General features: G+C 64.3%; 45 protein-coding genes (1 of these 45 cut by a window edge). 18 read left to right on the top strand and 27 right to left on the bottom strand.

The genetic code is table 11. The annotated features are described in order from the left end of the window. The 7 genes from AX725_RS19090 to AX725_RS19060 form a co-directional block, all read right to left on the bottom strand. A partial coding sequence (locus AX725_RS19090) for a cytochrome P450 (protein ID WP_066114597.1) occupies positions 1-1,177 on the bottom strand: 1,177 nt, incomplete at its 3' end. Next, a complete protein-coding gene (locus tag AX725_RS19085) occupies positions 1,174-1,962 on the bottom strand; it encodes a hypothetical protein (RefSeq protein ID WP_081096909.1) in 789 nt (262 codons plus the stop codon). The genes AX725_RS19090 and AX725_RS19085, both read right to left, overlap by 4 nt. A gap of 1 nt (position 1,963) precedes the next feature. Beyond that, positions 1,964-2,401, bottom strand: a complete 438-nt coding sequence (locus tag AX725_RS19080) for a hotdog family protein (RefSeq protein WP_155645718.1) — start codon at positions 2,399-2,401, stop codon at positions 1,964-1,966. A 21-nt stretch (positions 2,402-2,422) separates the two neighbouring features. Then, positions 2,423-3,694, bottom strand: coding sequence for an acyl-CoA dehydrogenase family protein (locus AX725_RS19075; protein ID WP_060978816.1), 1,272 nt, complete (start codon positions 3,692-3,694; stop codon positions 2,423-2,425). Positions 3,695-3,727: 33 nt separating this feature from the next. Next, the gene (locus AX725_RS19070; protein ID WP_066114599.1) at positions 3,728-4,777 is read right to left on the bottom strand and encodes an alkane 1-monooxygenase; all 1,050 of its coding nucleotides are present in this window, start codon (positions 4,775-4,777) and stop codon (positions 3,728-3,730) included. A 9-nt stretch (positions 4,778-4,786) separates the two neighbouring features. Continuing rightward, complete coding sequence (locus AX725_RS19065) at positions 4,787-5,497, bottom strand: hypothetical protein (RefSeq protein WP_155645719.1); 711 nt, start codon at positions 5,495-5,497, stop codon at positions 4,787-4,789. A gap of 30 nt (positions 5,498-5,527) precedes the next feature. Beyond that, positions 5,528-6,247 (bottom strand): iron-containing redox enzyme family protein, encoded by a 720-nt coding sequence (locus tag AX725_RS19060; RefSeq protein ID WP_081096910.1) that lies wholly within the window; start codon positions 6,245-6,247, stop codon positions 5,528-5,530. A 177-nt stretch (positions 6,248-6,424) separates the two neighbouring features. On the opposite strand from AX725_RS19060, the gene AX725_RS19055 reads away from it, so the two are divergent. Then, complete coding sequence (locus AX725_RS19055) at positions 6,425-7,177, top strand: LuxR family transcriptional regulator (protein WP_060978974.1); 753 nt, start codon at positions 6,425-6,427, stop codon at positions 7,175-7,177. Positions 7,178-7,213: 36 nt separating this feature from the next. Then, on the top strand, positions 7,214-7,870 hold the full coding sequence (locus tag AX725_RS19050; protein WP_060978975.1) for a DUF2461 domain-containing protein: 657 nt from the start codon (positions 7,214-7,216) through the stop codon (positions 7,868-7,870). Positions 7,871-8,251: 381 nt separating this feature from the next. Here the strand turns inward: AX725_RS19050 and trmB are convergent, their stop codons facing one another. Further along, on the bottom strand, positions 8,252-8,947 hold the full coding sequence (trmB, locus tag AX725_RS19045; protein WP_060978976.1) for a tRNA (guanine(46)-N(7))-methyltransferase TrmB: 696 nt from the start codon (positions 8,945-8,947) through the stop codon (positions 8,252-8,254). A gap of 134 nt (positions 8,948-9,081) precedes the next feature. On the opposite strand from trmB, the gene AX725_RS19040 reads away from it, so the two are divergent. The 4 genes from AX725_RS19040 (at position 9,082) to AX725_RS19025 (ending at position 14,176) form a co-directional block, all read left to right on the top strand. Next, positions 9,082-10,803: a long-chain-fatty-acid--CoA ligase gene (locus AX725_RS19040; protein WP_066114601.1), complete on the top strand. Its 1,722-nt coding sequence runs from the start codon at positions 9,082-9,084 to the stop codon at positions 10,801-10,803. A 112-nt stretch (positions 10,804-10,915) separates the two neighbouring features. After that, positions 10,916-11,314: a hypothetical protein gene (locus tag AX725_RS19035; protein WP_060978978.1), complete on the top strand. Its 399-nt coding sequence runs from the start codon at positions 10,916-10,918 to the stop codon at positions 11,312-11,314. Between the two features lie 49 nt (positions 11,315-11,363). Then, a complete protein-coding gene (locus tag AX725_RS19030) occupies positions 11,364-12,710 on the top strand; it encodes a TldD/PmbA family protein (protein ID WP_060978979.1) in 1,347 nt (448 codons plus the stop codon). Next, complete coding sequence (locus AX725_RS19025) at positions 12,710-14,176, top strand: DUF4403 family protein (RefSeq protein ID WP_060978980.1); 1,467 nt, start codon at positions 12,710-12,712, stop codon at positions 14,174-14,176. Before AX725_RS19030 ends, AX725_RS19025 begins: the two co-directional genes overlap by 1 nt. A 12-nt stretch (positions 14,177-14,188) precedes the next feature. Here AX725_RS19025 and fghA read toward each other — a convergent pair whose 3' ends face one another. Beyond that, on the bottom strand, positions 14,189-15,040 hold the full coding sequence (fghA, locus tag AX725_RS19020; protein WP_208597983.1) for an S-formylglutathione hydrolase: 852 nt from the start codon (positions 15,038-15,040) through the stop codon (positions 14,189-14,191). Further along, on the bottom strand, positions 15,040-16,152 hold the full coding sequence (locus tag AX725_RS19015; RefSeq protein WP_066114603.1) for an S-(hydroxymethyl)glutathione dehydrogenase/class III alcohol dehydrogenase: 1,113 nt from the start codon (positions 16,150-16,152) through the stop codon (positions 15,040-15,042). Before AX725_RS19015 ends, fghA begins: the two co-directional genes overlap by 1 nt. A gap of 156 nt (positions 16,153-16,308) precedes the next feature. Here AX725_RS19015 and AX725_RS19010 point away from each other — a divergent pair, with 156 nt between their 5' ends. After that, positions 16,309-18,357, top strand: coding sequence for a GAF domain-containing hybrid sensor histidine kinase/response regulator (locus AX725_RS19010; RefSeq protein WP_167348221.1), 2,049 nt, complete (start codon positions 16,309-16,311; stop codon positions 18,355-18,357). A 10-nt stretch (positions 18,358-18,367) separates the two neighbouring features. On the opposite strand, the gene AX725_RS19005 is transcribed toward AX725_RS19010, so the two are convergent. From AX725_RS19005 to AX725_RS18990, 4 genes are all read right to left on the bottom strand, one after another. Continuing rightward, positions 18,368-20,632, bottom strand: a complete 2,265-nt coding sequence (locus tag AX725_RS19005; RefSeq protein ID WP_060979011.1) for an NADP-dependent malic enzyme — start codon at positions 20,630-20,632, stop codon at positions 18,368-18,370. A 171-nt stretch (positions 20,633-20,803) separates the two neighbouring features. Further along, positions 20,804-22,651 carry an alpha/beta fold hydrolase gene (locus AX725_RS19000; RefSeq protein WP_060978983.1) on the bottom strand — a complete coding sequence of 616 codons (1,848 nt, stop codon included), beginning with the start codon at positions 22,649-22,651 and terminating at the stop codon, positions 20,804-20,806. 94 nt (positions 22,652-22,745) lie between these two features. Next, the gene (locus AX725_RS18995) at positions 22,746-23,948 is read right to left on the bottom strand and encodes an energy transducer TonB (protein ID WP_060978984.1); all 1,203 of its coding nucleotides are present in this window, start codon (positions 23,946-23,948) and stop codon (positions 22,746-22,748) included. A gap of 184 nt (positions 23,949-24,132) precedes the next feature. Continuing rightward, on the bottom strand, positions 24,133-25,350 hold the full coding sequence (locus AX725_RS18990) for a hypothetical protein (protein WP_060978985.1): 1,218 nt from the start codon (positions 25,348-25,350) through the stop codon (positions 24,133-24,135). Between the two features lie 128 nt (positions 25,351-25,478). Between AX725_RS18990 and AX725_RS18985 the strand changes: the two genes are divergently transcribed. The 3 genes from AX725_RS18985 (at position 25,479) to AX725_RS18975 (ending at position 27,989) form a co-directional block, all read left to right on the top strand. Then, entirely contained in the window at positions 25,479-26,258 is a 780-nt protein-coding gene (locus tag AX725_RS18985; RefSeq protein WP_060978986.1) for an enoyl-CoA hydratase, read from the top strand. A 117-nt stretch (positions 26,259-26,375) separates the two neighbouring features. Further along, positions 26,376-27,530 (top strand): acyl-CoA dehydrogenase family protein, encoded by a 1,155-nt coding sequence (locus tag AX725_RS18980; protein WP_060978987.1) that lies wholly within the window; start codon positions 26,376-26,378, stop codon positions 27,528-27,530. 21 nt (positions 27,531-27,551) lie between these two features. Beyond that, on the top strand, positions 27,552-27,989 hold the full coding sequence (locus AX725_RS18975; RefSeq protein ID WP_060978988.1) for an acyl-CoA thioesterase: 438 nt from the start codon (positions 27,552-27,554) through the stop codon (positions 27,987-27,989). Positions 27,990-28,028: 39 nt separating this feature from the next. Here AX725_RS18975 and AX725_RS18970 read toward each other — a convergent pair whose 3' ends face one another. Then, positions 28,029-28,403, bottom strand: a complete 375-nt coding sequence (locus tag AX725_RS18970) for a PRC-barrel domain-containing protein (protein ID WP_060978989.1) — start codon at positions 28,401-28,403, stop codon at positions 28,029-28,031. Positions 28,404-28,642: 239 nt separating this feature from the next. Here AX725_RS18970 and AX725_RS18965 point away from each other — a divergent pair, with 239 nt between their 5' ends. Beyond that, positions 28,643-30,469 carry a cyclic nucleotide-binding and patatin-like phospholipase domain-containing protein gene (locus tag AX725_RS18965; protein WP_060978990.1) on the top strand — a complete coding sequence of 609 codons (1,827 nt, stop codon included), beginning with the start codon at positions 28,643-28,645 and terminating at the stop codon, positions 30,467-30,469. On the opposite strand, the gene AX725_RS18960 is transcribed toward AX725_RS18965, so the two are convergent. The 9 genes from AX725_RS18960 to AX725_RS18920 form a co-directional block, all read right to left on the bottom strand. Further along, positions 30,466-30,837 carry a YidH family protein gene (locus AX725_RS18960; protein ID WP_060978991.1) on the bottom strand — a complete coding sequence of 124 codons (372 nt, stop codon included), beginning with the start codon at positions 30,835-30,837 and terminating at the stop codon, positions 30,466-30,468. The two genes, AX725_RS18965 and AX725_RS18960, sit on opposite strands and share 4 nt — an antisense overlap. Positions 30,838-30,899: 62 nt before the next feature. After that, positions 30,900-31,202 carry a SemiSWEET family sugar transporter gene (locus tag AX725_RS18955; protein ID WP_023836808.1) on the bottom strand — a complete coding sequence of 101 codons (303 nt, stop codon included), beginning with the start codon at positions 31,200-31,202 and terminating at the stop codon, positions 30,900-30,902. Continuing rightward, a complete protein-coding gene (locus AX725_RS18950; RefSeq protein WP_060978992.1) occupies positions 31,199-32,254 on the bottom strand; it encodes a mechanosensitive ion channel family protein in 1,056 nt (351 codons plus the stop codon). The genes AX725_RS18955 and AX725_RS18950 overlap by 4 nt, the downstream gene beginning before the upstream one ends. A 42-nt stretch (positions 32,255-32,296) precedes the next feature. Next, on the bottom strand, positions 32,297-32,929 hold the full coding sequence (locus tag AX725_RS18945; protein ID WP_060978993.1) for a Crp/Fnr family transcriptional regulator: 633 nt from the start codon (positions 32,927-32,929) through the stop codon (positions 32,297-32,299). A gap of 163 nt (positions 32,930-33,092) precedes the next feature. Next, positions 33,093-34,055 (bottom strand): hypothetical protein, encoded by a 963-nt coding sequence (locus AX725_RS21345; protein WP_060978994.1) that lies wholly within the window; start codon positions 34,053-34,055, stop codon positions 33,093-33,095. A gap of 146 nt (positions 34,056-34,201) precedes the next feature. After that, positions 34,202-35,053, bottom strand: a complete 852-nt coding sequence (locus AX725_RS18935) for a glucose 1-dehydrogenase (RefSeq protein ID WP_060978995.1) — start codon at positions 35,051-35,053, stop codon at positions 34,202-34,204. A gap of 40 nt (positions 35,054-35,093) precedes the next feature. Further along, on the bottom strand, positions 35,094-35,882 hold the full coding sequence (locus AX725_RS18930; RefSeq protein ID WP_060978996.1) for a ZIP family metal transporter: 789 nt from the start codon (positions 35,880-35,882) through the stop codon (positions 35,094-35,096). Positions 35,883-35,932: 50 nt separating this feature from the next. After that, complete coding sequence (locus tag AX725_RS18925; protein ID WP_060978997.1) at positions 35,933-36,805, bottom strand: manganese catalase family protein; 873 nt, start codon at positions 36,803-36,805, stop codon at positions 35,933-35,935. Between the two features lie 60 nt (positions 36,806-36,865). Further along, positions 36,866-37,054 carry a hypothetical protein gene (locus tag AX725_RS18920; protein WP_060978998.1) on the bottom strand — a complete coding sequence of 63 codons (189 nt, stop codon included), beginning with the start codon at positions 37,052-37,054 and terminating at the stop codon, positions 36,866-36,868. A gap of 233 nt (positions 37,055-37,287) precedes the next feature. On the opposite strand from AX725_RS18920, the gene glf reads away from it, so the two are divergent. Then, positions 37,288-39,627 carry a UDP-galactopyranose mutase gene (glf, locus tag AX725_RS18915; protein ID WP_060978999.1) on the top strand — a complete coding sequence of 780 codons (2,340 nt, stop codon included), beginning with the start codon at positions 37,288-37,290 and terminating at the stop codon, positions 39,625-39,627. Continuing rightward, entirely contained in the window at positions 39,624-41,060 is a 1,437-nt protein-coding gene (locus tag AX725_RS18910) for a glycoside hydrolase 5 family protein (RefSeq protein ID WP_060979000.1), read from the top strand. Before glf ends, AX725_RS18910 begins: the two co-directional genes overlap by 4 nt. Here the strand turns inward: AX725_RS18910 and AX725_RS18905 are convergent. The 3 genes from AX725_RS18905 to AX725_RS18895 are packed head-to-tail and all read right to left on the bottom strand — an operon-like array spanning position 41,057 to position 42,738. Next, a complete protein-coding gene (locus AX725_RS18905) occupies positions 41,057-41,602 on the bottom strand; it encodes a CinA family protein (protein ID WP_060979001.1) in 546 nt (181 codons plus the stop codon). The genes AX725_RS18910 and AX725_RS18905 overlap by 4 nt on opposite strands. 15 nt (positions 41,603-41,617) lie before the next feature. Next, positions 41,618-42,121 (bottom strand): hemerythrin domain-containing protein, encoded by a 504-nt coding sequence (locus tag AX725_RS18900; RefSeq protein WP_060979002.1) that lies wholly within the window; start codon positions 42,119-42,121, stop codon positions 41,618-41,620. A 23-nt stretch (positions 42,122-42,144) separates the two neighbouring features. After that, positions 42,145-42,738 (bottom strand): hemerythrin domain-containing protein, encoded by a 594-nt coding sequence (locus AX725_RS18895; RefSeq protein WP_060979003.1) that lies wholly within the window; start codon positions 42,736-42,738, stop codon positions 42,145-42,147. 157 nt (positions 42,739-42,895) lie between these two features. Here AX725_RS18895 and AX725_RS18890 point away from each other — a divergent pair, with 157 nt between their 5' ends. The 5 genes from AX725_RS18890 to AX725_RS18870 form a co-directional block, all read left to right on the top strand. Next, positions 42,896-43,144, top strand: a complete 249-nt coding sequence (locus tag AX725_RS18890) for a hypothetical protein (RefSeq protein WP_060979004.1) — start codon at positions 42,896-42,898, stop codon at positions 43,142-43,144. Positions 43,145-43,165: 21 nt separating this feature from the next. Continuing rightward, the gene (locus tag AX725_RS18885; protein WP_060979005.1) at positions 43,166-44,149 is read left to right on the top strand and encodes a DNA topoisomerase IB; all 984 of its coding nucleotides are present in this window, start codon (positions 43,166-43,168) and stop codon (positions 44,147-44,149) included. Positions 44,150-44,223: 74 nt separating this feature from the next. Next, positions 44,224-44,979: a trehalose-phosphatase gene (gene otsB, locus AX725_RS18880; RefSeq protein ID WP_157759173.1), complete on the top strand. Its 756-nt coding sequence runs from the start codon at positions 44,224-44,226 to the stop codon at positions 44,977-44,979. A gap of 8 nt (positions 44,980-44,987) precedes the next feature. After that, positions 44,988-46,769: a glycoside hydrolase family 15 protein gene (locus AX725_RS18875; protein WP_060979012.1), complete on the top strand. Its 1,782-nt coding sequence runs from the start codon at positions 44,988-44,990 to the stop codon at positions 46,767-46,769. Next, positions 46,766-47,713, top strand: partial view of an alpha,alpha-trehalose-phosphate synthase (UDP-forming) gene (locus AX725_RS18870; RefSeq protein WP_060979007.1) — the 5' portion only. The gene runs 471 nt beyond the window's last position; 948 of the gene's 1,419 nt are visible here — the first part of the coding sequence; its start codon is at positions 46,766-46,768; the stop codon falls past the right edge of the window. The genes AX725_RS18875 and AX725_RS18870 overlap by 4 nt, the downstream gene beginning before the upstream one ends.

The following is a 47,713-nucleotide window of genomic DNA, read 5'->3' as shown; positions in this document are numbered from 1 at the left end:
CAAGGGGGTCCCTTTTGCGCGCCGATAGGGGGTCCCGATTGAACGCCGATTGACAATGCACGCCCCCGCCAAAGACCATGTGCTTGCGCTGAAAATCGGTGCGCATGATGTTGAACCGCTGCGGATCGCTGAACAGCGTCGGATCGCGCAACGCGCCGAGCAGGCTGGCGGAGATGATCGAGTTGGCAGGGATGACCATATCGCCCAGTTCGACATCCTCCACCAGAAAGCGTGGGCAGGTGCCAACGGACGGCTCGTAGCGCAGCACCTCATTCACGGCCCCCCCGACGAGCGAACGGTCCGCTAGCAAGGCTTGCCATTGGCTGGGGTGAGACAACAACAGCGACACCGCGTTCGTGATGGTCATCCGGGTAGTTTCAGCCGACGCAAGCATCAGATCGATCAGCTGCACATAAACTTCAGCCGGGGTGAGCTCGGGGTCAATTTTTTCCACGGATTCCAGATATCGCCCTAGAAACTCGCTCTGCCCGACGGTGCGCTGTTTCTCGAGCAGTCGCTCGACATATTCGAGTAATGTCTGCGCCGCTCCATCGATATCGGGCAACTGCTCCAGCGGAAAGAGGGTGAGCCCGACAGCTGCCTGTCTCGCCAGTCCGACGAAATAATCGACCTCGTCCTTCGGTATGCCGATAATGCTGCACAGAAGACGCGGCGGGAATGTCTTGGCGAAATCCGTAGCGACGTTCATTCCGCCCTGTGCAAGATAGGGCTTCAGATAATTGCGGACGAACACCCTGATCTGCGGCTGCATGCTCTTGATAACAGGCATCGTGAGTGATCCGGCCAGCGGTTTGCGTCGCCGCCGATGCGGCGGCCCGTCGACTGTCGGCATGCCGTTGAGAAAGAGATTCTGGAGCGGGCCGACCGGCACCCCGCGCCACATCAGCAGCTGGGTGTAGAACTGGCGCGTGCTCGCATGGGTGAGAAGCTTCGAGCACAGGTCATGCGAAAAAACCGTGTAGACGCCAATCTCCCGATCCGCGGCCTTCACCGAACGGCGCCAGACTTCGGTATGGCGGCGCATCTCGGCGATGTATTCGTGAGGATGCGCGTCCAGTTCGGCCTCGGAGACGTCGAAGACACAGGCTTTGGCATCGGCCATCTGGGACCGCTCGACCGGATCGTCGATAACCGCATCTGGAGCCATCTGGTTCATTTCGGAACTCCCGTGAGATAGGTTATTTTGTAGCCATACGGCGCATCGGTGACCCCAGCGGTCCATTCGAAGTCCTCGGAACCCAGTTTCGCGGCCATGTCTTTCAGCTCTTCAACAGTGTAGGTCCGAAACGCCGAAACGACCCCGTCCCACAGCACGAAGAAGGGAACGGCTGGGATCACGTAGGTGAAGAACAGACGCCTGAGATCGAACGGCCGGATGAAGGGCGTCATCAGCCAGGTGCCGATCGGCGACAGCAGCATCGGGACGAAGCCAAGCAAAGAACGCCGCGAGATTTCGAATATCGCGATCCCCTGCCGACTTTCAGCCGCATCTGCCAGGATCTGCTGTGCAACATCCGGCCGGAAATGGTGGAACGCGGAGAACATCGTTCGGATACCCTTCAGTCTGGCGGGAACAGCGGTCGCATCCACGCTTGCGCGCTCGAAGCTGATCGATCCCGGTCTTTCGCGGCAAATCTCCGACAAGGCCGCTACATTCGGGTACTTGTCCGTATAGATGATCGCCATGTTGGGCGGACCTGACTGGCAAATGTCGCGTTGCATCGCCGCCAGCAGCCCGCCACCTCCCGAACAAAGGTCGACGATTTGCGGAGTGCCAGCTTTCTCGACCGCAGCCGTAAGCACGTCGATCATGGGACGGTGCAGCTTCATCCGGATGGTCGAATGTCGCAGAAAATCTGTCATGTAGTCACGAATTCGCGATGGAAACCACGGAAAGTCCTCGAATTCGAACAAGTGCATGCGGGGAATGAATGCGGTCATTTCAGAATCCTCTTCGTGGCTCGATGGGGTGGTGCTCTTTGTTGCCCTTGTTCTCGATACGACCGCTGCCGGTGGCACGAAGGCAGATTTGCCCCCCGGCCATGATCTGCCCGTGGATGAAGGCGACGTTGGTTCCCATCCGGGTAATGGTCCCGGTCCCGATCACGGGACTTTCGCGAGCCTCGGCAAGGAACTCGAGCGTGATCGAAAGCAGACTTGCCGAGGTGCCCCAGCCCGCCGCCGTCTGGATTGTGGCGGTCGAAAGATCCGCGCCTGCCGCTGCCAAGGCGCGGTCCTTGGCGGTCTGATCGTGATCGAAGAAACCATCCGGCACGCCGAAATATATGCTCAGGCCGACCGGGTCCTCCGTCACCTCCATCACTTGAGGATTGAGCCAAATCGGCGGGCTGTTACAGTGAGGGCCGGACGAGGTTGCCATTGGACTATAACCCTCCTCACGTCACAGTGCCCAACCGCCCGGTTCAAGGAACGGCAGGGCGAAGGCAAATTTGCCGAGCATTTCAAGCGTGTCGTCGGCGCTGAACGGGTGGAAGGGACCGGCACGAACGTCACGCTGCATGCGCTCGAGCGGAAACTTCTTGAAATATGACTGCCCGCCGACGATGCCCATCGCGTGATCGACGACCTGAGGTGCGCCGGTAACGCAAACATGCTTGGCAATCGCGGTATCCGTGATCGTCAGCGGGGTGATGAGGGCTTCGATCGGATAGCGTTTGGCCACATCTTCCCGAATAGCGGTCATCGTCGCGTTCAGTATGTCGGCCTGCGCAACGCGGATTTGGGTGGTCGGCTTGTGGCTCATCGGATGGGTCCCGGGCAGTCTGCTACGTCCGCCAACCGTCCGCACCGCCAGATCGCGCGCAGCAGTGCCGATGCCGGCGTAAACCGCCGCAAAGCCGATGAAGCTCCACGCCAGGAAAGAGAGCCAGATCTGCGACAGATCGAGCACACCGTAACCGTAGACATAGAGCACGCTTGTATCGGGAATATATGCGTCGTTGAGCAGCACCCCTTGCGAATGGCTTCCGCGCATCCCCATCGTGTCCCAGTCGCCCTTGAAGCTGACGCCTTTCTGATCGGGTTCGAACAGGAAGTAGATCGATCGCTTGCTTCCGTCGGCAAGCGTTTCACACGCGGTGCCCTGGATAAGATCGAGCGCGCTGCTCCCGGTGCAGAAGCTCCGGTTGGCGTTTACACGGTATCCGCCATCGACCCGTTCGGCGGTCGCATTGGGGAACATTACCGCATTCCAGCTTCCTGATTCCGAGAGCGCCCCGCCCAGCAGCAGCCGTCCCGAAACGATGCGGTCGATCCAGTCTTTCCAGACGCCGTCAGGTTCAAGCCGAGCCATATGGGCCAGCTGCCCGCTGAGCGCGAAGTGCATGTTGAAGATCAACGCGGTAGAGGGGCAGCCCGACGCGAGAATTCGCAATACCTGCGTAACATCGAGCATCGATGCGTCACGTCCGCCAAAACGGCTGGGGAAGGCCATCGAATGCAGATCGCTGTTCTTGAACAGCTCGACATTTTCTGTCGGGAAATTGCCTTCCGCATCCAGCGTCTCTGCCCTGGTCGCGAACGCTTTCGACATCTCCTCGGCGATCGATACGAGCGAACGCAGTTCGGGTGCGGGGGTCAATGCATCCACAGACGCATCTTCACCACCGACTGCCTTGTCAGCGATGGCAGTGGGATCAAGTACGAATTCCATGCTCTTTCTCCTCAGAAACTGGTTTTTTCTCTTTCATCGGCTCGCCAAAGCGCCCGAAGCAGCAAGCCGGTCCAGCCGGGGGTCCATCACGGCCCGCCAAAGCATCGGGACAGCTGCGATCGACAGCATCGTCAGATAACCAGCAGGCAATTGGGGGGCCGCGTCTATCTGGCGGAGCTGCGGAAAGGCGCGCTGAGGGTTTGCATGATGATCGGCATGCAGTCCCAAATTGAAGGCAAGCGAATTGGACAGCAGGCTGTTCGTGTTCCATGAATGCTGCGGCGACACGGGCTCGTAACCGCTGCCCAGCTTCATGCGCGTCAGGCCGTAGTGCTCGATATAGTTGGTGGACTCCAGGAAGACGATTGCCATCGCCGACTGGACCAGCATGACCAACAGGCCGGGCCACCCGAACTGGAAGGCCACGGCGGCCAACAAGCTTGCCTGAACGGCGGCGTACCAGGCCACCCGGTTTGCGCGCCTGATGCGGCCCGAAGCGGACCGGCGCAGTCTTTCCTCGATGCGGTATGCGCTGCGCAGCTGGCCAGCGATCGAGCGCGGAATGAATGTCCACAACCCTTCGCCGCGGCGCGCCGTAGCCGGATCATCGGGCGTTGCAACCAGCAGGTGATGTCCGTGGATATGCTCAATGCGGAAGTGCATGTAGATGACCAGGGCAAGTAGATAGAGGCCCACTGTGCGCGACAGCCTGTCCTTGCGATGTATCAGCTCGTGCGCAGCCGGGATCCCAATCCCGCCAGTGAGCGTGCCGAGTGACAGCGCGATTCCCACCCATTCCCAAAGCGCGTAATCGCGGACGGTCGTGAGGTGCAGAACCCAGACGATCACGATCGATTGTGCGACCGCATAGACGATCAGTAGGCTTGCGCTCCACTTCGACGCCGACACCTCGTCTGTCGAGGAACCGCTAATCCTGCCCCAGGGCAGGGCGTCGAAAACCGGGTAGAGCGTGCCGCCAAGCACGATGCTCGACCATCCCCACAGTCCTCCTTGCGCGGCACCAAAGGCGACCACTGCGATATAGACGAGGGCGGCGCCGAAACGGATATCTGAGCTTCGCATGGCCAGTTCTCACGCGCTTTGCTGCAACGCAGCTTCTGACGCAGCGGACGGTTTCGTGGTGGTGGCAGAGCGGCCTGAGACCCGGTTTCGAATCTTGTGCAGGGTGCGCGCTTGCGCGAAGAGACGACGGGCACGTTCACGCAGATAAGTTTGCGCATCACCCGTGCGGATATCGTAGTAGATCACGAAATCGTGCAGGTCTTCGCGACCGAGCATATGAAGCGGTTCGTGGTCCACCGGGATCGCGCCCGCTTCGACGAAATGTCGCAAAGTTTGATAGCGGGTGATCCCGACAACCAGATCACCCCCGGTTTCAAGCGCCTGAACCGCGGCGTGATACAGAATGAGTGCCAGCCCGATCCCGCCGCGCAGTTCCGGCGCCAGAATGATATTGTTCAGTTCGATCATCTGCGTGCCGCTTTGCAAATCACCGCCCGGCACAAGGCTGTGAAACAGCGATCGATCGTCTTCCACCGGTGTAAGTGAACAGGAGCCGACGACCTCATCGCAGTATGTGAGGACATAGCACCTGGTTCCATTCCTTGGCATGAAGGTGCCGGAATGATCGTTGAGAAAGCCAAGCGGCCCATAGGTCTCGCAAACCAGATCAAGATAACATTCAAGTTGCGAGGGCGATGCAACTTCAAAGCGGTAATTGCCAGCGTCGCATGATTCGATAGTACGAACATCGTCTGGGCGTCGAAATCCTTGTTCGCGCATATCGGTTCTCCCGTGGGCAAAAAGGCTGTTCTATTCGGCAGCGATGGCGCATTCTGCGCCGACACTGGCTGGATTTCGCTGTTCCGGATCGTAGGGGTAGTTCATGCAGTCGGTAAACATTTGCGCGTAGCTGATGATTGTCATCGCACGCCCCTGAATAACCGCTTCGAGATCGTCTGAAGTCTTTATGAGCTCGTTCACTGCATATTTGGTTTCTTCGAGATGCTTGGCATCGAAACCGCTGTGACTGCGCATGAAGGTGAGGGATTCGGTCCGATACCCGTAATCGGACACCAGGACATCAGCCATGCTGCCAGCGATCGAGGCGCCCAGTCCCTCGGTGATCGATGCAACCCCCAGGATCCCTGCCGGATTGCCATACGTAGCCATGAAGTAGTTCTGGCAAACGAGCGTCCATGCCCCGTGATGCGGCTGCCCGGCGAGAACCTCTTCGGGGTCATGGCCCAAGTTCCGCAAATCCTTGATGCAGAACAGGTCGTGATTATTCTCTTCATCGGTTTGTGTGATGAACCAGTCGCGAAGCCCGCGACGATCGTCTTCACAACGCGCTGCAGCGAGCGCGAGCATCCGCGAAGTGTGGCGGACCATATGATAGGTTTCACGCAGATAAGCTGCATATTCGCCGCGGGTCAGGTTGCCGCCCATGATATGCGGAATCATCTTGTGATTACCCAAATGCTCCGCGTAAAGCTGTGCGGTAGCGTTGACAACACTTTCATATTGTGACATATTATTTTTCCAATCTGAAAATTATGCTTCAAACGATCTGTATGCCGACGATGGTACGGATCGAGGGAGGACGGACTACTGTAGAAAACTACAATGTCTGAAATTTCGTGCTTTCGATTAATTTCAGCGTTGCACTTCGACCTGCAGACGTAGCATTTGGTTTTGGGAGGAACCAAGATGGAACGGCTGAATGCTATATTCGAACCAGTCGATACCAATCGTGCCTTCGACTCGATGAAGGAGGATTTGGCGCAGGTTCTGGACAACGCGTGCAATGCTTTTGGCTTCGAGCACTATTGCCTCAAAGCAAGTCTGACTTTGCGCGATGGCGAGCGAAAGCTACTCAAATTAACCGACTATCCAACGGCTTGGCTGGAACGATATCTTGAGGCGGGATATGCGCTGGTGGATCCAGCCGCACAGCATGCGATAGATCACGTTGCGGCCGCGCCGCTTGATCTTCTGATTGCTGAAGACGAGCAGACGGAACTGAAGAAGCAGTTCATGGAGGATGCGAGAGATGTTGGGATATGCACCGGCATTACCATGCCTCTTCGATCCCCGTATTTGTCCGGATTCCTAAATTTCAACTATAAGAACGGTGTCAAAAACCACGCATTCATTGATCTCGCAGGCACTTTCTCAACACGATTATCCGAAGCGATGGGACGGATCTGTGCGAGCCAACACGAAACAGGGGGATATCATTCCCTTACCCTCAGGGAAAAGCATGTGCTGTACTGGGGATTGAACGGAAAGACCGCCTGGGAGACATCGATAATTTTGGGCATTTCCCAGCGCACGGTCATCGCCCATATGGTGAACAGCATGACCAAGCTGCAGTGCAGCAACAAGTTTCAGATGCTGTCGCGGATTGCTCCCTTTATCGACAGCGACCCGACTTTGGATGACTTTAGGATCGAGCTTTAGATACACCCACAGCGCTGATGGCTAAACCGGATCGAGATGTTGCATTTCAGCTCTGACACCAATGCCTTTCTTCAGCGGTTGGCGAACCACAACGATCGCGGCTGGTTTGAAGCCAACCGGGCGGATTACGAGCGCGCCATCAAGGAACCGGCAGAATTGTTCGCCATGACGATGTCTGCCGCGCTGGAGGCTGAAACCGGTCGCTACCACAACCCGAAGATCTTCCGGATATTCCGTGACATCCGGTTTTCCAAGGACAAACGACCGTATAACACGCATGTTCGGATTTCTTTTACTTCCGGGCAGGGTGCAACCGCCCCCGGCTATTTCTTCAGCCTTGAGCATGATCACTTGATGCTTGGCGCCGGCGTGTTCGGTTACAAAAAGACGGATCTGGAGAGGTTTCGCAACCTGATCCACGGCGAAAAAGGTGTCGAACTGCAGAAGATTACGGCCTCTTTGAGTGGCATGGGCATGCGCATGAGTGACCCTGAGCTCCGGCGTGTGCCTGCGCCTTTCTCGGCGGATCACCCCCGGGCTGAGCTTCTTTGTCGCAAAGGCCTTACCGTTTGGATTGACGATCTGGATTGCCGCATTGCCTATGGACATGATGCGATAGAGCGGTGTCTTACCGAATTCAGGAAGATGATGCCGTTGCATGACTGGATGTCAAATTTATCGCGCGAAACATAGCCAACGCCGCCGTCCATCCAAAACCGGGCTGCTACAAGGTGACAAACGCCGTATCGGTGGATCGCTTGGCATGCACGCCGGGAATCTCACATTGGGTTTGGTCGCGGTGGCTGGCACGGGCGTTGCGCTGGCCTTGATCTACCGAATTATCAAAGCCTCGCGATCTTCTTCACAAGCAGCAGGAGAGAGTTGGAAGCGCTATCCGACACAGCTGGCTGGATCAAAGCGTCCGGTTTGGGTGAGCACCACGCTGCTGCCACGCGACCACTCATGCGAAGCTACAAGATGCAAGCCATTGCAGCGGAAATCACCGCCAATGCGCGCAAACCCTAGACGACCTAAACTCTTGGAAAAATGGACTTTTCACACTCTAGGCTACGCTCAAATTCGACGATACCTAAAGTACCACACCTCGTGCCCCTGAGCGCGGGCCTTGGCCTCGTAGCGCGTCTCGGGCCATCCGCCGGGGCGGGTGAGGAAATCCTTCGGCCGCTCGCATAGCCAGTCAAACGCGGGATGGTCGTTCATCACCATCATCGCATGCGCGACATAGATGGGGTGATCGGTGCCGAAGCGGAACTCGCCGCCGGGTTTCAGCTTGGCGGCGATCAGGTCGACCGGGCCCTTGTTCATCATCCGGCGCTTGGCGTGGCGCGCCTTGGGCCAGGGATCGGGGTGCAGCAGATAGACGAAGCTCAGCGCGCCGTCGGGCACGCGCTCGAGCACGTCGATGGCATTGCCCATGTGCAGCCGGACGTTGAACAGATGCTGCTCGCGCACATGCTGCAACGCGCCGACCACGCCGTTGAGGAACGGCTCGGCGCCGATGAAACCGTGATCGGGAAGCATGTCGGCACGATAGGCCATATGCTCGCCCGCGCCGAAACCGATCTCGAAATGCAGCGGACGATCGTCGCCGAACAGGCGGCGCGAGGTGATCTCGCCCTCTTCCGGCACGCTGATCTGCGGCAGCAGCTTCTCGACCAGCTCGGCCTGGCCCAGGCGCAGCTTGTGGTTCTGCTGACGGCCATAAAGCCGCCGCACCGATACGGGGTCTCCGGGTTTGTACGCGGTCATGGCCAACGCGCCTAGCAAAGCCGGGCCGCGATGCAAGCAGTAGCTGGGCCATTGAAGCAATCTATCGGGCGCTATCGACGGGTTGAATGGCAAGCGGCTTGTCTGGCGCACAGCTCTTATTTACAGTGATGTCAATGACAGACGCTTCTGCCCCCGTTTCGCCCGCCCGTTCCGCTGCTGCCGATGGTGCAGAGCCGATCTGGAAGACGCATTACAACCATCCCTGCGCCTGGGATCAGACCTTTGCGCCGCTATCGCTTCCGCAGATGTTCTTCGCATCGGCTGAGCGCAAGGGATCGGCGCCGCTGCTCGATTTCATGGGCCGCAAATACGGCTATGACGAGGTCGCCCGGGGCGTTGCGCGCGTCGCCAAGGGCCTGCAGGCGCTGGGCATCGGCAAGGGGGACCGGGTCGGGCTGTTCCTGCCCAACGTGCCGCATTATGTCGCTGCCTATTATGGCGCGATGGCGGCCGGGGCGACCGTGGTCAATTTCTCGCCGCTCTACACCGTCGACGAGCTGGCGCATCAGGTCGAGGACAGCGGCGCGACGATCCTGTTCACGCTGTCGGCCACCGCCCTGCTGCCGACCGCGCTCAAGGTGCTCGACAAGTCGGGCCTGGAGCGACTGGTGGTGGGATCGGTCGCCGGAGGGCTCTCGCCGGTCAAGTCGCTGCTGTTCCGGCTGCTCAAGGGCAAGGAAACCAGCGCGCTCCCGAACGATCCGCGGATCACGCGCTTTTCGAAGCTGATCGCCAATGACGGCGCCTACACCAAGGTGCCGATCGATGCGGAGCGCGACATCGCGCTGTTCCAATATACCGGCGGCACCACCGGCACGCCCAAGGGCGCGATGCTGAGCCACCAGAACCTGTCGGCCAATGCGCGCCAGGTCAACGCGATCGATCCGCGCAACGACAGCGAGCACGACCGCATTCTGGGCGTGCTGCCCTTCTTCCATGTCTTCGCCAACACCTGCGTGCTCAACCGCACCGTGCTCAATGGCGGCGAGATCGTGATGCTGCCGCGCTTCGAGGCGGCGGCGGCGCTGAAGGCGATCACGCGCACCCAGGTGACCGCGCTCCCCGGCGTGCCGACCATGTACCAGGCTTTGCTCGACAACCCAGAGATCGCCAACACTCGGTTCGCAAGCTTGCGCGCCTGCATTTCCGGCGGCGCGCCCCTCGCCGCCGAGGTCAAGGCGCGGTTCGAGGAGGTCACGGGAGCCAATGTCGTCGAAGGCTATGGCCTGACCGAGAGCAGCGGCGTCGTCTCGACCAATCCCTATGAGGGGCTGAACAAGCCCGGCACGATCGGCCAGCCCCTGCCCGGCACGCTGGTGCGTCTGGTCGACAAGGAAGACCCGAGCAAGGACGTGGCCCCGGGCGAGCCGGGCGAGATCATCTTTGCCGGCCCCCAGGTGATGCGCGGCTACTGGAACCGCCCCGATGCCGATGCCGAGGTGTTCATCGGCGGGTTCCTGCGCACCGGCGACGTCGGCCAGATCGACGAAGACGGCTATATCCGCATCGTCGACCGCATCAAGGACATGATCGCGGTGGGCGGCTTCAAGGTCTTCCCCAGCCAGATCGAGGAAATCCTCTATCGCCACCCCGCGGTGAAGGAGGCTTTGGTGATCGGCGTGCCCGATCCCTATCGCGGCGAGAGCCCCAAGGCGTTCGTCGCGCTGCAGGAGGACGCCGAAGCCGACGGCGCTGCACTGATGGCCTGGCTCAACCCGCAACTGGGCAAGCACGAACGCGTGATCGCGGTCGATATCCGCGACTCGCTGCCCAAGACCCTGATCGGCAAGCTCGACCGCAAGGAACTGCGGAAGGCCGAGGGAATCACCGCCTGAAGCATGCGGTTAACGCCCCTTGCCAAGCTGTCACATCGATGACACACTCCCCTTGAATGCAGGGCCCTGCAAATGGGGGATGGGCCTGCATTGGCAAGGCAGGGGAACGCATATGCCCAATGCACTCGATAAGCGGTTCGAGGCCGCACGCTTCAATGCCGATATCGTCAAGCCGGTCGCACCCGAAAGCGTGTGGGAAAAGCGGATCAGCAACCAGGTCGCCTATGCGCTGCTGATGTATACCGGCCTGCAGATTTTCGTGGTGATGCAGGCGATCCGGGGCGAAGGCGCGTCGATCCTGCCGTATATGGGCCTGGTGGCGCTGGTCGGGATCGTCATCCCGCTGTGCCGCCGCATGGAAAAGCGCTGGCAGCGGCTGGCGCGCAGCGGCGCTTCCGAGGACGCCCTGCTTTCTGCCTATCGCGGCGATCGCCTGGGCATCTGGCTGTTCGCCATCGGCTTTCCCTTCGGTTTCGTTGCTCTTTTCAAGGGCCTGCAGTCGCTGATCTGACGCGGCGGGCTCGATTGACCCTGGCCTGCCCGCGCCCTACATCGCGCTGATGCAGACCCCCGATCAAGCCAGAGACCTGGCGCAAGACCTTGTTTCCCGCGCCATGGCCGCTGGTGCGACAGCCGCCGATGCGGTGTTCGCCTGCGATGCTTCCACTGATGTGCAGATGCGGCTCGGCGCGCTCGAGGACGTTCAGCGCTCCGAAAGCGCCTCTATCGGCCTGCGTGTGTTTCACGGGAAACAGTCGGCAAGCGTCTCGGGTGCGGACGTCAGCCCCCAGGGGCTTGCGACGCTGGCCGAGCGCGCGGTGGCGATGGCGCGGCTCGCGCCCGAAGATGCCTATGCGGGCCTTGCCCCCGAAGAGCGGCTGATGCGTGGGCCCTTGCCCGATCTCGAACTCGACGATGGCGGCGATCCCGACCCGGCGCTCTTGCGCGAACTCGCGCTCGCCTGCGAGGATGCCGCGCGCGCGGTGCCCGGCGTGACCAACAGCGAGGGCGGCTCGGCCAGCGCGGTGCGCTCGGTGATGGCACTCGCCACCAGCCACGGCTTTTGCGGCAGCTATGGTGGCAGCCGCTATGGCGTTGCCGCGAGTGTGCTCGCCGCGCGCGACGGGCAGATGGAGCGCGACTCCGCCTCGCACAGCACGCGCTTCCTCGCCGATCTCGAATCGGCCGAAGATATAGGCCGCCGCGCCGGCGAACGCGCGGTGGAACGGCTGGGCACGGGAAAGATCGAGAGCGGACCGATGCCGGTCGTCTATGATCGCCGCGCGGGCGGATCGCTGCTCGGGCCATTGCTCGGCGCGATCTCTGGCAGCGCGATCGCGCGCAAGACCAGCTTCCTGCTCGATCGGCGCGGCCAGCCTGTGTTCGATTCGAGCGTGTCGATCATCGACGACCCGCACCGGCGGCGCGGCCAGCGTTCGCGCGCCTTCGATGGCGAGGGCCTGCCCACCGCGCCCTGGCGGATCATCGACCAGGGCGTGCTGAGCGGCTGGATGATGGACAGCGCATCGGCCCGCCAGCTGGGCGAAGCGCCTACCGGCCATGCGGCGCGCGGGGTCAGCGGCGCGCCTTCGACGGGCTCCAGCAACGTGCACATGGAAGCCGGGACGCAAAGCCCCGAGGCGCTGATGGCGGACATCAAGCTCGGCCTTTATGTCACCCAGCTGATCGGCATGGGCGTCAATGGCGTCACCGGCGATTACAGCCGCGGCGCGACGGGTTTCATCATCCGCGACGGGCAGCTTGCAGAGCCGATCAGCGAGATCACCATCGCGGGCAACCTCAAGGACATGTTCGCCGCATTGATTCCCGCAGACGATCTCGAGTTCCGCTACGGCGTCAACGTGCCGACCTTGCGCATCGACGGCATGGTCGTGGCGAGCAGCTGATGCGCATCGCCGCCCGCGCGCTCGCATTTGCCGGGCTGGTGCTCCTGGCCGGCTGCGGCGGATGGCGCAATGAAGGGCGTCCGCCACGCACCGATGATGCGATCACGGTGCCGCCCCAGGCCTCGCTCGTTTCGGTTCCGGTCGAGGCCGATCTCGGCAATCTTGCGCGCGCGATGGAGCGCCAGGTGCCGCGCCGCCTGTGGAGCATTGACCAGAAGGACCAGGTCTGCATCGCCAGCGAGAAGGTCGATTTGGGCATCGCCAAGGTCAAGACGCCCAAGATCAAGTGCCGCATCGTCGGGCAGGTGACGCGCGGTGCGATTTCGATCGCAGGGTCGGGCCAGCGCATCCGGCTGTCGATCCCCATCACCGCGGTGGTGCGCGCAGAGGATATTGCCGGCATCCTCAAGCGCGAGACCGCGACCGCGCGCGCGATGGTGCATGCCGATATCCGGATGGACATCGCGCGCGACTGGACCCCGCGCGGGACGCTCGACCTCAGCTATTCGTGGACCTCCGAGCCGCATATCGAATTTCTCGGCCAGAAGATCCGCTTCACCCAGGAAGCCGAGCGCGAACTCGCGCCGATCATCGCCCGGCTCGAACGCGAGCTTCCCGGCGAGCTCGGCAGGCTCGAGCTGCGCCGCCAGATCGAGAAGGCCTGGGCCTCGGCCTTCACTTCGGTGGTGCTCAACGAGCGCAACCCCGAGGTGTGGATGCGCATCACCCCGCGCGAGCTGCAATATGGCGGGTACGAGATCGTGCAGGGCAGGCTCAGGCTGAAGCTCGGCATGCGCGCGCTCACCGAAACCTATGTCGGCAAGAAGCCTCGGCCGCGCAAGGCCACCGCGCTGCCACCGATGCAGAAGCTCGAGGCTGACACCGGCGAGTTGGCCTTCTTCCTCCCCGTGTTCGGTGACTATCGCGAGTTGCAGCCGGTGTTGCTCGAGGCGTTGCAGAAGCGCTCGCGCCGGCCGTTCGTGGTGCCGGGGCTGAACCCGGTCGACGCGACCTTCAAGGCGGCAACGATCTACGGCACCAAGGGCGGCAAGATCGCCGTGGGCCTCACCTTCAGTGCGCATGAACGCGGCAGCAAGACGCCAACGACGGGCACCGTCTGGATGACGGGCAAGCCGGTCAATGCCGAAGATTCGCGCCGCGTCGGGTTCGAGGATTTCGAGGTTACCGGCACCACCGACATGACCGGCGGCGACCTGATCCTCGACATGATCAACGCGCCCGGCGTCGCGCCGATGGTGGCAGAGATGCTCGCGCAGAATTTCGAGCGCGATTATGCCGAACTGCTCGGCAAGATCGATGCGGCGATCGAGACCAAGCGTACCGGCGACCTGATCATCCACGCCAAGGTCAAGCGCGCGAAGACCGGCCAGCTTCAGGCCGCCGGGGCCGGGCTGTACTTGCCGGTCTGGGCGAGCGGCACGGCGAGCGTCACCATCCAGCCCTGACCGGCGCCTCGCTCAGCCCTTCAGCCGCGCGGCGTGCCAGCGCAGGTGATCCTCCATGAAGGTGGAGATGAAATAATAGCTGTGGTCATAGCCCGGCTGCAGGCGCAGCGTCAGGTCGATGCCGGCATCGGCACAGGCCTTTTCCAGCAACTCGGGCCTTAGCTGTTCGGCGAGGAAACTGTCGGCATCGCCCTGATCAACCAGCAGCGCGGGCACGCGCGCGCCATCCTCGATCAGCGCGACGGCATCATGGGCACGCCAGGCCGCGCGGTCCTCGCCCAGATAGCCGGTCAGCGCCTTGATGCCCCAGGGCACCTGCGAGGGCGCGACGATCGGCGCGAACGCCGAGACCGCCTTGAAGCGATCCGCCAGCGTGAGGCCGATGGTCAGCGCGCCATGGCCACCCATGCTGTGCCCCATGATCGACTGGCGCGTCATATCGGCCGGGAAACAATCGCCGATGATCTCGGGAAGCTCCTGCGTGACATAGCGCCACATCTTGTAGTGCTGCGCGAACGGCTCCTGGGTCGCATCGACATAAAAGCCCGCGCCCAGCCCAAAGTCGTAAGCACCCTCGGGATCGTCGGCGACGCCCTCGCCCCTGGGGCTGGTATCGGGCGCGACGAAGATCAGGCCCAGTTCCGCGCAGGCGCGGCGGAAATCGCCCTTTTCGGTGACATTGGCGTGCGTGCAGGTGAGCCCAGACAGATACCAGACCACCGGCAGCTTCGCGCCCTCGGCATGATCGGGCACGAACACCGAAAAGGTCATGTCGGTGCCGGTCACCTCCGAGGCATGGCGCAGCACCGCCTGCTCGCCGCCGAAGCTCTTCGCCGACGAGAGCGTTTCCACCGCGACCGGCATCAGAACACCACCACGGAACGGATCGATTGACCTGCGTGCATCAGGTCGAACGCGGTGTTGATCTCTTCCAGCCCCATGACATGCGTGATCATCGGGTCGATCTCGATCTTGCCAGCCATGTACATGTCGACGATCTTGGGCACGTCGGTGCGGCCCTTGGCCCCGCCGAACGCAGTGCCGCGCCAGTTGCGCCCGGTCACCAGCTGGAAGGGGCGTGTCGCGATCTCCTTGCCGGCCTCGGCCACGCCGATGATGATCGAGGTGCCCCAGCCGCGATGGCAGGCCTCGAGCGCGGTGCGCATCACCTCGGTATTGCCCGTCGCATCGAAGGTATAGTCCGCGCCGCCATCGGTCATCTCGACGATCTTGGCGACGACATCCTCGCGGCTCATGCCCTTGCTGTTCAGGAACGCGGTCATGCCGAACTTGCGGCCCCATTCCTCGCGATCGGGATTGATGTCGACGCCGATGATCTTGTCTGCGCCCGCCAGCCGCGCGCCCTGGATGACGTTGAGGCCGATGCCGCCCAGGCCGAACACCACGACATTGTCGCCGACCTGGACCTTGGCGGTGTTGATGACCGCGCCGACGCCGGTGGTGACGCCGCAGCCAATATAGCAGCTGGTCTGGAAGGGCGCGTCCTCGCGGATCTTGGCGACGGCAATCTCGGGCAGAACGGTGAAGTTCGAGAAGGTCGAGCAGCCCATGTAATGATAGATCGGCTGGCCCTTGTAGCTGAACCGGGTGGTGCCGTCGGGCATCAGGCCCTTGCCCTGGGTCGCGCGGATCGCGGTGCACAGGTTGGTCTTGCCGCTGAGGCAGCTTTTGCACTGGCGGCATTCGGGGGTGTACAAGGGGATGACATGGTCGCCCGGCTTGACCGAAGTCACGCCCGCGCCGACCTCGCGCACGATCCCGGCACCTTCATGGCCGAGCACGCTGGGGAAGATCCCCTCGCTGTCGAACCCGTCGAGCGTATAGGCGTCGGTATGGCAGATGCCCGTCGCCATGATCTCGACCAGAACCTCGCCCGCCTTAGGACCTTCCAGGTCGAGCTCGACGATTTCCAGCGGCTTCTTCGCTTCAAAGGCAACGGCGGCACGGGTCTTCATGGGTCGCAGACTTTCTGTTGATGGGGTCGCAGCGCCTCTAGCACCCGACTGCCGCCGCGTTAACCCCGCAACTGGACGGCAGGTTGGAAGAAATGCTCGGCTTCGTCTGGCGCTTGGCGCATCCGGGCCTATATTGCGCAAAACCTGATGCGCGGCATGGCTCGCGCGTCTATGGACGGGTCGATGCTGCTCAACCTCAGCCAGGCGAATTTCCGCAATGACGATGATGCCGCGCGGCTGGCCGCGCTGCGCGCCTATCAATTGACCCCCGACGATCCCGATAACGGCCTTTATGCCGATCTGGTCGGGCTGGCCCGGGCGCTGGGCGGCACCGAAACCGCGTTCATCTCGATCGTCGAGCAGGATCGGCAATGGTTCAAGGCGGCGCAGGGGCTCGACGTGACCGAAACGCCGCGCTCGATCGCCTTTTGCGACCATGCCATCCGCCAGAGCGAGGTGATGGTGGTGCTCGATGCGCGGGCCGATCCGCGCTTCGCCGACAACCCGCTGGTCACCGGCCATCCGCATATCCGCTTCTATGCCGGCGCCCCGATCATCAACGGTGATGGCTTTGCGCTGGGCACGATCTGCCTGTCCGACAGCCGGCCGCGTGAAGCGTTCGAGCGTACCGAGCAGCTCGCCGCGCTTGCCCGTCAGGTCGCGGCGCTGCTCGAGCTGCGCAAGCAGCTGATCCATCAGCAGCTCGCTGCCGACCTTGCCGCCGATCAGCGCGACCGGTTGTGGGACTCGTCGCTCGACATGATGCTCATCACCACCACCGACGGGCTGCTGGTGGCGGGCAATCCGGCCTGGGAAAAGGCGTTCGGCCCGGTGCCCGGCGACGGCAAGGGGCATATCCGCGACTATTTCGCCAGTCCCGACGAGGCCGAGGTGGTGCAGCTTGCCAGCGGCCAGACCGACGTCCAGCTCGAGCGAGAGATGCGCGGGCGCGACGGCCAGCAGATCTATGCCAGCTGGAGCCTGGCGCGCGAGGGCGAGCTGATTTTCGGCATCGCGCGCGACATCACCCGCGCCCGCGCTGCCGAAGCGCAGCTCGCACAGGTGCAGCGGATGGAATCGATCGGCCAGCTGACCGGCGGCATCGCGCATGATTTCAACAATCTGCTGACCATCATCTCGGGCAATCTCGATATCGCGCAGAAGCGGATCGCCTCGGGCCAGGTCGAGCGCGCCGAAATGGCAATCGCCAACGCCCGCGACGGGGCGAGCCGTGCCGCCAACCTGACCCAGCGCCTGCTCGCCTATGCCCGGCGCCAGTCGCTCACTCCGACGCTGATCAAGCCGACCGAACTCATCCGCGATCTCGAACCGCTCGCAGCCCAGGCGCTCGACGAACGCCACGAGCTCGCTGTCGACTGCCCCGACAGCCTGTGGCCGATCACCGTCGATGCCAGCCAGCTCGAGAACGCGCTGCTCAATCTCGTGGTCAACGCGCGCGACGCCATGGACCAACCGGGCACGATCACCATCCACGCCGCCAATGCGCTGCGGGGCGAGGAGGACATGGCCGACGGGCACGATGCGCCACCGGGCCGCTATGTCCGCTTCTGCGTCAACGATACCGGATCGGGCATTCCCGCCGACATCGCCGCGCATATCTTCGAGCCGTTCTTCACCACCAAGGAGATCGGCAAGGGCACCGGGCTCGGCCTCAGCCAGGTGCAGGGTTTTGTCGCACAATCGGGCGGCTTCGTGACGCTGAAGACCGCGCCGGGCGAAGGCACGACGCTGAGCCTGTGGCTGCCGGTGACCGCGGACGCGTTCGACGACCTGCCCGGCCGCGATGGCACCGGCGATGGCGAGGCGATGTGCCGCGCGGGCTGCACCATCCTTCTCGCAGAAGACAATGCGGCATTGCGCGCGCATGTCAGCGACGTGCTGCAGGAAGCCGGTTTCCGCGTTGTCGAGGCCGAAGACGGGCAGGCCGCGCTCGACATGATGCGCGCGGCCGAGGAGCGCCCCGATCTGCTGCTGAGCGACATCACCATGCCGCGGCTCGACGGCAAGGCACTCGCCGCAGAAGTGTACCAGTCCTGGCCTGAAATCCCGATCGTGCTGATGACCGGCTATGCCGGCGGCGCAATCGACAGCTGCCCGCACAATGTGCTGATCACCAAGCCGTTCGCGCCCGATGATCTGGTGGCTTTGGTGCGGCGAACGCTCGCCGCCGCACCGGTAGCCTGATCGGAAGAGGTCAGCCGACCACGCCCGCCGAAGCGAGCAGCGCCAGCGTGAGCAGGTCGCCCGCAGTCGAGGACATGGAGGCGATCTGCACGGGCTTTTCCATGCCGATCAGCATCGGACCGATCATCGCGTCACCGCCCAGTTCGCGCAGCAGCTTGGCCGAGAGATTGGCTGATTGCAGCCCGGGCATGATCAGCACATTGGCCGGTGCCGACAGGCGGCAGAACGGATAGTTGGCCATCAGCTTGGGGTTGAGCGCGACATCGGGCGACATTTCGCCCTCATATTCGAACGCGACCCCGCGCTGGTCGAGAATGCTCACCGCATCGCGGATATTGTCGAGCCAGCGTCCCGAGGGATTGCCGAAATTCGAATAGGACAGAAACGCGACGCGCGGCTCATGCCCCAGCCGCCGGGCGACATGCGCGGTATTCTCCGCGATGCACGCCAGTTCCTCGGCATCGGGGCGTTCGTTGACCGTGGTATCGGCGAGGAACACGGTGTGGCTCTTGCCGACCATCACGTGGATGCCGAACGGCGTCTGGCCCGGCTTGGGATCGAGCACGCGGCGGATCTCGCGCATCGACTGGCCGAAGGTGCGGGTGATGCCGGTCAGCATCGCATCGGCCTCGCCCAGATGGAGCAGCGCCGAACCGAAGATGTTGCGATCCTGGTTGACCATGCGCTTGACGTCGCGCTTCAGGTAACCGCGCCGCTGCAGCCGTTCGTAGAGCACGTCGACCATGTGCGGCACCAGCGGCGAGTTGGTGCTGTTGTGCACCTCGAACGCCATCGGATCGTCGACCGCCAGTTCCTTCAGCTTGTCGCGCACGCGCTGCTCGCGGCCGACCAGCACCGGCGTGCCATAGCCGCCATCGCGGAACTGGATGGCAGCGCGCAGCACCACCTCTTCCTCGGCCTCGGCAAAGACGACGCGCTTGGGATTGGCGCGCGCATCGCTGTACACCTGGGTCAGCACCGCGGTGGTGGGGTTGAGCCGCGACTTGAGCGAATGGCGATAGGCCGCCATGTCCTCGATGCGCTTCTGCGCGACGCCGGTGTCCATCGCCGCCTGCGCCACTGCCGCCGAAACCCGCTCCATCAGGCGCGGATCGAACGGGGCGGGGATGATATAGTCGACGCCGAATTTCTGCGTCGCGCCGCCATAGGCCGCCGCCACCTCTTCGGGCACCTGTTCGCGCGCGAGTTCGGCAATCGCCTTGGCGGCCGCGATCTTCATCTCCTCGTTGATCGCGGTCGCGCGCACGTCGAGCGCGCCGCGGAAGATGAACGGGAAGCCCAGCACATTGTTGACCTGGTTCGGATAATCCGACCGGCCGGTAGCGATGATCGCATCGGGCCGCGCCGCCTTGGCATCGGGCGGGGTGATTTCGGGATCGGGATTGGCCATGGCGAAGATGATCGGCTGCGGCGCCATCTTCATCACCATTTCTGGCTTCAAGGCACCGGCGGCCGAAAGCCCCAGGAAGATATCCGCGCCGTCGAGCGCCTCTTCGAGCGTGCGGCGGTCGGTCTTGGCGGCATGTGCCGACTTCCACTGGTCGAGATCGTCGCGGCCCTGATAGATCACGCCTGAACGGTCGCACATCAGCACGTTGTCGTGCGGCACGCCCATCGCCTTGATCAGCTCGGTGCACGCGATCGCCGCAGCGCCTGCGCCGTTGACCACCATCTTGACGTCCTTGAGCTCGCGCCCGGTCAGATAGCAGGCGTTGAGCAGGCCAGCGGCGGAGATGATCGCGGTGCCATGCTGGTCATCGTGCATGACCGGGATGTTCATCCGCTCCTTCAGCGCCTGTTCGATGATGAAACAGGCCGGCGCGCCGATATCCTCGAGGTTGATCCCGCCGAAGCTGGGTTCGAGCAGTTCGACGCATTCGATGAAGCGGTCGACATCCTCGGTATTCACCTCGATATCGATCGAATCCACGTCCGCAAAGCGCTTGAACAGCACCGCCTTGCCTTCCATCACCGGCTTGGAGGCGAGCGCGCCGAGATTGCCCAGACCCAGGATCGCGGTGCCGTTCGAGATGACGGCCACCAGATTGCCCTTGGCGGTATAATCATAGGCGGTCGCCGGGTCCTCGGCGATCGCGCGCACCGGCACGGCGACGCCGGGCGAATAGGCCAGGCTGAGGTCGCGCTGCGTCGCCATCGGCTTCGAGGCGATAATCTCGATCTTGCCGGGACGCCCCGCCGAATGGAAATGCAGCGCCTCGCGCTCGGTGAACTGGACGTTGCTCTTATCGCTCATCGACAGGCCCTTGTCTGGCGAACGCATGGGGTGCGCCCGCTGGTTGATCGAAATGTGTTCTGCCGCTTGCCCGGCCCGATGGTTTGATGACGCCCCGCTGGGTCTTGCATAGACGTGACCGCAAGCGTTGGGCAAGCCTTGACGCTACGAAATGTTGCGCAGCATGGCGGTTCAGCCCTGCCCCTCGCCGCGCAGCGCGGCCGCCACCAGGTCGGGCCGCTGGAACAGCAGCATGCGCCCCGTATCCGGCACGATCTCCGCCCGTGACCCCGGCCAGAGCGACTGCCAATAGGGCATGGAATCGGATGCCGCGTACATCGTGTCCTCGGCCCCGCACAGGATCGTGATGCGGCTGCCATCGGCGAGCGGGCGCACCGTGTCATGCGGTTCGCAGCGCGCGATGGCGAGAAAGCCCGCCCCGCCCTGCATCGCGCTTTGCTGGGTCGAACGGACATAGGCGGCGAGGATATCGCGATCGGCCAGCGTGGCGCGGTCCGCTTGCGATCCGCCGACAACCTGCAGCACCAGCCGCTCGACCGTGTGCGCCGAGGCACGGCGCGACAGATGCGTCGCCAGGGGCGCGACCAGCCCGGGGCGCGAATAGACCAGCCGTTTGACATGGCCCTGCAGCCCGGTGAGCCTCCCGTCGGCACGCGGCGGCGGCTCGGGATTGAGCACCACCGCGCGGTCGAACCGGTCGGCATGCTGCACGGCGAAATGCGCGAGCACCATCGTGCCACCCCGTGCGAGGATGCACGTCCGCTCTATCCCCAGCGCGTCGAGAATCTCGAGGATGTCGCGCATGTTGTGGTCGAGATAATCGCCTTCGATCATCGAGGTAAGGCCGAAGCCTGGACGGTCGAGCGTGATCGGGCGGATACCGCCCGCCTGCAGCGCGGCAATCGCTTTTGCCGGCAGGTGCCGCCCGGTGGTCGCGGTGTGCAGGCAGATCAGCGGGATGCCCTCGCGCGGCCCGTGATCGGCAAAGGCGATGCGCCCCGGCCGGTCGCGGCGCGGCAGCAGCCGCAGCGGTTCGGCCCCGCGCGTCGCCACCGACAGGTCGATATCGGTCGCCTCGGCGAGTGCCGCCACCGCCTGGATATGCCCGACCAGCGTGGTCAGCTGGACCACGGATTGCAGTTCGCACTGCGCGAAGATCGCTTTCAGCTCCGACTTGACGATGTTGATCGACAGGCCCAGCCGCAGCGCGCATTCCTCGCGCGTCAGCCCGCGCGCGATCGTGTCGGCAATGCGCGCCTGACGTTCGGAAAGCCCGAAGATATCGCGCAGCACCGGCTCGATCGCGAGATCGCCCGGCTGCTCGCCGCTCTCGATCTGCAGGCACAGCGCCACGAACTCGCCCTGGCGGTGGCAGCCCGCCTTGGCCATGGCGGACTTGATCGCGTCGCGCCCGGTCTCATAGCCGATGCCCTCCATCCGCGCCGCCTCGCGCACATCGCCGCCGCGCACCAGCGCCTCGGCCATGCTCACCTCGCGCGCGGAAAAGCCGAACAGCCGCGCTGCCGTCGCCAGCCCGCGCGGCTGCAATGTCGGCGGCAGATGCGCGACCAGCGCGTATTCCGCCTGGCCGCGTTCGAGCGCCCGGCGCACCTCGGCTGCCAGCGGCCAGTGGCGGGCGGCAGCGAGTGGCGCGGCAGCGACCGCGATGAACTTGCCCTTGTCCTCGAGCAGATACGAGACGCTCGCGCGCCCCGCACGAAGCGCGCCCAGTTCCGCCCGGCCCCGGTTCAGCGGCGCGGCCCAGGCGGCAAAGGCGGGGTCGGCAATGACGATGGTGCCGTCGCCATCGCAGGCGGCAGAGGCATAGGCGCGCGGATTGACGAAGGCGGGTCCCGCAGGGGCGCGGTCCGCATCGTGCATCAGCGCCTCGGCCAGCGCCTCGGGCGCTTCGGCGAGCACCGCGCCAAACCCTTCGCTATCCTCGTGCAGCATGTCGAGCGGATTGTGCGCGTCACCCGTGGCGCGGAACCGTTCCAGAAAGCGCTGAGCGCGGGACATGGGACTGCCCTCCTGCCTTTGGCGCGACCCCCCGGCAGGGACAATGTGTCGAAAGGCCCGCGCCGAGGCAAGCCCCGGCGCAGCAAGGGGAAATTCAGCTGGGCACGGTGGGGGCTTCGGCAGGCTTTGGCGGAGCCACCGTGAGGTCGATGCGTTCGAAGCGTCTCATCCCCGCGCGGCGTCGGATCAGCGAGCCTTTGGGCGTGCCGAAATCCGCCGTGAGCGTGTAGCGCTCCACCCGATAGCGTCCGGCGAGATCATCGGGCTCGGCGGCAGGCGAATAGCGCCGCTGGGCAATGGCCTTGACCAAGGGCTTGGCCCAGCCTTTCAACTCCGATCCGCGCAGGATTTCCGCAGACTCCACCCTGCCGTCCGCCCCGATCGCAAAACCGACATCGACCCAGAAGAACGGAAAATATCCGGGTTGTGGCTCCGCCAAGGGGCTGCCCCTCTCTATGGGCGGCATGTTGCCCGGTCCATAGGGCGTCGGGGTGGGGGGGGACCAGATCAGCGTCGGTCCCATTCGCTTCTGTTCTTCGGTCAGACGCGCGATCAAAGCTTCGACCGCGGCCATATCGCCATCGCTGGCCGCCAGACGCATTGCCAGCACCTCGGCAGCGAGCTTCAGCTGTCCTGCCTGTGGCACCTCGCTTGCCTGGATGGCGTCGAGCAGTTTCATGGCCTGTACACGCTGATTGGCCCGATACAACATGGCCGCGCGCCCCAGATCGGCGCGCATTGCGATCAACGGTAGGTTGGCCTCGGTCGCCCGTCCGGATAGGTTCTTCAGTTCGCGGATGTTCACCGACGGAGCGTCGAACTGGTACTGCGCCTGGATCAGCCGCATCCGCGCCATCAGCGCATTGGGCGATTGCGGAGCATGTCGGTCGAGCAGCCGGGTCTGGGCTCCCGTGGCGCGCAAAGCCTCGCGCTGGTCGCCAAAATGCCAGGCGACGGTTGCGCGGGCGGTGTGCAATTCGGCTACGGCAAAGGGATCGCTATCGGCCTGTTCCTTGGTGCGCGACACGGCTCTGGCCAATGCCGCGCGGGCGTTGTTGTAATTTCCCTCGCGGAATTCGGCCTCGGCATAGCGTACGGTCGCGATCACGTCCTCGCGCACCGTGCAGCCGCCCGCGATGCAGCGCTCGACATCGGCCTTGAGATCGGCAAGTTTCGCCCCGACCACGACGATCTCGTCGCGCTGGAGCGGGCCCGGCTTGAGGGGGTCGGGGGTTTGCGCTAGCCCGGCAGAGGACAGCAGCAGCAATGCGGTAGCAGCGAACAGACGCCTGGTCATAAGATACTCCGTCGCAAGAAAAACACCCGACTCGAAGAATATCACGGACTTGCAATCTGCCCTAGGCAAATAATCACAAGCCGCATGACTGAAAATATCGACAACAATCTTCATTATGGAGGGAAAATGACACTGTTTTCCCTAACCTACCAACGGCATCGCGCTCGACGCGGCAAAGCGGAACTCAGCCCGGCCCGCCCGGAGCCGAGGCCGGTTGCGGCGGGGCAGCGGTAAGGTCGATCCGTTCGAACCGGGGCGTGCCCGCGCGCCGACGGATCAGCGAGCCTGTGGGGGTGATGAAATTGCCGGTGAGCGTGTATCGCTCGACGCGATAGCGCCCGGCGAGATCGTCAGTATCGGCTGCAGGCGTGTAGCGCCGTTGCGCAATCACCTCGACCAGGGGCCTTGCCCAGATCGCGCGCGGCGATCCGCGCAGGATCTGCACGTCCTCCACCCGGCCATCGGGTCCGATCTGATAGCCGATATCGACCCAGCGCAGGTGCATCAGATCGGAGGAATGGCCCTGCACTTGCATCACCCGGCCATTGGCGGACGCAGAATCGCCGCCGTCCGGAGCCGGCATTTCGGGCGACCAGACCAGCAAGGGGCCGATGCTTTTCTGCTCGTCGGACAGTCTTGCGATCAGCCGGTCGACAGCTCCCGTGTCGCCGTCCCGCAGGGCAAGCCGCATTTCGGTGATCTCTGCGGCCAGCCGCAAACCCGCGCCCCTGGGATGGTCGTTCGCCTTGATGCTGGCGAGCAGCGCCCTGGCTTCTTCGCGTCGGTTGATGCGATGGAGCATGGTGGCCCGGCTGATGTCCGCGCGCATCGCGACCAAAGGCTGGTTGGCGGCTTTTGCCCGTTCGGCCAGCCACTTGATCTGCGCGATGTTCGTCGATGGGCCATCGAGCTGAAACTGCGCCTGGATCAGCCGCATCCGCGCCAACAGCGCGTTGACGGAATCCGGCGCATGGCGATCGAGCAGCCGCGACGTCGCGGCCGTGGCGCGCAGCGCCTCGCGCTGGTCGCCGAAATGCCAGGCGACGGTCGCGCGCGCGGTGTGCAGTTCGGCGACGGCGAAGGGATCGCTGTCCGCCCGGCGCTTGGTGCGGGACACTGCCTTGCCCAGCGCTGTACGTGCATCGTGATAATTGCCTGCGCGAAATTCGGCTTCGGCATAGCGGACGGTGGCGACAACATCCTCGCGCACGCTGCAGCCGCCCGCTTCACAGCGTTCGACCTCGGCCTTCAGATCCTTGAGCTTCACGCCGACCACGACGATCTCGTCGCGTTGCAGCGGGCCTGGGCCCGGAGCGGCAGGGTTGAGGGGAGCAGGCGTTTGCGCTAGCCCGGCGGTGGAAAGCCATGCCAGTGCCGTGGCGGCGAACAGACGATGAGCCATGCGTCACTCCGTCGGAAGAAATAACAGCCGGATCGAAAAATATCACGGAGAGCAAGGCTGCTCAAACTGCATGTTCACAGGCACCACGATAGAAAAGGTCGATAATTGACTTCACAAGGGAGAGGAACATGCCGCTCGTAACCACTGAAATCAGCGAGGGTGTCGCCATCGTCACGCTGAACCGGCCCGAGGCAATGAATGCGCTGTCCAAGGCCTTGCGCGCCGAGCTTGCCGAAGCGATGCTGGCGTTGGCGAATGACGATGCCGTGCGCGCGGTGGTGCTGACAGGCGCAGGACACCGTGCGTTCACCGCCGGACTCGACCTCAAGGAGCTAGGCGCGAGCACCGAAGGGCTGGGCGCGGCCAATGCGACCGACCCGCGCGACAATCCGGTCAAGGCGGTCGAGCAATGCGCCAAGCCGGTGATCGGCGCGATCAACGGCGTCGCGATCACCGGCGGGTTCGAGCTCGCGCTGGCCTGCGACGTGCTGATCGCGTCGACCAACGCGCGCTTTGCCGATACCCATGCCCGGGTCGGCATCATGCCCGGCTGGGGGCTGTCGCAGAAGCTGTCGCGGATGATCGGCATCTCGCGCGCCAAGGAGCTGTCGCTGACCGGCAATTTCCTCGATGCCGCCACGGCCGAGCGCTGGGGTCTGGTCAACCGCGTGGTCGAGCCCGAAGCACTTCTGCCCGCCGCTACCGCGCTGGCGCGCGACATGGCGAATATCGACCCGGTCATGGTGACGGCCTACAAGAAGCTGATCGACGATGGCTATGGCCTGAGCTTCGACGACGGGCTTGCGCTGGAAGCGGAGCGGTCGAGCGCGGCCAACGGGCAGGTCGCGCCGGAAGCGGTCGAACAGGCGCGGCTCGCGGTGATGGCGCGTGGGCGCAGCCAGGCCTGAGCGCGCCTTAACCGCGCGATTAAATAGCGATTGACGTTTACGTCAACGCAGCGCTAGACCTTGGTGCACCGCCGCACGGCATGAATCGCGCGGCCGAGAATTCACCGGAGAGAAGCCATGTCGCTCGATGCCCTTGCCCGCACCGCCTATACCGCCGATCACGAGGCCTTCCGCCAGACCGTGCGCCGCTTCATGCAGGAAGAGGTCGCGCCCAATGCGGTGAAATGGGACGAGGAAAAGATCGTTCCACGTGAAATCTGGCCCAAGGCAGGCGAACTCGGCATGCTGTGCCCGACCGTTCCGGAAGAATATGGCGGCCTGGGCCTCGACTTCGGTTATAACGCCATCGTCAACGAGGAAGCCGCCTATTTCGGCGGATCGCCGCTCGGCTTCTCGCTGCAGTCGGACATCGTCGTCAACTATCTGGTCCAGTACGGATCTGAAGAGCAGAAGCAGAAATGGCTGCCGCGCCTCGTTTCGGGCGAGACGATCACCGCGATCGCGATGACCGAGCCGGGCACGGGATCGGACCTTCAGGGCATCCGCACCACCGCCCGCAAGGATGGCAACCATTATGTCATCAACGGATCGAAGACCTATATCACCAACGGCCAGAATGCCGACCTGATCCTGGTCTGCGCCAAGACCGATACCGAGGTGCAGCCCGCGTGGAAGGGCGTGTCGATCATCCTCGTCGAAGCCGATCGCGAAGGCTTCGCGCGCGGCCGCAATCTCGACAAGATCGGCCAGGACGCTGCGGATACCTCGGAGCTGTTCTTCAACGACGTGCGCGTGCCGATGACCAACTGTCTCGGCGAAGAGGGCAAGGGCTTCATCTATCTGATGAGCGAGCTGCCGCAGGAGCGCCTGTCGATCGCCGTTTCGGCCCAGGCTTCGGCGCAAAAGGCCTATGACGATACCGTCGCGTTCGTGAAGGACCGCAAAGCCTTCGGCAAGACGGTGTTCGATTTCCAGAACACCCGCTTCGTGCTCGCGGACCTGAAGACCAAGCTGCAGGTCGGCTGGGCGCATCTCGACTGGGCGCTCAACCGCCATGCCAAGAAGGAACTGACCGCCGTGGAAGGTGCCGCCGCCAAGCTGTGGCACACCGAACTGCAGTGGGAAATCATGGACAAGTGCCTCCAGCTCCACGGCGGCGCCGGCTATATGAACGAATATCCGATCGCCCGGGCCTGGCGCGGTGCGCGCGTGACGCGCATCTTCGGCGGCACCAACGAGATCATGAAGGAACTGATCGGCCGTTCGCTCTGAGCAGCTGACAGGACCATTTGAATGCCCAAAACAGAAGCCTGGCAGCGCGATCCGGAAAGCTATCCGTTCAGCACGGTCACCGAAACGCGCTTCCAGGATCTGGACCCGCTCGGCCATATCAACAATGTCGCGATGGCGGCACTGTTCGAAAATGGCCGGGTGCGGTTCAATCGCAATCTGGGGCTCGAACGCCGTCAGCCGGGCGAGCGCTGGCTGATCGCGGCGGTCTCGATCGATTATGTCGCCGAAGCGCATTTCCCCGACCCGGTCGAGGTGATGAGCGGCATCGGGCGGATCGGATCGTCGAGCTGGGACATCTATTCGGCCGCCTTCCAGCAGGGCGTGTGCGTCGCGACCTGCGTGTCGACGCTGGTGCTGACCGACAAGAACGGGCCCAAGCCGATCCCCGAGCCGTTGCGCAAGCGCTATGAAGAGCTGTTCGTGCGCAAACCGGGATGAGAAATGGGCCGGAGCATTGCTGCCCCGGCCCTTTCGTCCTTACCAATAGGGCTGAACCTGCCAGTAATTGTAGACGCTCGACTGATAGTCGCGGTCATAGGCGCGGTCACGATCGCTTTCGGAAAAGCGCGGCGCATCCTTGAGCTGGTCAGCGGTCACGTTGACCAGATAGCCGCCAAGATCGGTGTCGTAGCTGAGCTTCGACCAGGGCAGGCTGTGCAGTTCGCTGCCAAGCCCAAGAAAGCCGCCGACCGAAACGATGACGTCGGTCACGCGCCCTTCGCGCTTGCTGATCAGCATGTTGGTGACGGTGCCGATCTTCTCGCGATCCGCGCCATAGACCGCGGTGCCATCGACGCGGTCGCTCGAGATGGTGTCATAGCCGCGTTCGAGCGTGCTGTCGGTCATGTTCATGGGGGTTCTCCTCGTGCTGTCCGCCGGTTCGCCGCTTCCGTTGGGGAATGGGGCGCTGACCGGGCCATGAGGCGGTTTGGGGGTGGCCCGGCCAGCAGGGCATCAAGGGTTGAACCGGCAAAGCGTTGCTCGCCTCGTCGCAAATAGCGCTGCCAATACCGATACTTCTGTTTTTCATGGGGCTGGGCTAGGGTCGGGCGACAATCGCGCGGGGGCTGACGTCCCGGAGAGGATGATGGGTGACGCTGGAGCCTGATCACGAGCATGCGGATGGCAGCCTGCGCGACTGGATGCAGTCGGGACTGTTCGCGGGCGTCGATCAGGCGGCGATCGACGCGCTGAGCGACCGCGCGCACCGGCTCGAACTGCCCGCCGGGAACATCCTGGTGCGCCAGGGCGATCCAGCCGATTCGCTCTATTTCCTCGAAACCGGCCGCTTGCGCGTGCTGATCGAGACGCCGACCGGCAACAAGGCGGTGGCGCAGATCGAGGCTGGCGAACCGGTCGGCGAACTCGCCTTTTTCGGCGGCGGCACGCGTACCGCAACGCTGCAGGCGAGCCGCGACAGCGTGGTTATGGTACTCGACCGGGCGAGCTACGACGCGGTGGTCGCCGCCTATCCGCAGCTCGTCCCTGCCATCCTCACCGCCGTGACCCAGCGACTCGCGGCCGTCACCGCCAAGACCCCGCCGATGGAAGCGCGGCTGCCGCGCGTCATCGCGGTGGTGCCGTGCGGGTCGAGCCGGGTCGATCCCGCGCTGCTCGGCCGTCTGACCGATGCCATTCGGACCACCGTCCCCGACGATCGCCAGGTGATGCTGGTGCGCGAAAGCGACGTGCCGCCCGGCCCCGCCAGCGCCTATCAGGCCTGGCTGCGCGAGCACGAGGCGCGGCGCGGCTATCTTCTGATCGACGCCTCGGGCGATCCCGAATGGGGCTCGCTGGTGTGCCGCAATGCCGACGGCCTGCTGATGATTGCCGAAACAGGCGCGAATCCGGCGATGAACCCGCTCGAACAGGCGGGCTGCGCGGCAATCGAACCGCCCAACCGCACCTTGCTCGTCATCCGTGCCGAGGGCAGGCAGCCCATCCGGGGCACTGCCGCTTGGCTGACCGGGCGCGATCCGCATCTGCACCACCACATGGCGCTCGACAGCGAGGCCGAATTCCGCCGCGTCGCGCGCTTTCTCACCGGGCGCGCGGTGGGGCTGGTGCTAGCAGGGGGCGGCGCGCTCGGCTGTGCGCATCTGGGCATCGTGCGCGGATTGCAGCGCGCGGGCGTGCCGATCGACCTGATCGGCGGAACCAGCGCGGGCGCTGCGATGGGGGCGGCGATCGCGCAAGGGCTGTCGGTCGACCAGACGCTCGACCAGATGGAGGCGATGTTCATCGGCGCCAAGGCGATGCGTCGGTTTACCGTGCCGATCCATTCGCTGCTCGACCCCGCCGTGTTCGATGCCGAGCTCGAGGCGCGCTACGGCAATGCCGATATTGCCGACCAGCCGATCAACTTCTTCGCGATTTCCACCAACCTGTCGACCAATGACCTGCATGTCCACCGGCGCGGCGCGCTGTGGCATGCGGTGCGCGCCTCGGGATCGCTGCCGACGATCCTGCCGCCGTTCATCGATACGGACGGCAATATCCTGGTCGATGGCGGCGTACTCGACAATGTGCCCGTCGTGACGATGCGCGCGCTCAAGTCCGGCCCCAATATCGTCGTAACGCTGGGCGAGGCGGGACAGGTGTGGCGGATCAAGGCCGCCTACCAGTCGCTGCGGCGTCGCGGGCAGCTGATCCGCGACCTGCTGCTGCGGCGCAAGTCCGACAGCGATTTCCCCTCGATCGTCGAAATCATGCAGCGATCGATGGTGGTGGCGAGCCGCATTGCCTCGCGATCGATGCTGCGCGAGGGCGACATATTATTGAGCCCGCCGATCGTGCCGGGCATGCAGATTCTCGACTGGCATCTGGGGCGCAAGCAGGCCGAACAGGCGGCGCGCTATGTCGAGCAGCAGGTCGCCGCGCATCCCGAACTGGGCGGACTGGCCAACCCGTCGGATTAGACCAGCCACCAGATTGCGCCGATGAGGGCCAGCGTCGCCAGCGACAGCAGCCAGGACAGCAGCCGGATGCGCATCGGCTTGAGCGCAGACACGCTATGCGCTTCGAGCTGATCGACAATATGCCGCGCGCGCCGGTCGGCGGAGAGAAACACATAAATCGCGACCAGCAGGAACACGCTGGCGATCGCCTTGGGCACCCATTCGGGTTCGAGCTCGCGGAACAGCGCGTTAAATCCCAGTCCGATGCCGACGGCGGCCATGCCGGTGCGCACCCATCCGGCAAAGCTGCGCTCATGCGCCAGGACAGTGCGATCCTCCGCTAGATCGGTGCGGTCGCGCGCCAGCTCGCGGCGTTTCTCGGCATTCATCGGACGGCTCCTCGCGCACCAAAAGCCATTCCGCGCCGATCATCGCAGCAACATAGGCTGGCTCAGGTGGTAGGGTCGAGCGCTTCGGCCACCTCTTCGGTCTTGCGCCGGGGCAATGCGATCATGCCCAGGATGAACAGCGCGAAGCACAGGCAGATCGCATTGGGGATGATCAGCGCCCATTCGCCCTTGAGCAGCCCGAAGGTCGTCCAGGCGAGGAAGGCCAGGCTGGTCAGCGCGAACATGCCGAGCGAAAGCCCCTCGGTCGAACGATCGCGGATGATCTTCCACGCCTGCGGGGTGAAGCTCGCCACCGAGGCGCACGCGCCCACCGTGCCGACAACGGAAATCCAGTCGAGTGTCATGAAAGCTCCAGGGGTTCGAGCGCCAGGCGGCTCCGGTTGAGCGAATTGGGAAGATCATTGGCCATGAAGCGCACCACCGCCTCGCGCACGTCGCAGCGCAGATCGAACAGCTCGCCGCCATTGCGCGCGCTCATCAGCACCCGCAGCTCGAGAATGTCGGCGGTCATGTCGGTCACCTGGAGCAACGCCACCCGTCCGTCCCAGAGCCGGTGTCCACGCACCGCCTCGAGCGCGACCTTGCGCACGCTCTCGACATCGGCGGCATGATCGGCATGGATCATCACGGTGCCGAGCAGATGGCTGGTCTGCAGCGTCCAGTTCTCGATCGGCTCCTCGAGCAGCTTCGAGACCGGAATGACCAGACGGCGGTCGTCCCAGATCTTCAACACGACATAGGTGAGCGTGATCCGCTCGACCCGGCCCCATTCGCCGCGATAGACCAGCACGTCGTCAATCCGCACCGGCTCGGTAAAGGCCAGCTGGATGCCCGCGACGAGATTCTTGAGCAGCGGCTGCGCGGCGACGCCGAAGGCGAGGCCGGCAAGGCCGGCCGAGGCGACCAGAGCAACACCGATCTCGCGCACCGCCGGAATCTTGAGCAGCAGCAGGCCGATGCTGACCAGCCCGACGATGACAATGGCGATGCGGGCGAGAATGTCCGCGCGCGTTCGCCTGCGCCGCGCAGCGAGATTGTCCTCGGCGCTGACATCCGATCGCGCTTCGATATAGCCATGGACGAAACGGATGATTGCGATGACCAGCCAGCCCCAGAGCAGCGGCATGATCACGCGCACCGCGCCGGTCAGCGCGGCGGCGGCTTCGTCACCGCGCACCGCCAGGCTGTCGGTGCCAAGCAGCACCAGCGCAACCATGATCCAGCGCGAGGGCTGGCGGATGCATCTGACCAGCGCCTCGTCCTGCAGCGTGCTGGTACGCCGTGCGATGCGGCTGGCAATCGCCATGACGACGGCATGCGCGACCAGCGCAACCGCAATGAGTGTGGCCGCCAGTGCGGGCGTGCGCAGCAATTCCCAGAGATCGGATTGGTCCATCAAGGGGTAACGGCGCACGCCCGATCGGGTTCAGCCCTGGCTTCAGAAAAGCGGCTGATAATTGACCTGGTCGGCCAGATCCTCGCGATCGAGTATCTCGAGCCGGCAATTGACGAGGCGGATGACGCCGTCGGCGCGCATCTGCTGCAGCGTCCGGTTGACGTGCACCGACGAGATGCCGACGAGATCGGCGAGCAGTTCCTGGGTGAGCGGCATGTGATAGCTGTCGGCCTCGCCCTGGCCGCGCATCGCCAGCCGTTCGCCCAGCTCGAGGAACAGATGCGCCATGCGCTCATAGGCGCTCAGGCAGCCGAGACGGAAGATGCTGTTCTCGAGCTGGCGCTCGATCAGCGCGCATTCCAGCTCGACCACGTCCGATTCGGGCAGCGAGCCGAACTCGATCAGCTGCAGACGGCTGATCGACATGACCGCGTGGTAGAAGCTGGGCTGGTTGCTGCGCCAGACGCCGATGATCTCGCCGGGCAGATACAGGTTGGTCAGCTGGCGCCGACCGTCAAAGGTGATGCGATATCCCGCCGCCCAGCCTTCCAGGACGAGTCGCGGCCGGACGACGGTGTCGCCCTGCTGGATGAAGTCGCAACGCGGCTCGATGGAACTGGGGGAGTGGCGGGGTTGAGACGGAAACGCGATCGGCAAGCTCGCATGGATGTTCATGATTACGGTGTCTCTCTGCTAGGTCCCTCCCCTCGCACCCTTTCAGTTGGCTGAACGCCCGTCCTTATACTGGTATATGTTAGTGCCGGATTCGCGACGAGATGAAAAAAACGGGGGGCGAAATGCCCCCCAAGTCGCTGATTTATATTAAAATTAACCCAGGTTAAGTCTTGGGTTTCTCGGTCTTGCCGAGTCCCGAAGACGAGCCGGACGCGCTGGCGCCATCGCGCTCGTCATCCTGTCGGTTCTTCGAGCGCCACTCGCTGAACTCCTGGTCGAACTGGCTCTGCCGCTGCTGATTGAAACGGTCATAGTCGCTGTCGAGCTGCTCGATCTGCTTCTGGCGCCAGCTCGAATAATGCGGATCGTGCTGGTGCCGGTGCCCTGAGCTATCACCCTGCTGACCCCAGCCGTGCTGTCCACCACCCTGCTGGTTCTGGCCATAACGCCCCGAACCCTGCTGGTCCTGACCGCCCTGGAAGGACTGGCCATAGCCGCCGGCCATGCCGCCGCCATAGCCCGAAGACTGGCCGCCCTGACCGCCCGAATAGCCATAGCCGCCCTGGCCGCTGCCGCCGCCTGACTGGCCCCATTGGCTGCCATTGCCGCCCTGCTGGTCATAGCCGCTGGGCTGGCCATAGCCTTGGTTCGACTGACCATAGCCCTGGCCCGACTGGCCATAGCCCGACGAACGGTTCTGCTGGCCCTGGCCTGCGCCGCCCCAGCCGCCGCCCTGGGCAAAACCGCCGACTTGCGCATAGTCCTGGCCAGACTGGCCAAATCCGCTGCCGCCGCCATAGCCGCCGCCCTGGCCCGAACCGCCACCGCCATATTGCGCGGGATCGGCGAAATGGCCGCCATGCTGCCAGTTGTTGCCGCCCTGCTGATGCGACTGACCGGATTGGCCGGACTGGCCCCAGCCGCCACCCTGGTTGTTGCCGCCCTGCTGACCGCGCTGGTAATCTCCCTGCCCGCGCTGGCCCCAGTTGTCAGCCTGCTGCTGCGGCTGGCCCTGCCCGGCATAGCCGGATTGATGGCTCGCCGAGCGCGCATAGTCGTTTTCCTGCCGACGCTGGCCTTGCTGGTTGCTGTCGGTGTCGTTCCAGTTCTGATTGTTATCAGCCACTTGAGACTTCCTTTCCTGCATTGCGGTTGCGCCACCTGGGGAAGAGGCGGCGCTCCGGACCGCTGCTGCCATAGTCGGAACATTGGCGTGCAGCGGCCCTTGCACAGGTTAGGAATGGCGCAGGCTATCGCACCGCTCGCCGCAAATCAGCTTCCGACGATCACCCCGCCATTGGGGTGGAGCACCTGGCCGCTCATGTAGCTCGAATCCTCGCACGCCAGGAACAGGAAGCAGGGTGCGACCTCGTTGGGCTGACCGGGGCGTCCCATCGGCGTCGATTCACCGAAATTCTCGAGCTTCTCCTCGCTCGCGCCACCACAGGGGTTAAGAGGGGTCCAGATCGGTCCCGGCGCGACGCCGTTCACACGGATGCCCTTTTCGACAAGATTTTGCGACAGGCTGCGCGTGAAGGCGGTGATTGCGCCCTTGGTCGCCGAATAGTCGAGCAGCTCGTCGGCACCCTTGTACATCGTCACCGAGGTGCAGTTGATGATCGTCGCACCGGGCTTGAGATGCGGCATCGCCGCCTGCACCATGTAGAACATGCCATAGACATTGGTCTGGAAGGTGCGCTTGAGCTGCTTGTCCGAGATATCGTTAATGTCCTTGTCGGGATGCTGCTCGCCCGCATTGTTGACGAGAATGTCGATCTGGCCGAACGTGCGGATGGCAAGGTCTATGACCTCGCGGCAATGGTCGCGCTCGCCGATATCGCCGGCGATGATCACCGCCTTGCCGCCTTCTTCCTCGACCATCTCGGCCGTGGCCTCGGCATCGGTGTCCTCTTCCAGATAGCTGATCACGACATTCGCGCCCTCGCGCGCGAACAGCACCGCGACGGCACGGCCGATCCCCGAATCGCCGCCGGTGACGATCGCCACCTTGCCCTCGAGCCGACCCGAACCCGGGTAACGCGGCTGCCATTCGGACTTGGGATCAAGCTCGGCTTCGAGGCCGGGAAGCTGTGCCTCATGCATTTTGGATATCGTGCTGGTCATGGGGAAATGTCCTTCGATGGAGGGAGGGTGCGTGCCCGGATCAACCCAGGGTCACGTCGAGAAACATCATGATGGCCAAACCCGCCATCAGTGCAGGGGTTGCCGATCCATGCTCGATCCGGCGGCTGGTGCCGGGGATGATGTCGGCCATCACGACGAACAGCATCGCGCCGGCGGAAAAGCCCAGCGCCCAGGGGAGCGCCGCTGTCGAAGCCTGGACGATAGCAACGCCCAGCGCACCGCCGAACGGTTCGACCAGCCCAGTGGCGAGCGCGGCGAGGATGCACCGCCCCCTGCTCCAGCCCAGGGTCGACAGCGCCGCCGCCACCGCCATGCCTTCGGGAATGTTCTGGATGCCGATCCCAAGCGCGGTCGCCCAGCCGAGGCTCGCATCGTCCGACATGAAGCTGACGCCGACCGCGGTGCCTTCGGGAATGTTGTGCAGCGTCACCGCGAGGATGAACAGCAGGATGCGCCGATGTTCGGCATTGTCGGCGAGCCAGCCGGGCAGCTTCGCCAGCCGGGCGCGCGCGATCCGATCGATGCCGCGGCCGAGCTGCGCCATCGCCAGCGCGCCGAGCAGCACCGCGCCGATCACGATCACCGCCGCCATCTCGCGCGACGACCCGGTGGCCTCGGCCTGCGCGATGCCGGGGATGATCAGCGAGAAGAACGCCGCCGCGATCATCACTCCGGCGGCAAAACCCATCAACAGATTCTGCCGCCGGGCATCGGGCGGGCCGCCCAGCATGACCACCACGCCGCCCAGCCCGGTCAGCGCGCCTGCGACCAGGCTGCCGACGATGCCCAGGATCGCCAGTTCATTCATCGGCTTGGGCGCGGTGGCGAGGGGTCATGCCTGGCATCGTCACGTCAGGGTCAGACCTGCTTCATGCCGAGTTCGGCCCCGGTCACCGGATCGACCGTGGGGTCCGATGCGGTGCGCTCGGCCATCGCCAGCACGGTGCGCAGCTGGTCCTTGGGCAGCTCGACCTCGGCGGTGCCGTCGCCGCCATCGACCGGGCCGTGCGCCTCGAGGTCGTCGATCCGCTCCCACTGGTCGCCGCTGTTCCACGGGCCCTCGGTATCGCCGGGGCCGGTCGACGCGTTGACATAGAGCGAATCATAATCCCCCATCGCGCCGAGCTTGCCCGGAGGGAAATTGTCGGCGATCGTGTACAGCGCCTTTTCGAATGATTTCTGGTGGGCGATCTCGCGCGTCATCAGAAAGCCGAGCGCATCCTTGATGCCCGGATCGTCGGTCACGTTGATCAGCCGCTCATAAACGATCTTGGCGCGCGATTCGGCAGCGATATTGCTGCGCAGATCACAGGTCGGGTCGCCGCGCGAATCGACATAGGCTGCGGTCCATGGCACGCCGGACGAATTGGTGAGCGCGGGGCCGCCGCCATAGAGGATCGCCTGGGTATGGCTGTTGCCGCCAGCGGTGAGCGAGCGGTACAGGTCCGCTTCCTCCATCGCAGCCTCGGCCAGATCGCCTTTCGCGCCCTTGTTGAGCATCGCGACGATCGATCCGATCACCTCGAGATGGCTCAGCTCCTCGGTGGCGATGTCGAGCAGCATGTCCTTGCGGCCGGGATCCTCCTCGGCCAGCCCTTGCGTGAAATAGCGCATTGCCGCAGCGAGCTCGCCATCGGGTCCGCCGAACTGTTCGAGCAGCAGCGAACCGAGCACCGGGTTCGGTTCGGACACGCGCACGGTATATTGCAGGCGCTTGTTATGGGTGAACATGCGGGGGGTTTCCTTGAAATGGGGGGAGGTCCCGGAACGCGCGGTTCCGGGGCCGAAGGATCAGAGGGCGGTGGTCGTGGGGTGCGCCGTCGTCACATGCGCCGCGTTGCCGACGCGCTCTTCGCGGCGTAACGTGCGCGGGATGGTGTTGTGCTTGGGCGCCGGCATCGCCAGCGTGAGGAGCGCACCGATCAGCGGCACGCCCATGATCCAGAGCGGCAGCAGCGGAAATCCGAGAAAATAGGTCATGGGGGGTCTCCATCATTGCCGGGGCGGGGTGTCCCGACAGGATGGTGCAAGGCTGACCCCTTGAGCACGACCGCCCCATAACATGGGTCAGGCCGCGCCAATTTCGTCAGAACGAGGGGGTTTCACCTATGTAAGATTGCCCGGGCGCGCGCTCGGCTAGGTGCCGGATCAGTCCAATGCGACACGCCCGTCCGTTCCAGGACCGGCGGCCACCTTCGATCCGGAGACACCCGATGCACCGCCCGTTTTCGCACAGCCCGACCCCTGCCCTTTCGGCGCGCCCGGTGATCGTCTGTTTCTCGCACCTTCGCTGGGACCTGGTGTTCCAGCGGCCGCAGCACATCATGACCCGGCTCGCCGGCCAGTTCGACGTCACCTATTGGGAGGAGCCGCGCTTCGAGGCGGCGTGCGATTCTCCCCGGCTCGACCGCAGCAGCGTCGAGGGCGGCGTGACGCGGCTGGTTCCGGTGCTGCCCGAAGGGCTTGACGGCACCGCCATCGATCGGGCGCTCGGCGCGTTGCTCGAGGCCGAGGTCGCAGGCCACCGCGGCCCCCTGGTCTTCTGGTACTATACCCCGATGATGCTCGCGTTCAGCGCCGGCATGCAGCCCGATTTCACCGTCTATGACTGCATGGACGAGCTCGCCAATTTCGCCTTTGCGCCCGCCGATATCGCGCAGCGCGAGGCGAGCCTGATGGCGCGCGCCGACCTGGTGCTGTGCGGCGGACGCAGCCTCTACGAGGCACGCCGCAACCGTCACCCGAACGTGAACTGCTATCCGTCGGGCGTCGATATCGCGCATTTTGCGCGCGAGGCCGCGACCACTCCGGAACCCGAGGATCAGGCGCAGCTGCCACGCCCGCGCCTCGGCTTCTATGGCGTGATCGACGAGCGCATGGACCTCGCGCTGCTCGCCGAACTCGCAGCGCTGCGCCCCGACTGGGCGTTCGTGATGATCGGTCCGGTGGTCAAGATCAGCCCCGACGATCTGCCGCGCGCCGCCAATATCCATTGGCTGGGCGGACGCGATTATGCCCGGCTGCCCGATTATGCGGTGCACTGGGACGTCGCGCTGATGCCCTTCGCGCTCAACGCCTCGACGCAGTATATCAGCCCGACCAAGACCCCCGAATATATGGCGAGCGGGCTCCCGGTGGTTTCGACCCCGATTGCCGATGTCGTCGCGACCTATGGCACGCTCGGCAGCATCCGCATCGCCGAAGACGCGCGCGGATTCGTATCCGCCTGCGAAGCGTTGCTCAGCGCCGATCCGCGCACCCGCGCCGCGTGGAAGGCAGAGGCCGAAACGTGCCTGGCCGACAAGAGCTGGGACGGAACCGTCGCCCGGATCGCGCGCCAGTTGCAGGATGGGCTTGTCGCGCGGCAGGTCGCGCGGATCTCGAGCGCGCGCCCCGTCCATCGCGCGCGCCATTATGACGTGCTCGTCGTCGGCGCAGGGTTCGCCGGTGCCGTCATGGCCGAGCGGATCGCGGCAGGATCGGGCAAGTCGGTGCTGGTGATCGACAAGCGCCCGCATATTGCGGGCAATGCCTATGACCATCACGACGATGCCGGCATCCTGGTGCACAAATACGGCCCGCATATCTTCCACACCAACAGCCGCGACATTCTCGACTATCTTTCGCGCTTTACCGGCTGGCGGCCCTATGAGCATCGAGTGCTCGCCGAGGTGGACAATCAGCTGGTGCCGATGCCGATCAACCGCACGACGCTCAACGCACTTTATGGTCTGAACCTCGAGACCGAGGAGGAAGCGGCAGAATATCTCCGGTCGGTTGCGCTCGATGTCGGCGAGGTGCACAATTCGCGCGATACCGTGGTGTCGCAGGTCGGTGAGGACCTCTATGCCAAGTTCTTCGAGGGCTATACCCGCAAGCAATGGGGCGTCGATCCGCGCGAGCTCGACAAGTCGGTCGCGGCGCGGGTTCCGGCGCGGACGAATACCGATGACCGATATTTTACCGATGCGCATCAGTGCATGCCCAATCAGGGCTATACGAAGATGTTCGCCAAGATGCTGGATCACCCGCAGATCGACGTGCTGACCGGTCAGGGCTATGCCGATCTGCCCGACAATATCAGCTGGGACCATCTGGTCTGGACCGGGCCGATCGACGAATATTTCCACCATCGGCTGGGGCATCTGCCCTATCGTTCGCTGCGCTTCGAGCATGAAACGCTGCCGCAGGAACAGGCGCAGCCGGTTGCGACGGTCAACTATCCGGATTACGATGTGCCCTATACCCGCATCACCGAGTTCAAGCATCTGACCGGGCAACAGGCCGAGGTGACCAGCATCATGCGCGAATATCCGGCGGACAGGGGCGATCCCTATTATCCCGTGCCCAATGCAGCCGCGCAGGACATGTACCGGCGCTATGCGGCGCTGGCGCGCGATTGCGCGCATGTGACCTTTGTCGGTCGGCTCGCCACCTATCGCTATTACAACATGGACCAGATCGTCGGCCAGGCGCTGGCGACCTGGCGCAGGCTCGATGCGCGCTGGCGGCTTGAATCGCTCTCGACCCTGGGCGTGGTGGCCGCCGAATGAAGCACGTTGCCGAGCTTGAACAGACGGCCATCCGCCGCGTATCCGCACCCGGTCCCGAACGGGACTGGGTGCGGTGCGTGGGCCGCGCGCCCTATTTCCAGACCGAATCGGGCGCGGCCTGGGCACCGGTCGGGCATAACGAGGCGATCACCTGGCCGCATCTCGCGCCGCTCTATCGCAGGCAGGATGTCGCATCGGTCGATCAGCATTTCGCCGCGCTGAAGGCGAGCGGGGTCACATGCCTGCGCCTCATGCTCGATTACAACCAGGTCCGCCACCGCCATCTGGAAAGCCGCTGCGGCCATTTCAGCCCGGCAATGGTGCGGCTGTGGGACGATCTCATCCAGCTGGGTGAGCGGCACGATATCCGCTTCCTGCTCACCCCGTTCGACACCTTCTTCATGGCGCGGCGCTGGAAGACGCACCCCTATGCCCAGGCGACCGGCGGGCCGTGCAAGTCGCCGCGCCACATGTTCACCTGCGCCGATACGCGCGCGGCGATCATCAACCGGCTGCTGTTCGCTACCCGCCGCTGGGGGCACAGCCAGGCGGTGTTCGGCTGGGACCTGTGGAACGAGATCGACAGCTTCTATGCTGGCGGCGACATGGCGGCGGTGCATGCCTTTGTCGGCGAGGTCTCGGCTGCGCTCAGGGCCGAGGAGTTGCGCGTGCATGGCCGCAGCCATCCGCAGACGGTGTCGGTCTATCTCCCCAACCTGCTGCTGCGCCCCGATCTGGGCGAGGTGATCTTCCGCCACCCGTCGCTCGATTTCGCCAGCGTGCACCTGTACGAGAAGGGCACGATCGACCATCCGCGCGGCACGCTTGGCCCCGCCGAGGCGACCGCGCGGCTGATGACGCAAGCGATCGAGCAATGTCCGGTCGATCGCCCGTTGCTCGATACCGAGCACGGGCCGATCCATGCGTTCAAGGATCGGCACATCACGCTGCCGGATGATTTCGACACCGAGCTGTTCCGCCGCATGCAATGGGCGCATCTGGCGAGCGGCGGCGCAGGCGGCGGCATGCGCTGGCCCTATCGCCATCCGCATGTGCTGTTGCCCGCGATGCACGAAGCGCAGGGCGTGCTGGCGCGCTTCCTGCCACTGATCGACTGGTCGGACTTCCGCCGCCAGCCGCTCGGCGATCGGTTGCGCGCACCGGGCTTCGATGGCCTTGCAACCGGCTGCGGCGATGCCCGCCAGGCGATCGTGGTGCTGATGGCCAATCGCGCGCAGTGCGGCCATGCATCGACGCTCGACATTCAGGGGCTGGAGCCTGGCGTGTATAGCGTCACCCAGATGAACACGCTGACCGGAGAGGCGGAAACCGCTCAGGTCCAGACGATGCAGGACGGAACGCTCACCGTGCTGGCGGGCGGGACGGGACAGGATGTCGCGCTCGCGATAGTGCGGACCGATTCGAGCGGCTAGTCGCCGCGCTGGTCCTTGGCTGTGCGCAGCCCGATGGCGAGCGCGGCGAGCGTCACCATGTTGCGGATGTCGCGCCGCGGGCGCTCGCCATAATCGACGCGATAGACCCAGGACTGGTCGGGCACCGCGACGCCGATATAGGCAACGCCCGCGCCCTCGCGTTCGTCAGGGTCGGACGACCCGGCAAAGCCGGTAATGGCGAGCGAAAGCTGCGCATCGGCAAGACACAGGCTGTTTTCCGCCAGAGCGCGCGCCACCGGCTCGCTCACCGCGCCATGCTGGTCGATCAGGCCGGGATCGATGCCCAGCATGTCGTGCTTGGCGGCGACCGAATAGCAGACATAGCCGCGATCGAGGCAATGGCTCAGCCCCTCGATATCGGTGACCAGCGACGACAGGAAGCCGCCGGTGCAGCTTTCCGCCGTCGCCAGCTTCCAGTTCATCCTGTCGAGCCTCGCCAGCAGCGTTCGCGCGGCTGCGGTCAGCTGCGCGGAATCGGGCACCACACGTTCGTCGCGTTCCTGTTCGAGTGCTTCGGTCATGCCCGGCCCGTGCGTTCAGCTCGCCAGCGCGACCAGTTCGGGCCGGGGCAGACCTTCGGCCTTGGCCTGGGCGAGCAGTTGCTGCTTCAGCTCGGCCATCTGCGCGCCCAAGGCGACCAAGTCGATGTCCGCCTTGCGCACCTGCGCGAAGATGCTGCCGCGCTGGCGCTCTTCCTCATAGACGTGATGCTCGACCTGCTCCTTCAGCACGCTCACCTTGGCGTCATAATAGGCGTCCGAGGGCGTGCCCTGTTGCAGCGAGAGGATCAGCGTCTTGGCGCTGTCATGCTCGACCTGCGCCTCGTCCATCATGTCGTCGTCGACCGCCTCGCGGATCGCAGGATAGAAGACCTGCTCCTCGACCATCGCGTGAATGGTCAGTTCCTGGCAGATCTGCTGGACGATCTTCTGCTGCGCCGCCTCGCCGCGCGCATTGTCGTATTTCTCGAACAAGGCTTCCACCGTGCGGTGGTCATCGGCGAGCATCTGCAACGCGTCGCGGCTTTCCTTCTGGGCCATGTCTCTCTCCTTTGTCGAACGGGTCAGGCGAGGATCAGCCCCGCCATGTTCATCTCGCGGCTGAGCTTCTTGTTCTCCTCGTCGCTCAGACGCTCGCGCAGCGCGGGGAACAGCTCGTCCTCTTCCTGGCGCATATGCTCCTCGAGCGCGCTGCGCAGGCGGCCGAGCGTTTCGTTGAACGCCGGATCGCCCTTGTCCATATGGCCGAGCGCGTAGAGCATCGCCTTGACCTCGCCATGGTCGCTGTTGAGCGACTTGGCCGCATCACCCTCGCCGCCCTGGCCGAGCACGGGATAGATGACATTCTCTTCCTGCATCGCGTGCTTGGTGATCATGTGCTTGAGGTTCATCAGCAGCATCGCGCGGCGGTCGGTCTGCTCGGGCGAGAGCTGTTCGAGCTTGTCGATCACGGCCAGCGTCGCCTTGTGCTCCTTGATCAAGCCTTCGCACCAGTCCTGCGCCATCGCGGTGGGGGCCTGGACCGCCATCTTGCGGCCGATATTGGCGATCGCCGCCACGCCTGCAGTGAGCAGCAGGCCCTTGACCGAGCTGCTCAGGATCGAGCTTCCGCCCTGTCCGTTGGGGGTGCGACCATTGTGCGTTCGTGAATGAGCCATGGGGTGTTCCTCTCGATGGGGGCCGCCGATTCGGGGAGGCGGCGGCTTCGGACCTTTGTGTCGCGCAGCCGCGAACAACCCACACCGGCCTATGTTAGCGCCCCCCGCAATTGCCGCGCCTAGCCTTGCAGCCTCATTTTGCGAGAAGGACGGAGCCATGACCGACAAGACGCGTATCCCCGACGACATGGAAGCGCGGACCGGCAAGGGTGGTGCGGGAGAATCGGGCGGCGGCGCCTATCCCAACCCGCACACCGGCAAGGAGCTGCGCGGCGAAAAACGGGGTTTCATCGAAGGTGGACAGAGCGAGAACCGCTATTACGGGCCGAAACATGCGCAAGGCAATGCCGCCAAGAATGCCGGGCGCGACGATCTGGCAGGCGACAAGGTCCATGAGGGCATGTGATCTGCCCGGCGCGCCTGCCCGATGAGCAGGGAAGGCGCGCTGGTCTTCACGACCGACGACATGCCCGGCATCACCCGCAAGCGGCGCGGCAAGGGCTTCAGCTATCACGATGCGAAGGGAAAGCTGATCCGAGACAGGGCGGTACGCCAGCGCATCGACAGCCTGGCCATCCCGCCCGCTTATGAGCAGGTGTGGATATGCCCCGACCCCAACGGCCATCTGCAGGCGACCGGGCGCGATGCCCGCGGGCGCAAGCAGTATCGCTATCACCCCGCCTATCGCGAGCAACGGGACGCGGCGAAGTTTGCCCGGCTTGCCAGTTTCGGGGCGAAACTTCCCGCAATCCGCGAACGGGTGGAAAAGGATATTTCCTCGAAGGGAACATCGCGCACCTGCGTGATGGCGACGATCATTCACCTGCTCGACTGTACCGCGATCCGCATCGGCAATGCGCTGTACGCCAAGCAGAACCGGTCCTACGGCTTGACCACGCTGCACTGCCGCCATGTCGCGCTCGAGGCCTCGCAGATCCGCTTCCGCTTCAACGGCAAGAGCGGGCGCAAATGGGATGTGAGCCTGCGCCACCGGCGCGTCGCCAAGGTGCTGCGCGGCCTGCAGGAGCTGCCCGGCCAGCAGCTGTTCCGGTACAAGGACGGCGACGAGCTGCGCGCGGTCACGTCGGACGATATCAACGCCTATCTGCGCGAGATCGGCGGCGAGGATTTCTCGGCCAAGGATTTCCGCACCTGGTGCGGCACCGTCACGGCTTGCTCGGTGCTGTGCGAGCTGCGTCAGCAGGAGGATGCGCCGCCTGCAGAAAAGGCAATCCGCGAGGCGGTGGCGCGCGCCGCCGATGCGCTGGGCAACACGCCCACCATATGCCGACAGTCCTATATCCATCCGCAGCTGCTCGAAGCCTATCGCGATGATGACCCGATGTTCCGCCGCACCGACCCGGACGAAGCCGAACCGGCGGTGCTCAAGCTGCTGAAAAAGCGCCGTTGAGGGGAACCTGCACGGCTCTGGCGCGTGTCCCTTGCACACCTTCATGGATGGACCCGAAAAGGAGCCGCACCCGCGTGCCTGACAGCCTTGTGCATTTGATCGTCCCCGCCGAAACCCATCAGGAGGCAAGGCCATTGGCGCTGCTGCTTGATTTTGACGGGACGCTGGTCGAGATTGGCGACACGCCCGATGCTGTCGCGATCAGCCCGGCCATGGCCGACACGCTGGCCGAAGCGTCGCGCACCCTGGCTGGCCGCATCGCGGTGGTGAGCGGCCGCTCGCTCGAACAGCTGCACCGCTTGCTTCCCCCCGCACTGGCAGGCGGCGTGATCGCGGCCAGCCATGGTCAGGAGCTGAGCGTCGACGGCGCGGTCCAGGCCCCTCGCCCCACACGGCTGTTCGCCGATCTTGCCTTCGAGGCGGCCCTGCATTTCGAGGACTTTCCCGGCATCGTCATCGAGGAGAAGAGCTTCGGGCTGGGCGTGCACTACCGGCTGATGCCGCAGTTGCGCGACCGGGCTGAGCAATGGGCGCTGGCGCAGGCCGCCGCGCACGGGCTGGTCGTCCAGCAGGGCGACATGGTGTTCGAGCTGCGGCCCGGCGGATCGGACAAGGGCGATGCGGTGCGCGCCATCATGGCGCTGGATCGCTTTGCCGGCAGCGCGCCGGTGTTCATCGGCGACGATCTGACCGACATCCCTGCTTTCGAAGCGACGCGCGCGCTGGGCGGCCAGGCGATCAGCGTCGGCTCGCGCACCGCCGATCACAGCGACGAGCGGCTCGACAGCGTCGAAGGCGTGCGTCGGCGCATCGCGGCGCTGATCGCATGAGTGCGGCGATGAGGGACGCCATGAACCTCTGGCCCATCGGCAATTGCGAGATCGCCGCGCTGGTCGATCCCAATGCCCGCATCGCCTGGGGCTGCCTGCCGCGCTTCGATGGCGATCCGGTGTTCTGCTCGCTGCTCGAACCCAGGCAGGACCATGGCTATTGGGACATCGTGCTCGAGAACTGCGCACATACCGAGCAGCACTATATCCGCAACACCCCCGTGCTGGTCACGCGCATGTCGTGCAATGCGGGCAATGTCATCGAGGTCGTGGATTTCATGCCGCGCTTCCCGCGCCATGGCCGCATGTTCCGCCCGGTGGCGATTGCACGGATCGTCCGCGTCATCAGCGGGTCCCCCCGCATCTCGGTGCGGCTGCGCCCCGCTTATGCCTGGGGCGAGGGTTCGCCCCGGCTCACATCGGGCTCCAATCACATACGCTATATCCTGGGCGAACAGGTCCAGCGATTGACGTCGAACGCCCCTTTGGGGTGGATCCGGGACGAGCGCATGTTCAGGGCAGAACGCGACCTCTATTTCTATTTCGGCCCCGACGAAGGGTTCGACGCGCAGCTAGAGGCGCGGATGGAGGCAATGCTCGACGAGACCGTCTCGACCTGGCAGCACTGGGTGCGCGGGCTCAACTTGCCGCTCGAATGGCAGGAGGCGGTGATCCGCGCCGCGATCACGCTCAAGCTGTGCCAGTACGAACAGACCGGCGCGATCGTCGCGGCGCTCACCACCTCGCTGCCCGAACATGCCGATTCGGGGCGCAACTGGGATTATCGCTTCTGTTGGATCCGCGATGCCTATTTTACCGTGCAGGCGCTCAACCGGCTCGGCGCGCTCGACGTGCTCGAATCGTACCTGCATTACTTGCGCAACATCGTCGATGCAGCGCGCGGCGGGCATATCCAGCCGCTCTACGGCATCGGCGGCGAAGCAACCCTCACCGAGCATGTCATGCCCGCGCTCCAAGGCTTTGCCGGCATGGGTCCGGTGCGATCGGGCAACCAGGCCTATGAGCAGGTCCAGCACGATGCCTATGGCCAGATCGTGCTGTCGAGCGTGCAGGCCTTTTTCGACCAGCGGCTGCTGCGCCAGGCGACCGTGCAGGATTTTGAGGCTCTGGAAGTCGTCGGCCACCGCGCCTTTGCAATGTTCAACGAGCCCGATGCGGGCCTGTGGGAGCTGCGCACCCGCGCGCATGTCCATACCTATTCCGCCGCGATGTGCTGGGCCGCATGCGACCGGCTCGCCAATGCGGCAGGCGCGATCGGGCGGCCCAAGGCGGCGATGTTCTGGGGCGAGCGCGCCGAGCATATCCGTACCCATATCGACGCCCATGCCTGGAGCCATGCGGGCAACCATTATTCGGCGGTGCTGGGCGAACGCACGCTCGATGCCAGCCTGTTGCAACTGCTCGACCTGAAATTCATCCGCGCCGACGATCCGCGCTTCATATCGACGCTCGACGCGATCGAGGGCGGGCTGCGCCGGGGCAGCCATATGCTGCGCTATGCCGACGAGGACGATTTCGGCCCGCCGCAATCGGCGTTCAACGTCTGCACCTTCTGGCTGATCGAGGCGCTGCACGCCACCGGCCGCTATGGCGATGCCCGTTCGCTGTTCGAGGAAATGCTGAGCCGCCGAACCCCGGCCGGCCTGCTCTCCGAAGATATCGACCCCAGCACCGGCGCGCTGTGGGGCAATTATCCGCAAACCTATTCGCTGGTGGGGCTGATCCAGTGTGCAGGCCTTCTCTCCCGCCCCTGGAGTGACGCACGATGAACCGTCTGATCTGCATATCCAACCGTGTCCAGGCCGCGCATAGCGGCGCGAACAGCAATCGCGGCGGGCTCGCCGTCGCGCTTTCCGCCGCGCTCCGGGAAAGCAACGGCATCTGGTTCGGCTGGTCGGGCGAGCAGACCGACGAATTTACCGGCCAGATCAGCTTCCGTCGCCAGGACGGGGTGGCCACCGCGACCATCGATCTCGAGGCACAGGATATCGAGGAATATTATAACGGCTTTGCCAACCGCACGCTGTGGCCGCTCTTCCACTACCGGCTCGATCTGACCGAGATCGCCCGCGACTTTGCCGGGGGCTATGCGCGCGTCAATCAGCGCTTTGCCGAGACGGTGGCGCCGCTGATCGAGCCCGACGACATGATCTGGGTGCACGATTATCACCTTATGCCGCTCGGCCAGCGGCTGCGCGAGCGCGGGTTCGATAACCGGCTCGGCTTCTTCCTCCACACCCCCTGGCCACCCGCCAGCCTGATGATGTCGCTCCCGGGCCATCGCGAGCTGGTCAAAAGCCTCCTCAGCTATGACGTGATCGGCTTCCACACCGACGAATGGCGCGCCTCGTTCATCGACTATATCGTCACGCACCTGGGTGCCGAACTCGACGGCGATCATGCGCTGCTCGACGGGCGCTCCACCCGGCTGCTGATCTGCCCGATCGGGCTCGACACGGCGGAGTTCACCTCCGCGCTTGGGACCCCGGCGGCGCGCGATGCCGAACAAAGGCTGATCACCAGCGCGGTCGGGCGGCAGGTGATCGTCGGCGTGGACCGGCTCGACTATTCCAAGGGGCTGCAGGAGCGCTTCCTGGCCTATGAGCAGCTGCTCACCACCCGGCCCGAATTGCGCGAGAAGCTGTTCCTGTTGCAGATCGCGCCGCCCTCGCGCGGCGACGTGCCGAGCTATCAGCAGATCCGCGCAGAGCTG

The sequence above is a fragment of the Blastomonas sp. CCH9-A1 genome (assembly GCF_001557175.1).
Taxonomy (GTDB): Bacteria; Pseudomonadota; Alphaproteobacteria; order Sphingomonadales; family Sphingomonadaceae; genus Blastomonas; species Blastomonas delafieldii_A.
Note: the sequence above shows the minus strand (reverse complement) of the source record. Positions and strands in the feature narration are given on the sequence as shown.

Coding starts and splice junctions, on each gene's coding strand:
- AX725_RS19005 (WP_060979011.1), bottom strand. CDS start 20,632: ATGAGCGATAAGAGCAACGTCCAGTTCACCGAGCGCGAGGCGCTGCAT.
- AX725_RS18935 (WP_060978995.1), bottom strand. CDS start 35,053: ATGACCAGCACGATATCCAAAATGCATGAGGCACAGCTTCCCGGCCTC.
- AX725_RS18945 (WP_060978993.1), bottom strand. CDS start 32,929: ATGAACATCCATGCGAGCTTGCCGATCGCGTTTCCGTCTCAACCCCGC.
- AX725_RS19050 (WP_060978975.1), top strand. CDS start 7,214: ATGTTGCATTTCAGCTCTGACACCAATGCCTTTCTTCAGCGGTTGGCG.
- AX725_RS18980 (WP_060978987.1), top strand. CDS start 26,376: ATGTCGCTCGATGCCCTTGCCCGCACCGCCTATACCGCCGATCACGAG.
- AX725_RS19085 (WP_081096909.1), bottom strand. CDS start 1,962: ATGACCGCATTCATTCCCCGCATGCACTTGTTCGAATTCGAGGACTTT.
- AX725_RS19065 (WP_155645719.1), bottom strand. CDS start 5,497: ATGCGCGAACAAGGATTTCGACGCCCAGACGATGTTCGTACTATCGAA.
- AX725_RS19040 (WP_066114601.1), top strand. CDS start 9,082: ATGACAGACGCTTCTGCCCCCGTTTCGCCCGCCCGTTCCGCTGCTGCC.
- AX725_RS18895 (WP_060979003.1), bottom strand. CDS start 42,738: ATGGCTCATTCACGAACGCACAATGGTCGCACCCCCAACGGACAGGGC.
- AX725_RS18905 (WP_060979001.1), bottom strand. CDS start 41,602: ATGACCGAAGCACTCGAACAGGAACGCGACGAACGTGTGGTGCCCGAT.
- AX725_RS18885 (WP_060979005.1), top strand. CDS start 43,166: ATGAGCAGGGAAGGCGCGCTGGTCTTCACGACCGACGACATGCCCGGC.
- AX725_RS18990 (WP_060978985.1), bottom strand. CDS start 25,350: ATGGCTCATCGTCTGTTCGCCGCCACGGCACTGGCATGGCTTTCCACC.
- AX725_RS18875 (WP_060979012.1), top strand. CDS start 44,988: ATGAGGGACGCCATGAACCTCTGGCCCATCGGCAATTGCGAGATCGCC.
- AX725_RS18950 (WP_060978992.1), bottom strand. CDS start 32,254: ATGGACCAATCCGATCTCTGGGAATTGCTGCGCACGCCCGCACTGGCG.
- AX725_RS18960 (WP_060978991.1), bottom strand. CDS start 30,837: ATGAATGCCGAGAAACGCCGCGAGCTGGCGCGCGACCGCACCGATCTA.
- AX725_RS19075 (WP_060978816.1), bottom strand. CDS start 3,694: ATGGAATTCGTACTTGATCCCACTGCCATCGCTGACAAGGCAGTCGGT.
- AX725_RS19015 (WP_066114603.1), bottom strand. CDS start 16,152: ATGAAGACCCGTGCCGCCGTTGCCTTTGAAGCGAAGAAGCCGCTGGAA.
- AX725_RS19030 (WP_060978979.1), top strand. CDS start 11,364: ATGCAGACCCCCGATCAAGCCAGAGACCTGGCGCAAGACCTTGTTTCC.
- AX725_RS18970 (WP_060978989.1), bottom strand. CDS start 28,403: ATGAACATGACCGACAGCACGCTCGAACGCGGCTATGACACCATCTCG.
- AX725_RS18930 (WP_060978996.1), bottom strand. CDS start 35,882: ATGAATGAACTGGCGATCCTGGGCATCGTCGGCAGCCTGGTCGCAGGC.
- AX725_RS19055 (WP_060978974.1), top strand. CDS start 6,425: ATGGAACGGCTGAATGCTATATTCGAACCAGTCGATACCAATCGTGCC.
- AX725_RS19025 (WP_060978980.1), top strand. CDS start 12,710: ATGCGCATCGCCGCCCGCGCGCTCGCATTTGCCGGGCTGGTGCTCCTG.
- AX725_RS19010 (WP_167348221.1), top strand. CDS start 16,309: ATGGCTCGCGCGTCTATGGACGGGTCGATGCTGCTCAACCTCAGCCAG.
- AX725_RS18900 (WP_060979002.1), bottom strand. CDS start 42,121: ATGGCCCAGAAGGAAAGCCGCGACGCGTTGCAGATGCTCGCCGATGAC.
- AX725_RS19000 (WP_060978983.1), bottom strand. CDS start 22,651: ATGTCCCGCGCTCAGCGCTTTCTGGAACGGTTCCGCGCCACGGGTGAC.
- AX725_RS18925 (WP_060978997.1), bottom strand. CDS start 36,805: ATGTTCACCCATAACAAGCGCCTGCAATATACCGTGCGCGTGTCCGAA.
- AX725_RS19035 (WP_060978978.1), top strand. CDS start 10,916: ATGCCCAATGCACTCGATAAGCGGTTCGAGGCCGCACGCTTCAATGCC.
- AX725_RS18995 (WP_060978984.1), bottom strand. CDS start 23,948: ATGACCAGGCGTCTGTTCGCTGCTACCGCATTGCTGCTGCTGTCCTCT.
- glf (WP_060978999.1), top strand. CDS start 37,288: ATGCACCGCCCGTTTTCGCACAGCCCGACCCCTGCCCTTTCGGCGCGC.
- fghA (WP_208597983.1), bottom strand. CDS start 15,040: ATGCCGGTCGCGGTGGAAACGCTCTCGTCGGCGAAGAGCTTCGGCGGC.
- AX725_RS19080 (WP_155645718.1), bottom strand. CDS start 2,401: ATGGCAACCTCGTCCGGCCCTCACTGTAACAGCCCGCCGATTTGGCTC.
- AX725_RS19070 (WP_066114599.1), bottom strand. CDS start 4,777: ATGCGAAGCTCAGATATCCGTTTCGGCGCCGCCCTCGTCTATATCGCA.
- AX725_RS18910 (WP_060979000.1), top strand. CDS start 39,624: ATGAAGCACGTTGCCGAGCTTGAACAGACGGCCATCCGCCGCGTATCC.
- AX725_RS18955 (WP_023836808.1), bottom strand. CDS start 31,202: ATGACACTCGACTGGATTTCCGTTGTCGGCACGGTGGGCGCGTGCGCC.
- AX725_RS18890 (WP_060979004.1), top strand. CDS start 42,896: ATGACCGACAAGACGCGTATCCCCGACGACATGGAAGCGCGGACCGGC.
- AX725_RS18985 (WP_060978986.1), top strand. CDS start 25,479: ATGCCGCTCGTAACCACTGAAATCAGCGAGGGTGTCGCCATCGTCACG.
- AX725_RS18975 (WP_060978988.1), top strand. CDS start 27,552: ATGCCCAAAACAGAAGCCTGGCAGCGCGATCCGGAAAGCTATCCGTTC.
- AX725_RS18920 (WP_060978998.1), bottom strand. CDS start 37,054: ATGACCTATTTTCTCGGATTTCCGCTGCTGCCGCTCTGGATCATGGGC.
- AX725_RS19060 (WP_081096910.1), bottom strand. CDS start 6,247: ATGTCACAATATGAAAGTGTTGTCAACGCTACCGCACAGCTTTACGCG.
- trmB (WP_060978976.1), bottom strand. CDS start 8,947: ATGACCGCGTACAAACCCGGAGACCCCGTATCGGTGCGGCGGCTTTAT.